This window comes from Leclercia sp. LTM14 (assembly GCF_023736175.1).
GTDB lineage: Bacteria > Pseudomonadota > Gammaproteobacteria > Enterobacterales > Enterobacteriaceae > Enterobacter > Enterobacter barmai.
In genome coordinates, this window is the sequence record NZ_JAIKTT010000007.1 from 173,015 (window position 1) to 230,685 (window position 57,671).

Annotated in this window: 51 protein-coding genes (1 of these 51 cut by a window edge); 31 read left to right on the forward strand and 20 right to left on the reverse strand. The window is 56.8% G+C overall.

The features are described 5' to 3' along the window. Positions 1 to 17 precede the first annotated feature (17 nt). Positions 18 to 365, reverse strand: coding sequence for a YacC family pilotin-like protein (locus K5I40_RS15485; RefSeq protein ID WP_039030342.1), 348 nt, complete (start codon positions 363 to 365; stop codon positions 18 to 20). A 145-nt stretch (positions 366 to 510) separates the two neighbouring features. Between K5I40_RS15485 and cueO the strand changes: the two genes are divergently transcribed. Further along, the gene (gene cueO / locus K5I40_RS15490) at positions 511 to 2,052 is read left to right on the forward strand and encodes a multicopper oxidase CueO (protein ID WP_223074952.1); all 1,542 of its coding nucleotides are present in this window, start codon (positions 511 to 513) and stop codon (positions 2,050 to 2,052) included. A gap of 94 nt (positions 2,053 to 2,146) precedes the next feature. On the opposite strand, the gene K5I40_RS15495 is transcribed toward cueO, so the two are convergent. Continuing rightward, entirely contained in the window at positions 2,147 to 4,537 is a 2,391-nt protein-coding gene (locus K5I40_RS15495) for a glucose/quinate/shikimate family membrane-bound PQQ-dependent dehydrogenase (RefSeq protein ID WP_138370448.1), read from the reverse strand. Between the two features lie 205 nt (positions 4,538 to 4,742). On the opposite strand from K5I40_RS15495, the gene hpt reads away from it, so the two are divergent. Beyond that, positions 4,743 to 5,279 (forward strand): hypoxanthine phosphoribosyltransferase, encoded by a 537-nt coding sequence (hpt, locus tag K5I40_RS15500; protein ID WP_138370449.1) that lies wholly within the window; start codon positions 4,743 to 4,745, stop codon positions 5,277 to 5,279. Positions 5,280 to 5,353: 74 nt separating this feature from the next. Here hpt and can read toward each other — a convergent pair whose 3' ends face one another. After that, positions 5,354 to 6,016 carry a carbonate dehydratase gene (gene can, locus K5I40_RS15505; protein WP_039030338.1) on the reverse strand — a complete coding sequence of 221 codons (663 nt, stop codon included), beginning with the start codon at positions 6,014 to 6,016 and terminating at the stop codon, positions 5,354 to 5,356. Positions 6,017 to 6,123: 107 nt separating this feature from the next. Between can and K5I40_RS15510 the strand changes: the two genes are divergently transcribed. The 4 genes from K5I40_RS15510 to K5I40_RS15525 all read left to right on the forward strand — a co-directional run bounded on the left by K5I40_RS15510 (position 6,124) and on the right by K5I40_RS15525 (position 9,676). Next, positions 6,124 to 7,050 (forward strand): ABC transporter ATP-binding protein, encoded by a 927-nt coding sequence (locus K5I40_RS15510; RefSeq protein WP_223074951.1) that lies wholly within the window; start codon positions 6,124 to 6,126, stop codon positions 7,048 to 7,050. Then, positions 7,047 to 7,817: an ABC transporter permease gene (locus K5I40_RS15515; protein ID WP_032616576.1), complete on the forward strand. Its 771-nt coding sequence runs from the start codon at positions 7,047 to 7,049 to the stop codon at positions 7,815 to 7,817. Before K5I40_RS15510 ends, K5I40_RS15515 begins: the two co-directional genes overlap by 4 nt. 105 nt (positions 7,818 to 7,922) lie before the next feature. Further along, entirely contained in the window at positions 7,923 to 8,363 is a 441-nt protein-coding gene (locus K5I40_RS15520; RefSeq protein WP_039030336.1) for a PTS sugar transporter subunit IIA, read from the forward strand. Positions 8,364 to 8,428: 65 nt separating this feature from the next. Then, positions 8,429 to 9,676: a polysaccharide deacetylase family protein gene (locus K5I40_RS15525; protein WP_223074950.1), complete on the forward strand. Its 1,248-nt coding sequence runs from the start codon at positions 8,429 to 8,431 to the stop codon at positions 9,674 to 9,676. A gap of 2 nt (positions 9,677 to 9,678) precedes the next feature. On the opposite strand, the gene panD is transcribed toward K5I40_RS15525, so the two are convergent. From panD to thpR, 9 genes are all read right to left on the reverse strand, one after another. After that, positions 9,679 to 10,059 (reverse strand): aspartate 1-decarboxylase, encoded by a 381-nt coding sequence (gene panD, locus K5I40_RS15530; protein ID WP_039030334.1) that lies wholly within the window; start codon positions 10,057 to 10,059, stop codon positions 9,679 to 9,681. An 85-nt stretch (positions 10,060 to 10,144) separates the two neighbouring features. After that, complete coding sequence (panC, locus tag K5I40_RS15535) at positions 10,145 to 10,999, reverse strand: pantoate--beta-alanine ligase (RefSeq protein ID WP_138370452.1); 855 nt, start codon at positions 10,997 to 10,999, stop codon at positions 10,145 to 10,147. Positions 11,000 to 11,010: 11 nt separating this feature from the next. Beyond that, a complete protein-coding gene (panB, locus tag K5I40_RS15540) occupies positions 11,011 to 11,802 on the reverse strand; it encodes a 3-methyl-2-oxobutanoate hydroxymethyltransferase (protein WP_223074949.1) in 792 nt (263 codons plus the stop codon). A 122-nt stretch (positions 11,803 to 11,924) separates the two neighbouring features. Further along, positions 11,925 to 12,404 (reverse strand): 2-amino-4-hydroxy-6-hydroxymethyldihydropteridine diphosphokinase, encoded by a 480-nt coding sequence (gene folK, locus K5I40_RS15545; RefSeq protein ID WP_223074948.1) that lies wholly within the window; start codon positions 12,402 to 12,404, stop codon positions 11,925 to 11,927. Beyond that, on the reverse strand, positions 12,401 to 13,798 hold the full coding sequence (gene pcnB, locus K5I40_RS15550) for a polynucleotide adenylyltransferase PcnB (RefSeq protein ID WP_205735744.1): 1,398 nt from the start codon (positions 13,796 to 13,798) through the stop codon (positions 12,401 to 12,403). Before pcnB ends, folK begins: the two co-directional genes overlap by 4 nt. 53 nt (positions 13,799 to 13,851) lie before the next feature. After that, positions 13,852 to 14,742: a tRNA glutamyl-Q(34) synthetase GluQRS gene (gene gluQRS, locus K5I40_RS15555; RefSeq protein WP_375540644.1), complete on the reverse strand. Its 891-nt coding sequence runs from the start codon at positions 14,740 to 14,742 to the stop codon at positions 13,852 to 13,854. Between the two features lie 69 nt (positions 14,743 to 14,811). Then, the gene (gene dksA / locus K5I40_RS15560; RefSeq protein ID WP_012016093.1) at positions 14,812 to 15,267 is read right to left on the reverse strand and encodes an RNA polymerase-binding protein DksA; all 456 of its coding nucleotides are present in this window, start codon (positions 15,265 to 15,267) and stop codon (positions 14,812 to 14,814) included. Positions 15,268 to 15,444: 177 nt separating this feature from the next. Next, a complete protein-coding gene (gene sfsA, locus K5I40_RS15565) occupies positions 15,445 to 16,149 on the reverse strand; it encodes a DNA/RNA nuclease SfsA (RefSeq protein WP_039030329.1) in 705 nt (234 codons plus the stop codon). 12 nt (positions 16,150 to 16,161) lie between these two features. After that, positions 16,162 to 16,692, reverse strand: coding sequence for an RNA 2',3'-cyclic phosphodiesterase (gene thpR, locus K5I40_RS15570; RefSeq protein ID WP_138370456.1), 531 nt, complete (start codon positions 16,690 to 16,692; stop codon positions 16,162 to 16,164). Between the two features lie 73 nt (positions 16,693 to 16,765). Between thpR and hrpB the strand changes: the two genes are divergently transcribed. From hrpB to fhuB, 6 genes are all read left to right on the forward strand, one after another. Next, positions 16,766 to 19,195 (forward strand): ATP-dependent helicase HrpB, encoded by a 2,430-nt coding sequence (gene hrpB, locus K5I40_RS15575; protein ID WP_223074946.1) that lies wholly within the window; start codon positions 16,766 to 16,768, stop codon positions 19,193 to 19,195. A 186-nt stretch (positions 19,196 to 19,381) separates the two neighbouring features. Further along, positions 19,382 to 21,913: a bifunctional glycosyl transferase/transpeptidase gene (gene mrcB / locus K5I40_RS15580; RefSeq protein ID WP_223074945.1), complete on the forward strand. Its 2,532-nt coding sequence runs from the start codon at positions 19,382 to 19,384 to the stop codon at positions 21,911 to 21,913. Between the two features lie 232 nt (positions 21,914 to 22,145). Beyond that, positions 22,146 to 24,401 (forward strand): ferrichrome porin FhuA, encoded by a 2,256-nt coding sequence (gene fhuA / locus K5I40_RS15585; protein ID WP_039030325.1) that lies wholly within the window; start codon positions 22,146 to 22,148, stop codon positions 24,399 to 24,401. Between the two features lie 54 nt (positions 24,402 to 24,455). Next, complete coding sequence (fhuC, locus tag K5I40_RS15590; protein ID WP_039030324.1) at positions 24,456 to 25,253, forward strand: Fe3+-hydroxamate ABC transporter ATP-binding protein FhuC; 798 nt, start codon at positions 24,456 to 24,458, stop codon at positions 25,251 to 25,253. Then, on the forward strand, positions 25,253 to 26,140 hold the full coding sequence (gene fhuD / locus K5I40_RS15595; RefSeq protein ID WP_375540642.1) for a Fe(3+)-hydroxamate ABC transporter substrate-binding protein FhuD: 888 nt from the start codon (positions 25,253 to 25,255) through the stop codon (positions 26,138 to 26,140). Before fhuC ends, fhuD begins: the two co-directional genes overlap by 1 nt. Continuing rightward, positions 26,137 to 28,119: a Fe(3+)-hydroxamate ABC transporter permease FhuB gene (fhuB, locus tag K5I40_RS15600; RefSeq protein WP_223074943.1), complete on the forward strand. Its 1,983-nt coding sequence runs from the start codon at positions 26,137 to 26,139 to the stop codon at positions 28,117 to 28,119. The genes fhuD and fhuB overlap by 4 nt, the downstream gene beginning before the upstream one ends. A 92-nt stretch (positions 28,120 to 28,211) precedes the next feature. On the opposite strand, the gene hemL is transcribed toward fhuB, so the two are convergent. Then, the gene (hemL, locus tag K5I40_RS15605; RefSeq protein ID WP_223074942.1) at positions 28,212 to 29,492 is read right to left on the reverse strand and encodes a glutamate-1-semialdehyde 2,1-aminomutase; all 1,281 of its coding nucleotides are present in this window, start codon (positions 29,490 to 29,492) and stop codon (positions 28,212 to 28,214) included. A gap of 177 nt (positions 29,493 to 29,669) precedes the next feature. Between hemL and clcA the strand changes: the two genes are divergently transcribed. Further along, positions 29,670 to 31,046: a H(+)/Cl(-) exchange transporter ClcA gene (clcA, locus tag K5I40_RS15610; protein ID WP_039030320.1), complete on the forward strand. Its 1,377-nt coding sequence runs from the start codon at positions 29,670 to 29,672 to the stop codon at positions 31,044 to 31,046. A 79-nt stretch (positions 31,047 to 31,125) separates the two neighbouring features. Then, positions 31,126 to 31,470 (forward strand): iron-sulfur cluster insertion protein ErpA, encoded by a 345-nt coding sequence (gene erpA, locus K5I40_RS15615; RefSeq protein WP_039030319.1) that lies wholly within the window; start codon positions 31,126 to 31,128, stop codon positions 31,468 to 31,470. A 94-nt stretch (positions 31,471 to 31,564) separates the two neighbouring features. Here erpA and K5I40_RS15620 read toward each other — a convergent pair whose 3' ends face one another. From K5I40_RS15620 to mtnN, 3 genes are read right to left on the reverse strand one after another with little or no spacing between them, the layout of a single operon-like run. After that, positions 31,565 to 32,188 carry a TRIC cation channel family protein gene (locus tag K5I40_RS15620; RefSeq protein WP_223074941.1) on the reverse strand — a complete coding sequence of 208 codons (624 nt, stop codon included), beginning with the start codon at positions 32,186 to 32,188 and terminating at the stop codon, positions 31,565 to 31,567. A 17-nt stretch (positions 32,189 to 32,205) separates the two neighbouring features. Next, positions 32,206 to 33,006: a vitamin B12 ABC transporter substrate-binding protein BtuF gene (btuF, locus tag K5I40_RS15625; RefSeq protein ID WP_223074940.1), complete on the reverse strand. Its 801-nt coding sequence runs from the start codon at positions 33,004 to 33,006 to the stop codon at positions 32,206 to 32,208. Continuing rightward, a complete protein-coding gene (gene mtnN / locus K5I40_RS15630) occupies positions 32,999 to 33,697 on the reverse strand; it encodes a 5'-methylthioadenosine/S-adenosylhomocysteine nucleosidase (protein WP_223074939.1) in 699 nt (232 codons plus the stop codon). The genes btuF and mtnN overlap by 8 nt, the downstream gene beginning before the upstream one ends. An 82-nt stretch (positions 33,698 to 33,779) precedes the next feature. Here mtnN and dgt point away from each other — a divergent pair, with 82 nt between their 5' ends. The 3 genes from dgt (at position 33,780) to cdaR (ending at position 38,172) form a co-directional block, all read left to right on the forward strand. Further along, positions 33,780 to 35,294 carry a dGTPase gene (dgt, locus tag K5I40_RS15635; protein WP_223074938.1) on the forward strand — a complete coding sequence of 505 codons (1,515 nt, stop codon included), beginning with the start codon at positions 33,780 to 33,782 and terminating at the stop codon, positions 35,292 to 35,294. 130 nt (positions 35,295 to 35,424) lie between these two features. Then, positions 35,425 to 36,855: a serine endoprotease DegP gene (gene degP, locus K5I40_RS15640; RefSeq protein ID WP_039030314.1), complete on the forward strand. Its 1,431-nt coding sequence runs from the start codon at positions 35,425 to 35,427 to the stop codon at positions 36,853 to 36,855. A gap of 159 nt (positions 36,856 to 37,014) precedes the next feature. Then, positions 37,015 to 38,172 carry a DNA-binding transcriptional regulator CdaR gene (cdaR, locus tag K5I40_RS15645; RefSeq protein WP_039030313.1) on the forward strand — a complete coding sequence of 386 codons (1,158 nt, stop codon included), beginning with the start codon at positions 37,015 to 37,017 and terminating at the stop codon, positions 38,170 to 38,172. A 138-nt stretch (positions 38,173 to 38,310) separates the two neighbouring features. Here the strand turns inward: cdaR and K5I40_RS15650 are convergent, their stop codons facing one another. From K5I40_RS15650 to map, 4 genes are all read right to left on the reverse strand, one after another. Next, a complete protein-coding gene (locus K5I40_RS15650; RefSeq protein ID WP_032616607.1) occupies positions 38,311 to 38,700 on the reverse strand; it encodes a DUF3461 family protein in 390 nt (129 codons plus the stop codon). A gap of 111 nt (positions 38,701 to 38,811) precedes the next feature. Beyond that, on the reverse strand, positions 38,812 to 39,636 hold the full coding sequence (gene dapD / locus K5I40_RS15655; protein WP_039030312.1) for a 2,3,4,5-tetrahydropyridine-2,6-dicarboxylate N-succinyltransferase: 825 nt from the start codon (positions 39,634 to 39,636) through the stop codon (positions 38,812 to 38,814). Positions 39,637 to 39,665: 29 nt separating this feature from the next. Beyond that, on the reverse strand, positions 39,666 to 42,341 hold the full coding sequence (gene glnD, locus K5I40_RS15660) for a bifunctional uridylyltransferase/uridylyl-removing protein GlnD (RefSeq protein WP_139564356.1): 2,676 nt from the start codon (positions 42,339 to 42,341) through the stop codon (positions 39,666 to 39,668). 62 nt (positions 42,342 to 42,403) lie between these two features. Continuing rightward, complete coding sequence (gene map, locus K5I40_RS15665) at positions 42,404 to 43,198, reverse strand: type I methionyl aminopeptidase (RefSeq protein ID WP_138370465.1); 795 nt, start codon at positions 43,196 to 43,198, stop codon at positions 42,404 to 42,406. Between the two features lie 321 nt (positions 43,199 to 43,519). Between map and rpsB the strand changes: the two genes are divergently transcribed. The 14 genes from rpsB to lpxB all read left to right on the forward strand — a co-directional run. Further along, positions 43,520 to 44,245 (forward strand): 30S ribosomal protein S2, encoded by a 726-nt coding sequence (rpsB, locus tag K5I40_RS15670; RefSeq protein WP_103178332.1) that lies wholly within the window; start codon positions 43,520 to 43,522, stop codon positions 44,243 to 44,245. A gap of 117 nt (positions 44,246 to 44,362) precedes the next feature. After that, positions 44,363 to 45,214 (forward strand): translation elongation factor Ts, encoded by an 852-nt coding sequence (gene tsf, locus K5I40_RS15675; protein ID WP_039030310.1) that lies wholly within the window; start codon positions 44,363 to 44,365, stop codon positions 45,212 to 45,214. 150 nt (positions 45,215 to 45,364) lie between these two features. Continuing rightward, complete coding sequence (gene pyrH, locus K5I40_RS15680) at positions 45,365 to 46,090, forward strand: UMP kinase (protein ID WP_032616613.1); 726 nt, start codon at positions 45,365 to 45,367, stop codon at positions 46,088 to 46,090. Positions 46,091 to 46,258: 168 nt separating this feature from the next. Next, positions 46,259 to 46,816 (forward strand): ribosome recycling factor, encoded by a 558-nt coding sequence (gene frr, locus K5I40_RS15685; protein ID WP_039030309.1) that lies wholly within the window; start codon positions 46,259 to 46,261, stop codon positions 46,814 to 46,816. A 92-nt stretch (positions 46,817 to 46,908) separates the two neighbouring features. Then, the gene (ispC, locus tag K5I40_RS15690; RefSeq protein ID WP_223074937.1) at positions 46,909 to 48,108 is read left to right on the forward strand and encodes a 1-deoxy-D-xylulose-5-phosphate reductoisomerase; all 1,200 of its coding nucleotides are present in this window, start codon (positions 46,909 to 46,911) and stop codon (positions 48,106 to 48,108) included. A 185-nt stretch (positions 48,109 to 48,293) separates the two neighbouring features. Continuing rightward, positions 48,294 to 49,052: a (2E,6E)-farnesyl-diphosphate-specific ditrans,polycis-undecaprenyl-diphosphate synthase gene (ispU, locus tag K5I40_RS15695; protein WP_039030307.1), complete on the forward strand. Its 759-nt coding sequence runs from the start codon at positions 48,294 to 48,296 to the stop codon at positions 49,050 to 49,052. Positions 49,053 to 49,064: 12 nt separating this feature from the next. Then, positions 49,065 to 49,922, forward strand: coding sequence for a phosphatidate cytidylyltransferase (gene cdsA / locus K5I40_RS15700; RefSeq protein WP_039030306.1), 858 nt, complete (start codon positions 49,065 to 49,067; stop codon positions 49,920 to 49,922). A gap of 11 nt (positions 49,923 to 49,933) precedes the next feature. Continuing rightward, entirely contained in the window at positions 49,934 to 51,286 is a 1,353-nt protein-coding gene (rseP, locus tag K5I40_RS15705; protein WP_039030305.1) for a sigma E protease regulator RseP, read from the forward strand. Positions 51,287 to 51,315: 29 nt separating this feature from the next. Further along, positions 51,316 to 53,733, forward strand: coding sequence for an outer membrane protein assembly factor BamA (bamA, locus tag K5I40_RS15710; protein WP_039030304.1), 2,418 nt, complete (start codon positions 51,316 to 51,318; stop codon positions 53,731 to 53,733). Positions 53,734 to 53,851: 118 nt separating this feature from the next. Further along, entirely contained in the window at positions 53,852 to 54,346 is a 495-nt protein-coding gene (skp, locus tag K5I40_RS15715; protein ID WP_039030303.1) for a molecular chaperone Skp, read from the forward strand. Between the two features lie 3 nt (positions 54,347 to 54,349). Further along, on the forward strand, positions 54,350 to 55,375 hold the full coding sequence (gene lpxD / locus K5I40_RS15720) for a UDP-3-O-(3-hydroxymyristoyl)glucosamine N-acyltransferase (protein WP_223074936.1): 1,026 nt from the start codon (positions 54,350 to 54,352) through the stop codon (positions 55,373 to 55,375). 102 nt (positions 55,376 to 55,477) lie between these two features. Further along, a complete protein-coding gene (gene fabZ, locus K5I40_RS15725; RefSeq protein ID WP_007373234.1) occupies positions 55,478 to 55,933 on the forward strand; it encodes a 3-hydroxyacyl-ACP dehydratase FabZ in 456 nt (151 codons plus the stop codon). A gap of 3 nt (positions 55,934 to 55,936) precedes the next feature. After that, positions 55,937 to 56,725 carry an acyl-ACP--UDP-N-acetylglucosamine O-acyltransferase gene (lpxA, locus tag K5I40_RS15730; RefSeq protein ID WP_223074935.1) on the forward strand — a complete coding sequence of 263 codons (789 nt, stop codon included), beginning with the start codon at positions 55,937 to 55,939 and terminating at the stop codon, positions 56,723 to 56,725. Next, positions 56,725 to 57,671: the 5' portion of a lipid-A-disaccharide synthase gene (gene lpxB / locus K5I40_RS15735; RefSeq protein WP_223074934.1), read on the forward strand. The gene runs 202 nt beyond the window's last position; the window shows 947 of its 1,149 coding nt (coding positions 1–947); it begins with the start codon at positions 56,725 to 56,727; its stop codon lies off the right edge, out of view. Before lpxA ends, lpxB begins: the two co-directional genes overlap by 1 nt.

The window sequence follows — 57,671 nt, forward strand, 5'->3', positions numbered from 1 at the left end:
GGGCATCGGGAGAAGAGTTACTTAACGTAGGCGAGGAGGCTCAGCGAGTCGCGAGCCAGGGCTTTACATTTTTTTGCCGTAGGGATGCCGATGCCGCTGAGATCGCGGTAGCTGTCTTCACCGAGGGTTTTCATATCGAAACTGTCGTAGTTGCTCAGATCCCACTGGTTCTGCTGAGCAAAAAAGACCAGTGCGCGACGAATCTGGCCGTTGGGTAAGTTCTGGTAGCCGCAGTCGTTTTTCAGAAACACAAACACCGCCGTTAAATCCGCCATATCTTCGGCTTCATTTTCACTCAGCGCATAGCTGTTTGCGCAGCCCATCATTAGTGTGGTGAACAGGATTGTTCGGAAAAACGTCTTCATTGCTTCTACCAATACGTCACGGAAATTCAACGTTAGCACACTTCCCGCCGGTGCGACGATCTTTATTATTGCTGCTTTTCTTGACCTTCCGGCAAGGGGAGGGTTTATGCTCAGGAGATCGACTGCTGCGAATAAGGAGATGAACATGCAACGCCGTGATTTTTTAAAATATTCTGCCGCCCTGGGTGTCGCCAGTGCGCTTCCGCTCTGGAGCCGCGCGGCTTTTGCCGCCGACCGGCCCGTTTTGCCGATCCCCAATTTACTCACCCCGGATGCGCGTAATCAGGTGCGCCTGGTGGTGCAGGCGGGCAAAACCACGTTTGGACCACACAACGCCACCACCTGGGGCTACAACGGCAACCTGCTGGGCCCGGCTATCCAGCTGCGCAAGGGAAAAGCGCTGACCGTTAACATCCACAACACCCTGAACGAAGAGACCACCGTCCACTGGCACGGTCTGGAAGTGCCGGGAGAGGTAGACGGCGGCCCGCACGGCATCATTAAGCCAGGCGGCCAGCGGACGGTGACCTTTACGCCGGATCAGCGGGCGGCAACCTGCTGGTTCCATCCCCATCAGCACGGCAAGACCGGGCATCAGGTGGCGATGGGATTAGCCGGGTTGGTCCTGATTGATGATGACGAAAGCCGCCTGCTGCGCCTGCCGAAGCAGTGGGGCATCGACGATGTGCCGGTTGTCGTGCAGGACAAGAAATTTACCGCCGACGGGCAAATTGACTATCAGCTGGATGTGATGAGCGCCGCGGTGGGCTGGTTTGGCGACACCCTGCTGACCAACGGGGCGATTTACCCCCAGCACAATGCGCCGAAAGGCTGGCTGCGCCTGCGACTGCTAAACGGCTGTAACGCCCGCTCGCTCAACTTCGCGGCCAGCGATAAGCGACCGCTATACGTCGTTGCCAGCGACGGCGGACTGCTGGCTGAGCCGGTTAAAGTGACCGAACTGCCGATGCTGATGGGCGAGCGTTTTGAAGTGCTGGTGGACATCAGCGACGGCAAGCCGTTTGACCTGATTACTCTGCCGGTGAGCCAGATGGGGATGGCGGTGGCGCCATTCGATAAACCGCAGCCGGTGCTGCGCATTCAGCCGCTGCTGGTCACCGCCTCGGGCGCGTTGCCGGATACGCTGACCAAAATGCCCGCTCTGCCGTCGCTCGAAGGCCTGACCCAGCGCAAGCTCCAGCTGTCGATGGATCCGATGCTCGATATGATGGGCATGCAGGCATTGATGAAGAAGTATGGCGACCAGGCGATGGCGGGGATGCATCACGGCCAGATGGGCCATATGAATCACGGCCAGATGGATCACAGCATGCACGGGTTTGATTTCCATAACGGCAACCGGATTAACGGCAAAGCCTTCGATATGCACACCCCGCAGTTTGCTGCTGCCAAAGGGCAGTACGAGCGCTGGGTGATCTCAGGCGAGGGCGACATGATGCTGCATCCATTCCATATTCACGGTACCCAGTTCCGCATCCTGACGGAAAACGGCAGGCCGCCAGCGGTACATCGTGCGGGCTGGAAGGATACGGTGCGCGTAGAGGGTGGAGTCAGCGAGGTGCTAGTGAAGTTCGATCATGACGCGCCGAAAGAGTACGCCTATATGGCGCACTGCCATCTGCTGGAGCATGAAGATACCGGGATGATGCTGGGGTTCACGGTGTAAAAAAGCCCGGTGGCGCTAACGCTTACCGGGCCTACAAAACAAGATGTGCACGAACCGTAGGCCGGGTAAGGCGTAGCCGCCACCCGGCTTTTAGTTACTTCGCGTCGTCAGGCAGCGCATAAGCAACAATGTAGTCGCCCATCTTCGTACCAAACGAACCGTGACCACCGGCAGAGATGACAACGAACTGCTTGCCATTCACTTCATAGGTCATCGGTGTGGCCTGTCCACCGGCTGGCAGACGTCCCTGCCACAGCTTTTCACCGTTGCTCATGTTGTATGCGCGCAGGTAGTTATCCGCGGTCGCACCAATGAACAGCACGTTACCGGCGGTGGAGATTGGGCCACCCAGCATCGGCATACCCATATTGAACGGCACCGGGATCGGCATCGGGAACGGCATGCTGTCCTGTGGCGTACCAATACGTTTTTTCCAGACGACCTGGTTGGTTTTCAGATCCAGCGCTGAAATATAACCCCAGGCAGGCTGTTTACACGGCAGGCCAAACGGAGACAGGAACGGGTTCAGCGTTACGCCGTACGGCACGCCATACTGCGGCTGAATGCCGGATTCTGTACCGGTACCCTGCGCGTCTTTCGGCTGTTCCATCGGATTGCCCGGGCCGCGTGGGATCAGCTTAGAGACAAACGGCAGCGCCATCGGGTTGGCAATCGCCACCTGACGGTTCGGGTCAACGGAGATACCGCCCCATTCGAACATCCCCAGGTTACCCGGGAACACCAGCGTACCCTGCTCGGACGGCGGGGTGAAGATGCCTTCATAGCGCATCTGATGGAACATTACGCGGCACACCAGCTGGTCGAACATGGTGGCGCCCCACATGTCCGCCCCGCTGAGATCTTTCTTCGGACGGAAGCTCAGATCGGAGAACGGCTGGGTTTTAGTGACGTAGTCGCCTTTCGCCGCACCCTGCGGAACCGGTTTTTCCGGTGCCGGTACGACCAGCTCGCCGTTACGACGGTCCAGTACGAAGATGTTGCCGGTTTTAGCCGGAGCATAGATCACCGGTACGGTTTTACCGTTAACGGTAATGTCGGCCAGCGTCGGCTGGGACGGCATGTCCATATCCCACAGATCGTGGTGAACGGTCTGGTAGCTCCACGCCAGTTTCCCGGTTGTCGCATTCAGGGCCACGACAGAGCTGGCGTAACGCTCCTGCTCCGGCGTACGGTTGCCACCCCAGATATCCGGCGTGGTCACGCCCATCGGCAGATAAACCAGGTCCAGCTTCGCGTCATAGGCAGCAGGTGCCCAGGAGTTTGGCGAGTTGAAGGTGAAGGTGTGTTCATCCGACGGGATAGCGTTTGGATCTTTCGCACCCGGATCGAAGGCCCACAGCAGCTTACCGGTGTTGACGTCAAAGCCGCGGATCACGCCAGAGGTTTCGCGAACGGAGAAGTTATCCGTTACCGAACCGGCAATCACGATGGTTTTATCGGTGATGATCGGCGGGGAAGTCGGCTCATACAGACCCGGGGTCTGATCCGGCATGTTGGTCTGCAGGTTCAGCACGCCTTTGTTGGCAAAGGTTTCGCACAGCTTGCCGGTTTCAGCGTTAAGGGCAAACAGACGACCGTCGTTCACCGGCAGCATGATGCGACGCGGACAGTCGGCGATAACTTCCGGGCTGGCGTTATCAGCGCGTGCTTCGTGATAAGAGACGCCACGGCAGGTCACGTGCTGGAACTGATTGTTTGTTTTCAGCTGCGGATCGAAGTGCCATTTCTCTTTACCGGTGGCCGCATCAAGCGCAAACAGACGCTGGTGGGCGGTACACAGGTAGAGCATGTTGCCCACTTTAATCGGGGTCACTTCGTTGGTCAGTTCGCCCGGATCGTTCGCTTGTTTCAGATCGCCGGTACGGAATACCCAGGCTTCTTTCAGATTGTGCACGTTATCGGCATTAATCTGTTTCAGCGGGGAGTAGCGCTGACCTTCCTGGTTACGCCCGTAGGCAGGCCAGTCGGCATCGGCTACCTCAGAGATCGCCGCTGCAGGGGTTGAATCCGCATTCAGGGTACCTTTCACCTCCTGCGGATCGTTAAAGCCCGCCCAGGTCAGCATTCCGCCGGTGATCAGCAATGCCACCACCAGCGCGGCAACCGCACCGCTGGAGCGCACCAGCAGGCGACGCCAGACGAAGGGCAGGATCAGCCAGATACCGAAGAAGACCAGAATATCGCTACGCGGCGTCAGGGCCCAGAAGTCGAAGCCGACTTCCCATACGCCCCAAATCATCGTAGCCAGCAGCAGAGCAGCGTAGAGCCACAGTGCCGATTGTTTACTGCGCCATAGAAGGAACGTCACGCCAAGCATGACGATGCCTGCAACCGGGTAGTACCAGGAGCCACCAATGGCCACCAGCCACACCCCGCCGATTAACAGATACAGTCCGCAGAATGCAGCGAACAGCGCTGTTAGCCTCACGAGTAAACGTGAATGTTGGATTTTTGTTTCCGCCATAAAAGACACTCTATAAGTTTGTTAATTATTTAGTAGCAATTAATTATAGGCTTTAACAAGTGTGATCGGAATCACAAATCTGGCTTTTATGAACTGATGCGCCAGGAGGATTCATTTGCTGGTATACTTCAGGGCTTATGAAGCGATGCCGGACGCGAATCCATCGGCATTGAGAAATTCGTTATAAAATCATACGGTTAGTAAAATGAAACATACTGTTGAAGTGATGATCCCGGAAGCGGAGATCAAAGCGCGTATCGCCGAACTCGGTCGTCAGATCACCGAACACTACAAAGACAGCGGCAGCGAAATGGTGCTGGTGGGTCTGTTACGCGGTTCCTTCATGTTTATGGCCGATCTCTGCCGCGAAGTGCAGGTATCCCATGAAGTCGATTTTATGACCGCCTCCAGCTATGGCAGCGGCATGTCGACCACCCGTGATGTGAAAATTCTCAAAGACCTGGATGAAGACATTCGCGGTAAAGATGTCCTGATCGTGGAAGACATCATCGATTCCGGTAACACCCTGTCAAAAGTGCGCGAAATTCTCAGCCTGCGTGGCCCTAAATCGCTGGCGATTTGCACCCTGCTGGACAAACCGACCCGCCGTGAGGTGAACGTTCCCGTGGAGTTTGTCGGTTTCTCAATCCCGGATGAATTCGTGGTGGGTTACGGCATTGACTACGCCCAACGCTATCGCCATCTGCCGTATGTCGGCAAAGTGGTGCTGCTGGACGAGTAAGGTAAGTATTGCTCTCCCACGGGGAGAGGGAGAACACCGTAGGCCGGGTAAGGCGAAGCCGCCACCCGGCTTTTTTATTTGTGGTTATCGTGCTTCTGGGTAAGGTTGGACAGGCCCTGACGGTAGCGTTGCTCCAGGGTTTCCCGGTTGGTGGCGGTCACGTCCAGATCCCGCAACAGGCCATCATGAATACCGTAGGCCCAGCCGTGGATCGTCACTTTCTGCCCGCGTTTCCAGGCTGAGCGCATAATAGTGGAGTGGCCCAGGTTGTAGACCTGTTCCATCACGTTCAGTTCGCACAGGGTATCCAGGCGACGCTCCTGCGGCATTTGCCCCAGCAGTGAGCTATGTTTGAACCAGATATCACGAATGTGCAGCAGCCAGTTGTCGATAAGACCCAGTTCCGTATTTTCAACCGCCGCCTGGACGCCGCCGCAGCCGTAGTGACCGCAAATAATGATGTGTTCCACTTCAAGAACATCAACGGCATACTGCACCACCGACAGGCAGTTCAGGTCGGTGTGGATCACCAGGTTTGCAACGTTGCGGTGGACGAACAGTTCGCCAGGTTCGAGGCCGGTCAGACGTTCAGCCGGCACGCGGCTGTCGGAGCATCCAATCCAGAGAAAGCGGGGTTTCTGCGCTTTAGACAGTTTCTCAAAAAATCCGGAATCTTCTTCCAGCAGCATCTTTGACCATAGTGCGTTATTGCTGATGAGTGTATCTATGTCATTCATGGAGGCTAACGGCCTGTAACCGAGTGATTGCGTTGCGCTACTATAGGGTAACCCGACTTTTAATGAAACCACACAACGTGTGTCAGAACTATAGGTAAGTTTAATTCATGGCGATTGCACTTGAGCTTGAGCAACTTAAAAAAACCTATCCGGGGGGCGTCCAGGCGCTGCGCGGCATAGATCTCAAAGTAGAAGCCGGTGATTTTTATGCGCTTCTGGGGCCTAACGGGGCAGGTAAATCGACCACCATCGGGATTATCAGCTCGCTGGTGAATAAAACCTCCGGCCGGGTAAGCGTGTTTGGCTACGACCTGGAGAAAGACGTGGTCAACGCCAAACGCCAGCTGGGGCTGGTGCCGCAGGAGTTTAACTTCAATCCGTTTGAGACCGTTCAGCAGATTGTGGTGAACCAGGCGGGCTACTACGGCGTGGAGCGTAAAGAGGCGGTCGAGCGCAGCGAAAAATACCTTAAACAGCTCGATCTGTGGGAAAAGTGCAACGAACGTGCGCGGATGTTATCCGGCGGCATGAAGCGTCGTCTGATGATTGCCCGCGCCCTGATGCATGAGCCTAAACTGCTGATACTGGATGAGCCTACCGCCGGGGTGGATATTGAACTTCGCCGCTCGATGTGGGGTTTTTTGAAGGATTTGAATGACAAAGGCACCACGATCATCCTCACCACCCACTATCTGGAAGAGGCTGAGATGCTTTGTCGTAACATCGGCATCATTCAGCACGGCGAGCTGGTGGAAAACACCTCGATGAAAGCGCTGCTCTCCAAGCTGAAATCAGAAACCTTTATTCTCGATCTGGCGGCGAAAAGCCCGCTGCCGAAGCTGGAAGGCTATCAGTACCGCCTTGTGGATACCTCAACGCTGGAAGTGGAAGTGCTGCGCGAGCAGGGGATCAACAGCGTCTTCAGCCAGCTGAGCCAGCAGGGGATTCAGGTATTAAGTATGCGTAACAAAGCAAACCGACTGGAAGAGCTGTTCGTCTCGCTGGTCCATGAGAAACAAGGAGATCGCGCATGATGCAGCTTTACTGGGTGGCGCTGAAAAGTATCTGGGCCAAAGAGATCAACCGCTTTATGCGCATCTGGATCCAGACCCTGGTGCCGCCGGTGATCACCATGACCCTCTACTTTATTATCTTCGGCAACCTGATCGGCTCGCGGATCGGTGAGATGCACGGCTTCACCTACATGCAGTTTATCGTGCCGGGCCTGATCATGATGGCGGTGATCACCAACGCTTACGCCAACGTGGCATCGTCATTTTTCAGCGCCAAGTTCCAGCGCAACATTGAGGAGCTGCTGGTGGCCCCGGTGCCTACGCACGTTATCATCGCCGGTTACGTCGGCGGTGGGGTGGCGCGCGGGCTTTGCGTCGGCGTGCTGGTCACGGCTATTTCGCTGTTCTTCGTGCCGTTCCAGGTTCACTCCTGGCTGTTTGTCGGCCTGACGCTGCTGCTGACGGCGGTACTGTTCTCGCTGGCGGGCCTGCTGAACGCGGTGTTCGCCAAAACCTTTGACGACATCAGCCTGATCCCGACCTTCGTCCTGACGCCGCTGACCTATCTCGGCGGGGTGTTCTACTCCCTGACGCTGCTGCCGCCGTTCTGGCAGGGGCTGTCACACCTGAACCCGATCGTCTATATGATCAGCGGCTTCCGCTTTGGCTTCCTCGGGATTTCCGACGTGCCGCTGGCGACCACCGTTGGCGTGCTGGTGATCTTTATCGTTGCCTTCTACCTGCTGTGCTGGAACCTGATCCAGCGCGGACGCGGACTGCGCAGCTAATCCTCTGGCCCGGCGGCGTTCTGCTGCCGGGCTGCTTTATTGACCACAGTCACCCCCGAATCTTTTCCCTGCCGCTAAACTACCCCTTTCTGATGAGAGGTGACGATGCTGGGTTGGGTAATAACGTGTCATGATGAACATGCGCAGCAGATGGCGGATCAACTCGCCGTCCGCTTTGGGCCGCTGGCGCAGTGCCAGGTGGTGAATTTCTGGCGCGGCCTCAGCTGCAATATGCTCAGCCGCATGCTGTGCGATGCCCAGCATCAGGTCGACAGCGGTGACGGGGTGATCTTTCTGACCGATATCTCCGGCGCGGCGCCGTATCGCGCGGCAGCGTTACTGAGCCACAAACATGAGAACTGCGAAGTGATCTCCGGCATCAGCTTGCCGCTGCTGGAGATGATGTATCCCCTGCGCGAAATGACCGACAGCAGCGGCTTTCGCGACACCATCGTGGCCCGCGGCGCGCCGGACGTCAGCAGCCTGTGGCATCAGCAGCAGAAAAACCCGCCCTTTGTCCTGCTCCACGGGCTGGAGAAATATTAAGCATTGGTATTGCTGACGCTTTTGTTACAATGGCGTCCGATTTTCGTCCTGAATAACTTTCAACTATGTCCGCGCGCATCCTTTTCCTGCTTCTGCTGCTGATCTCCGGCGGCGCATCTGCCAGTCTGTTAAGCCAGCAAGGGGCTCCGGCCCGCTATATGCAAACCACCGAAGATGCGGCTATCTGGGCGCAGGTGGGCAACAACGTCGTGACGGTGGGCAACGTGCGTGCCGGGCAGATCGTGGCGGTCGTTCCTACGTCGGCGGATTACTATGAGTTTCGCTTTGGCTTTGGCACCGGCTTTATCGACAAAGGGCATCTGGGCGAGGTGCAGGGGAAACAGCGGGTGGAGGATAGCCTTGGCGATCTGAACAAGCCGCTCAGCAACCAGAACTTGATCACCTGGAAGGATACTCCGGTCTACAACGCGCCCAGCGCAGGCAGCGCCCCGTTCGGCACCCTGGCGGACAATCTACGTTATCCGATCCTCAACAAGCTCAAAGATCGCCTGAATCAGACCTGGTATCAGATCCGCATCGCCAACCGCCTGGCCTGGGTCAGCAGCCTGGATGCGCAGCAGGATAACGGCCTGCCGGTGCTGACCTATCACCATATTCTGCGTGACGAAGAGAACACCCGTTTCCGCCATACCTCAACCACCACCAGCGTGCGCGCCTTCAACAACCAGATGGCCTGGCTACGTGACCAGGGGTACGCCACGCTGACCCTGTATCAGCTCGAAGGCTACGTGCGCAATAAGATGAACCTGCCGGCCCGGGCGGTGGTGATCACCTTTGACGACGGTCTGAAATCGGTCAGCCGCTACGCCTGGCCGATCCTCAGGCAGTACGGCTTTCACGCCACGGCGTTTATTATCTCCTCGCGGATCAAAGCCCATCCTTTGAAATGGGATCCGAAGTCGCTGCAGTTTATGAGCATTTCCGAGCTGCGGGAGATCCAGGATGTGTTTGACGTGCAGTCGCACACCCATTTCCTGCACCGGGTGGATGCGAATCGCCATCCGATCCTGCTGAGCCGCAGCTATCACAATATCCTGATGGATTTCAAACACTCCCGCCGGGCGCTGTCGCAGTTTAACCCGCACGTGCTCTACCTCTCGTACCCGTTTGGCGGCTACAACGATATCGCGGTGAAAGCGGCGAATGATGCCGGTTTCCACCTGGCGGTGACGACGGTAAAAGGCAAGGTGAAACCGGGAGATAATCCGTTCTTACTGAAGCGCTTATACGTTCTCAGAACGGATTCTTTAGAGACCATGTCGCGGCTGATCAGCAATCAGCCGCGGGGGTAGGATCAGGCAACCTGGACAGGGATCGCTTTCGCGGTGCGTTTCATCTCGTTGTCGCCTTCGAAGTAGGCGACTTTCGGCTGCCAGCGGCGGGCTTCTTCGTCGGACATCATGACAAAGCTCGCGATGATGACGATGTCACCCACGTTGGCACAGTGCGCTGCCGCACCGTTCACGGAGATGATTTTAGAGCCCCGTTCTGCCGCGATAGCATAGGTTGAGAAACGATTGCCGTTGCTCACATTCCAGATATCAATGGCTTCGTTTTCAAGAATACCCGCCGCGTCAAGAAAATCCTGATCGATCGCGCAGGAGCCTTCATAGTGCAGATCGGCCTGAGTGACCTTCACACGGTGAAGCTTACCTTGCAGCATTTTGCGAATCATGATGTTACCTTTACTCTTCTTCGTAACCCACTTGCCCGCAAGTGGGGAGGGAAACTAATCCGTTAGCTATCTAGCAGCTCAATAGTTACTGAGCCAGTTCAACGACAGTATTGTCGATCAGGCGCGCCTGACCGAGCCACGCAGCAACCAGGATCACCGCGCGTTTGCTGGTGGCAGACAGTTCCAGCAGCGTATCGGCATCGCGGATCTGAATATCATCAGCCCGGAAACCTTTTTCATTCAGCTCTTGTTCGGCAATGGCGATAATCTCTTCGCTGCTGAGCGCTTTCTGCTGCAGCTTTTCGACCATGGCACTCATCACTTTGTACAGGCCCGGCGCGATTTTGCGCTGGTCTGGCGTCAGATAGCCATTGCGCGAGCTCAGCGCCAGGCCGTCTTTGGCGCGCACGATGGGCACGCCAACGATGTCGATGTCGTAGCCCATATCGGCCACCATCTTGCGGATCAGCGCCAGCTGCTGGAAGTCTTTCTCACCGAAGCAGGCGATATCCGGCTGCACCAGGTTAAACAGCTTGCTGACGATGGTAGAGACGCCGCGGAAATGACCCGGTCGGCTGGCCCCTTCGAGCATGGTGGAGATGCCCGGCACATCCACAAAGGTGGTCTCTTCGGTGCCCTTCGGATAGACATCATTCGGGGCCGGGGAGAAGACGAAATCAACCTGATGCTTTTTCAGCTTCTCGCAATCTTCCTGCAGCGTGCGCGGGTAGCGGGCCAGGTCGTCGGCGCGGTCAAACTGCATCGGGTTGACGAAAATACTCACCACCACCACATCGGCGCGGGCTTTGGCTTCGTCCACCAGCTTCATATGACCGTCATGCAGGTTGCCCATGGTAGGCACCAGCGCGATACGTTTACCTTCCTGGCGCAGGCGGCGAATATGCTGGCGCAGCAGCGGCAGGGTTTCAATGATTAGCACAACAAGACTCCTTACTGGAAACTGTGTTCTTCACCCGGGTAAACACCCGATTCAACGTCGGCAATATACTGCCTGACTGCGCCGCGCATGTCGCCTGCGTCGATAAGGAAATTCTTCGCAAATTTCGGGATGTGCCCGCCGGTAATACCAAACGCATCGTGCATCACCAGGATCTGGCCGTCAGTGACGTTACCGGCACCAATGCCGATCACCGGAATAGAGAGCGCCTCGGTGATGCGTTTCGCCAGCGCCACCGGTACGCACTCCAGCACCAGCAGCTGTGCGCCTGCGGCTTCTAAGGCCAGCGCATCATCAAACAGCGTCTGGGCGGCGTCACCGCGCCCCTGCACCTTGTAGCCGCCAAAGATATTGACCGACTGCGGGGTTAATCCCAGATGACCGCAAACCGGCACCGCGCGCTCGGTCAGCATGCGGACGGTGTCAACCAGCCAGGCGCCGCCTTCCACTTTGACCATGTTGGCCCCGGCGCGCATCACGGTGGCGGCACTTTCAAACGCCTGCTCCGGCGTGGCGTAGGCCATAAACGGCAGATCGGCGAGCAGCAGGCAGGCCGGTGCCCCGCGGCGCACCGCCCGGATGTGATAAGCAATATCGTCTACCGTCACTGGCAGGGTGGAGTCATGTCCCTGGACCGTCATCCCTAACGAGTCGCCGACCAGCATGACGTTGATACCCTCTTCGGCAAAGAGTTTTGCGAAGCTGTAGTCATAGGCCGTAATGGTGGCGAAGCGCTGCTTGTCCTGCTTGCATTTCTGCAAGGTGGCGATGGTGGTTGGTTTCATACTGTTTCCTGATAGCCCAAAGCGAATCTTTGCGCATTCTAACAGTAACATTCGAGGGAACAATGATTTTAGGCAACCGATTAACCACAAATATTTCGTGGTTAATCAACAGAAATTTGCTGTTACCAGCGGGCAAGTTTTTCGGCGTTCAGCTGCGCCAGCAGGGCGCTGAGGCTTTCACCGTCGGGGAAGAGCAGATCGGGGGCAATTTCAAACAGCGGCCAGAGCATAAAGCCGCGATTTTTCATGTCGTAATGCGGCACAATCAGGCGTTCGGTGTTAATCACCGCATCGCCAAACAGCATGATGTCGAGATCCAGAGTACGCGGTCCCCAGCGCTCTTCCTTACGTACGCGCCCCTGCTGCAGCTCGATGCGCTGGGTGTTGTCCAGCAGCGCGTCGGCGCTAAGGTTCGTTTCCAGCGCGATGGCAGCGTTCAGGTAGTCGGGCTGATCCTGCGGGCCCAGCGGAGGGGTGCGGTAAAAGGCGGAGAGGGCGACAACGCGGGACTGCGGGACGTCGCCCAGCGCCTGGACGGCAGCATTAACCTGCTCCAGCGGAGAGGCCAGATTGCTGCCGATGGCGATATACGCAAGCGTCATGCCGCGCCTTCGCGACGTGGGGCGCGCTTGCGTGGACGACGGTGACGACGACGCGGGGCTGGCTCTTCATCGAGGTCGGTGAGCATGTCTTTCTGCGCCGGCGGGGCGGAAACCTGGAATTCACCCCACCACTGCACCAGAAGCTGCAGCTCGCGGTTGTTTTCGGCTTCGGCACGCAGGGCCATCAGATCGTAAGCGGCGCGGAATTTTGGATGCTCCATTAACTTCCAGGCGCGTTTACCCTGACGACGGGACATCCGCAGCTGAAGCTGCCAGATATCACGCACCAGCGTGGTAATGCGTTTCGGGATCGCCAGCGAACGGCAGGCTTCATCGAGCACGTCGTTGGCGGCCAGCGCGAAGGCATCGTAGTAGGCAAGGCCGCTTTCCTGGGCAATCTTCTGCGCCGTTTCAAGCAGCGGATACCAGAACATCGCCGCAAAGAGGAACGCCGGATTAACGCGCATATCGTTCTGAATGCGGTTATCGGTATTCTTCAGCACCTGGTCGATGATGCGTTCCATCGCGCTGTCACCTTGTTCGGTGAAGTTGCGCGTAATGGTCGGGAACAGGGGCTGGAACAGGCTGTATTCGCGCAGCAGCTGGTAGGTGGCAAAGCCGTGGCCCGCCTGGAGCAGCTTCAGCGCCTCTTCAAACAGACGCGCCGGAGGCACATCGTTGATCAGCGTCGCCAGACGCGGGATCGGCTCGGCGGTCTCAGGGCTGATGCGCATATCCAGCTTGGCGGCGAACCGCACGGCACGCAGCATACGCACCGGATCTTCACGGTAGCGCGTCTCCGGGTTGCCGATCAGGCGGATCACGCCGGCTTTCAGATCCGGTACGCCACCGACGAAATCGCGGACGGTAAAGTCAGCCACGCTGTAATAAAGGCTGTTGATGGTGAAATCGCGACGCTGGGCATCTTCTTCGATAGAACCAAAGATGTTGTCACGCAGCAGCATGCCGTTCTGACCCTGTTGAGAGGTCGTACGGTCTGATGGGGTGCCTTCGTGATGACCACGGAAGGTGGCCACTTCGATGATCTCCGGCCCAAACATGACGTGGGCAAGACGGAAGCGGCGGCCAACCAGACGGCAGTTGCGGAATAATTTGCGCACCTGCTCAGGCGTGGCGCTGGTGGTCACGTCAAAATCTTTTGGCTTTTTGCCTAACAGTAAGTCACGCACCCCGCCACCAACGAGATACGCCTCATAGCCAGCTTTATTCAGACGATAAAGGACCTTCAGGGCGTTTTCACTGATATCTTTGCGGGAAATAGCATGCTGCTCGCGCGGAATAACCGACATCGTATTTTGAACAATGACGTCGTCCGCCATGCTCTCATCGCGGCTCAGCACCTTACGGCAAAAATTAGCGACTCGGGTAAAAATAGTACACCTCGGTAGTGTGTGTTTCAGAATTCAGGACAAAAAATAGCGGCTAATCATAGCTCAGCGAGACGCATTTGAGAATGCTGGATTTTCGGCACGCTATTTAGCGACCAGCGGGAGACCGCTTTTTCCAGCAATTCGTCGGTGCGCAGATCCTGCCACTCATTTGTTACATCCTGGTTTAGAAATTGTAAAGCATTGATAAGAACAGGGCGAGGATCGCCGGTCGGTAATGCGGGGGCATGATTCTGTTTCGAGAGTTTCATCCCTTTTTCATTCACCACCAGCGGCAGATGAATATAGTCAGGAACCGGCCAGCCAAACAGCTGGTAGAGCGAAATCTGCCGCACGGTAGGTTCAATCAGATCCGCCCCGCGAACAATTTCGGTCACCCCCTGGAAATGGTCATCCACCACGACCGCCAGGTTATAGGCAAACAGCCCGTCCCGCCGGTGGATAATAAAATCCTCTCCCGCCAGGCGCGCATTGGCGTGGAGTTCACCCTGTAGGCGATCGGTAAAGCGGGTCACCGGATGCTCCTGCACCACTCTCACCGCCGCGTTTTCCGGGCCGTGATGCAGCGTGCGGCAGTGGCCGTCATAGACGCCCCCGACGCTCTGAATGCGGGCGCGGGTACAGGTGCAGTAATACGAGAGGCCCTGGGCGTGCAGCCAGGCAAGGCGTTCGCGATAGGCGTCGTGCCGTTGGGACTGCCACAGCACGTCGCCGTCCCAGTGCAGGCCGTAATGTTCCAGCTGACGCAGAATGGTCTCTGCTGCACCGGGAACTTCACGAGGAGGGTCGATATCTTCAATTCGCACACGCCAGATACCCTGTCGGGAACGGGCTTGCAGATAGCTGCCAAGCGCGGCAATGAGCGAGCCAAAATGCAGTTCGCCAGAAGGGGATGGCGCGAAGCGCCCAATATAGTCAGCAGGCATAATTATACAGCGCAGAAAGTAATCAGGCGGGAGAGGACTCCCGCCTGTGATAGCGTTATGACAGAGCTGGAATTAACCGGCCATCTGTTTTTCGCGGATTTCTGCCAGCGTTTTGCAGTCGATGCACAGGTCGGCTGTTGGACGGGCTTCCAGACGACGAATGCCGATTTCGACACCGCAGGACTCGCAGAAGCCGAAATCTTCGTCTTCGACTTTTTTCAGCGTCTTCTCAATCTTCTTAATCAGTTTGCGTTCGCGGTCACGGTTACGCAGTTCGAGGCTGAACTCTTCTTCCTGGGCGGCACGGTCTACCGGATCCGGGAAGTTAGCCGCTTCGTCCTGCATATGTGTAACGGTGCGATCGACTTCATCCCTGAGTTGATTACGCCATGCTTCAAGAATTCGCTTGAAGTGCGACAGCTGGGCTTCGTTCATATACTCTTCGCCCGGCTTCTCTTGATACGGCTCCACCCCAGCGATGGCGAGAATACTCAGGGACGATGTTTTACGGTTTTGCCCTTCTTGCATGTTGCTTCTCCTTAACACGCACTATCGATCCCCGTGTTGGGGGAAAAATCAGGCCGCTATAAATAGCAGATGCTTTTCCAGATGGCAATTATCTAAACGTAACACTTGACAAGCCTGTGAGGAAAAGCGTATTTGCGCACACGACCAGAATACTTATTAGCCAACGCTCAGCCCCCTTTATAACGAGACGGGAAGAGCGGATCTCAGAGTCATATTATCGGCAGAAAGTTCCGCTTTATAAGCCAAAACCTCCACCCCCTGCTTTTGTGCCTCATTCAACAGTTGCGCGTACTTAGGGTCAATATGGCGGGCAGGTGAAAATCGTGCAATTGCGCTATGTAAAACCGCAAACAACAGCACGGCGCGTTTGCCCGCCGCCGCTACACTTATGAGCTCCCGGAGGTGCTTCTGCCCTCGCAGCGTCACCGCGTCCGGAAAATAGCCATTGTCCTTTTCAGCTAACGTCACTGATTTCACTTCAATATAGCACTCGGGGCGATCGTCTGCCTGCAACATAAAGTCAATTCTGCTGCTTTCGCTGCCATATTTCACTTCGCTTTTTAGGGTCTTATAGCCGCACAGCTCAGGAATTAAATCCAGACTAATCGCTTCTTTGACCAACTGGTTTGCCCGCAGCGTATTTACGCAAATATATTCTCCGTCGGCGGTCTGGGTTATTTCCCAGGTGTACGGGTATTTGCGCTTGATATTGGTGGAGGTGGAGTACCACACCGTGTCGCCAGGCGTGGCGCAGCCGGTCATTGCCCCGGTATTGGGGCAGTGCAGCGTCAGGGCAACGCCCTCAGGTGTCACCACGTCGGCCAGAAAACGTTTATAGCGTTGCACCAGCGTGGCGGGTTGTAGGGCAGGGGTAAACTGCATGCAGATTCCTTGTTATTCGGTCAGCGTCCAGCGCTGAAGCGGCGTATAGCGCGTGCGCCCGCCGGCAAAACGGCTCTCATAGAGGACAAATTCCTTCACCGGAAACGTCCACTGAAAACCCGGCGGCGGAATGGCGACGGCATGGCTGGCGTCGCGCAGTAACGTGATATGCGGATGGAAGGGCTGCGGGCTCTGATAGCAGCCGCTGCGCGCCGCCTGGGCCCGCAGCATGTTGGCCAGCTGCAATAGCCCCCGCGGCGGCTGGCGGGTTCCCAGCCACACTACGCGGGAGCGCAGCCACTGTCCGGCATCGTCCAGAGTCAGGGTAAATCCCGGCTGGCGGATGCGTCCGGCCATCGCCGCCAGCGCCTGCTGCTTTTCAGGGCTGACATCCCCTAAAAACGCCAGCGTCAGGTGCAGGTTGGCGGCAGCCACCGGGCGGCCCGCTTCCGGCGCAAAATGGTCGGCGCGCCAGCGGACGATCTGCCGCTGGATCGGGGCAGGCATTTCAATGGCAAAGAACAACCTTTTTGACTCGGACATACGGGGTACTCGGTAATGAATTGTGGCGATGCTACAATGTACGCCGTCTAAAGTTAACCCTCTGGAGCCATTCGTGTCCTTGTTGCCGGTCGCTGCTGTCCTTCCCGATCTCCTTCTCGCGTTACAACACGCCCCCCAGGTTCTGCTGAACGCGCCAACCGGCGCGGGGAAGTCGACGTGGCTGCCGCTGCAAATTCTGGCCGGGGGGGCGGTCAACGGCAAAATCATCTTGCTTGAACCGCGCCGGATCGCGGCCCGTAACGTGGCGCAGCGTCTGGCGGAGCTGCTGGGCGAAAAGCCCGGGGAGACGGTTGGCTACCGGATGCGGGCCGAAACCTGCGTCGGGGAGAACACCCGGCTGGAGGTGGTCACCGAAGGGATCCTCACCCGCATGCTACAGCACGATCCCGAGCTGACCGGCGTGGGGCTGGTGATCCTCGATGAATTCCACGAGCGCAGCCTGCAGGCGGATCTTGCCCTGGCGCTGCTGCTGGACGTTCAGCAGGGGCTGCGCGACGATCTTAAGCTGCTGATCATGTCCGCGACGCTGGATAACGAGCGGCTCCAGCGCCTGCTGCCGGACGCGCCGACCCTTATCTCTGAGGGCCGCACCTTCCCGGTGGAGCGCCGCTATCAGTCGCTGTCGTCCCAGCTGCGCTTTGACGAGGCGGTGGCAGTGGCGACCGCCGAGCTGCTGCGTCAGGAGCCGGGCTCGCTGCTGCTGTTTTTACCGGGCGTGATTGAGATCCAGCGCGTGCAGGAGCAGCTGGCGCGTCGCGTGGGCGATGACGTGGTGCTCTGCCCACTGTATGGCGCGCTGTCGCTTGCCGAGCAGCGGAAAGCGATCCTGCCCGCCCCGGCAGGGCAGCGCAAAGTGGTGCTGGCGACCAATATCGCCGAAACCAGCCTGACCATCGAAGGCATCCGGCTGGTGGTGGACTCCGCCCAGGAGCGGGTGGCGAATTTCGACCCTCGCACCGGCCTGACCCGCCTGCTGACCCAGCGCGTCAGCCAGGCGTCGATGACCCAGCGCGCCGGGCGTGCCGGGCGACTGGAGCCGGGCATCTGCCTGCATCTCACGCCGTTTGAGCAGGCTGAGCGCGCTGCGGCGCAGGGTACAGCTGAAATCATGCAAAGCGATCTCAGCGGCCTGCTGATGGAGCTGCTGCAGTGGGGCTGCCGGGATCCGTCGCAGTTAAACTGGCTGGATCTGCCGCCAGCGACTAACCTTGCGGCGGCCCGTCGTTTGTTAACCCAGCTTGGGGCGCTGGCCGGGGAGCAGCTTACCGCCTTTGGTCAGAAGATGGCGAAGCTCGGCAACGATCCGCGGCTGGCGGCGATGCTGGCCAGCGCGTCGGATGAGGATGATATTGCGACGGCGGCAAAACTGGCCGCTATCCTTGAACAGCCGCCGCGCGGGGCCAGCAGCGATCTGGCTCAGGCCTTCTCCCGCAATCAGCCGGAGTGGCAGCAGCGCGCCCGGCAGCTGAGTTCGCGACTGAACAGCCGGGGCGGGGCGCCGGACAGCGACCGGGTGCCCGCGCTGCTGGCGAAGGCGTTTCCCGACCGCATCGCCCGGCGTCGCGGGTTGGATGGCCGCTACCAGCTGGCAAACGGCATGGGGGCGATGCTGCAGAGCGACGACGCCATGACCCGTCACGAGTGGCTGATTGCCCCGCTGTTGTTGCAGGGCAGCCAGTCGCCGGACGCGCGCATTTTGTTGGGCCTGGCCGTGGATATCGATGCCCTGATCGGTGCTTGCCCCGATCTGGTGGAGCAGTCCGACACCGTGGAGTGGGATGAGGCGCAGGGCACCCTGAAGGCGCTGCGGCGCACGCAGATTGGCCGCCTGACGGTGAACGTCAGACCGCTGGCGAAGCCCTCGGAAGAGGAGCTGCATCAGGCGATGCTCAACGGCATCCGCGACAGAGGGCTCAGCGTGCTGAACTGGACCCCGGAGGCGGAGCAGTTCCGGATCCGTTTACACTGTGCGGCTAAGTGGCTGCCGGAGTACGACTGGCCCGCGGTGGACGATGCCTCGCTGCTGGCAGATCTGGAAAACTGGTTACTGCCGCAAATGAGTGGCGTACACTCCCTGCGCGCGCTGAAAGCGCTGGATGTGAAGGCGGCGTTACAGAACTTAACCGACTGGTCGTTACGTCAACGTCTGGATACCGAGCTTCCGGGGCATTACACTGTGCCGACCGGCAGCCGGATAGCCATTCGTTATCATGAAGATAATCCTCCGGCGCTGGCGGTACGGATGCAGGAGATGTTTGGCGAGGCGACCACGCCTGCCATTGCGCAGGGGCGGGTGCCGCTGGTGCTGGAGCTACTGTCACCGGCCCAGCGCCCGCTGCAGATCACCCGCGATTTGGGTGCTTTCTGGGCCGGGAGCTATCGCGAGGTGCAAAAAGAGATGAAAGGGCGTTATCCCAAACATGTCTGGCCGGACGATCCGGCAAATACCGCGCCCACCCGGCGCACGAAGAAGTATTCGTAGTATTTGTAGGCCGGGTAAGCGCAGCGCCACCCGGCGATGGGGACCATGCGGCCTGATGCCCTCACCCCGGCCCTCTCCCACAGGGAGAGGGAGAAACACGGTTTATTTTGAGAGATTTCTTCTTCCTCCATCAGGGGGAAGAACTGAGAATCGGGCCTTTGCGCCTGATAGTTGCGGAGAGAGAGCATGGCGGGGAATGACCGCGAGCCAATTGGACGTAAAGGAAGACCTGCACGTCCGGCAAAAGAAAAGGCAGGGCGTCGACGCCTCAGAGATGAGGAGTACGACGATGATGTCGACAATGAGTATGACGATGACGCACCTGCGCCACGTAAAGGGAAAGGCAAAAAGGGTAAACCTCGTGGCAAGCGCGGCTGGTTCTGGCTGCTGCTGAAGCTGTTTATTGTTTTCGTCGTCCTGCTGGCGATCTATGGCGTCTATCTGGATCAGAAGATCCGCAGCCGTATCGACGGGAAAGTCTGGCAGCTGCCTGCGGCGGTCTATGGCCGGATGGTTAACCTTGAGCCGGACATGTCCATCAGCAAGAACGAGATGGTCAAGCTGCTGGAGGCGACCCAGTACCGCCAGGTGACGAAGATGACCCGTCCCGGCGAGTTTACGGTGCAGGCGAAAAGCATTGAGATGATCCGCCGTCCGTTTGACTTCCCGGACAGCAAAGAGGGGCAGGTGCGCGCGCGTCTGACCTTCGACGGCGATCGTCTGGAAACCATCGAGAACATGGAGAACAACCGTCAGTTCGGTTTCTTCCGTCTCGATCCGCGGCTGATCACCATGCTCTCCTCGCCAAACGGCGAGCAGCGCCTGTTTGTCGCGCGTAACGGCTTCCCGGATCTGCTGGTGGATACCCTGCTGGCGACCGAAGACCGTCACTTCTATGAGCACGATGGCGTCAGCCTGTACTCCATTGGCCGTGCGGTGCTGGCGAACCTGACCGCCGGACGGACGGTGCAGGGGGCAAGTACCCTGACCCAGCAGCTGGTGAAGAACCTGTTCCTCTCCAGCGAGCGCTCCTACTGGCGTAAGGCCAACGAAGCGTACATGGCCGTGCTGATGGATGCCCGCTACAGCAAAGACCGCATCCTTGAGCTGTATATGAACGAGGTCTACCTCGGTCAGAGCGGCGACAATGAGATCCGCGGCTTCCCGCTGGCGAGCCTCTACTACTTTGGTCGTCCGGTGGAAGAGCTGAGCCTCGATCAGCAGGCGCTGCTGGTGGGCATGGTGAAGGGCGCGTCCATCTACAACCCGTGGCGTAACCCGAAACTGGCGCTGGAGCGGCGTAATCTGGTGCTGCGTCTGCTGCAACAGCAGCAGGTGATTGACCAGGAGCTGTACGACATGCTCAGCGCGCGTCCGTTAGGCGTGCAGCCGCGCGGCGGCGTGATCTCCCCGCAGCCTGCCTTTATGCAGATGGTGCGTCAGGAGCTGCAGACCAAACTGGGCGATAAAGTTAAAGATCTCTCCGGCGTGAAGATCTTCACCACCTTTGACTCCGTGGCGCAGGATGCCGCAGAGAAGGCGGCGGTGGAAGGCATTCCGGCGCTGAAAAAACAGCGCAAGCTGAGCGATCTGGAGACCGCGATGGTGGTGGTCGATCGTACCACCGGCGAAGTGCGGGCGATGGTCGGCGGGGCGGAGCCGCAGTTCGCGGGCTACAACCGCGCGATGCAGGCACGCCGTTCGATCGGCTCCCTGGCAAAACCGGCGACCTATCTCACCGCCCTGAGCCAGCCGAACCAGTATCGTCTGAACACCTGGATCGCCGATGCCCCGATTGCCCTGCGCCAGCCGAATGGCCAGGTGTGGTCGCCGCAGAACGACGATAAGCAGTACAGCGGACAGGTGATGCTGGTGGATGCCCTGACGCGTTCCATGAACGTGCCGACGGTTAACCTCGGGATGGCGCTGGGTCTGCCAGCGGTCACCGATACCTGGCTGAAGCTGGGCGTGCCGAAAGATCAGCTGCATCCGGTTCCGGCCATGCTGCTGGGGGCCCTGAACCTGACGCCAATCGAAGTGGCGCAGGCGTTCCAGACCATCGCCAGCGGCGGCAACCGTGCCCAGCTCTCTGCGCTGCGTTCCGTGATCGCAGAAGACGGCACCCCTCTGTACCAGAGCTTCCCACAGGCGGAGCGTGCTGTACCGGCGCAGGCGGCCTATATGACGCTCTGGACCATGCAGCAGGTTGTGCAGCGCGGCACTGGCCGTCAGCTTGGGGCGAAGTATCCTGGCCTGCATCTGGCGGGTAAAACCGGGACCACCAACAACAACGTCGATACCTGGTTTGCGGGCATCGACGGGCGTGAAGTGGTGATCACCTGGGTAGGGCGCGACAACAACCAGCCGACGAAGCTGTACGGTGCCAGCGGGGCGATGTCGATTTACCAGCGCTATCTGGCTAACCAGTCGCCGGTTCCGCTGACCCTGACGCCACCGGAAGATATCGTGGATATGGGCGTAGATCAGTCGGGCAACTTCGTGTGTGGCGGCGGGATGCGTAGCGTGCCGGTCTGGACCACCAATCCGGACTCCCTGTGCCAGGCGCCAGCGCCGCAGCCAACGGGCAACCCGTTTGAGCAGTCTTCTCCTCAGCAGCAGCAACAGCCGCAACAGCAGCAGCAGCCGCAGCAGCAGAATGAGAAGAAGGACAGCGACGGCGTCGCCGGCTGGATCAAGGATATGTTCGGCGGTAATTAATACTGTTTCCCTCTCCTGCGGGAGAGGGAATTTTCACCTCAATTAAACATCCCACCAACAGTAACATCCCCGTTTATTAACCCTGTATTTTCCATTGTTTAATTCTTATACCCTCAATTCCTGTAGGGGCGCATATCACTTGCTATGCCGTGAATGTTTCGCATAATATGCTGCGGTCATAATAATAATTCTCGTTTACGTTATCATTCACGCTTTCATCAGAGACATACCAATGGCGCATTCTAAAACTGCTCAGCCAATGCAATCTTCGCTGCGTAAAATCGCAGTTGTTGTAGCCACAGCGGTTAGCGGCATGTCTGCTTACGCTCAGGCTGCAGAAACCCCTAAAAAAGAAGAAACTATCACCGTTACCGCAGCGCCTGCTCCACAGGAGAGCGCCTGGGGTCCGGCGGCGACCATCGCAGCACGTCAGTCTGCTACCGGCACTAAGACGGATACCTCCATTGAGAAGGTTCCGCAGTCGGTCTCCGTGGTCACCGCGGAAGAGATGGCCCTTCACCAGCCACGCTCGGTAAAAGAAGCCCTGAGCTACACCCCTGGGGTGGCCGTCGGCACGCGTGGGGCGTCTAACACTTATGACTACCTGATTATTCGTGGCTTTGCGGCCGATGGCCAAAGCCAGAACAACTACCTCGACGGTATGAAGATGCAGGGCAACTTCTACAACGACGCGGTAATTGACCCTTATATGATCGAACGCGCGGAAGTGATGCGCGGGCCGACCTCCGTTCTGTACGGCAAAAGCAGCCCGGGCGGCCTGCTTAACATGGTCAGCAAACGTCCGCTGACCGAGCCGCTGAAAGAGGTTCAGTTCAAGGTAGGTACTGACAGCCTGTTCCAGACCGGCTTTGACTTCAGCGACGCGCTGGATGACGACGGCGTTTACTCCTATCGCCTGACCGGACTGGCGCGTTCCAATAATTCGCAGCAGGAAGGTAAGGGCGAGCAGCGTTACACCATTGCGCCGTCCTTCTCCTGGCGTCCGGATGATAAAACGAATTTCACCTTCCTCTCCTATTTCCAGAACGAGCCGGAGACCGGTTATTACGGCTGGCTGCCGAAAGAGGGTACCGTTGATCCGCTGCCAAACGGCGATCGCCTGTCGACCGACTTCAACGAAGGTGCAAAAAACAACACCTACTCCCGTAACCAGAAGATGGTCGGGTATAGCTTCGATCACGAGTTTAACGACACCTTCACCGTGCGTCAGAACCTGCGTTTTGCGCAGAATAAAACCTCGCAAAACAGCGTCTACGGCTACGGCATGTGTTCCGATCCACTCTATTCGAGTAACCCGGCATCCAGCCCTTGCGCGAGCGTTCCTCAATCGCAGTGGGGACACACGCTGACTCGCCAGTATGTAATTGATAACGAGAAGCTGGAAAACTTCACTGTTGATACGCAGTTGCAGAGCAAGTTCGCGACGGGCTCTCTCGATCATACTCTGCTGACTGGCGTTGATTTCATGCGCATGCGTAATGACATCGACTCGTGGTTTGGCTATGCCGGTTCCGTAGCTCCATCTGATATCTATAACCTTGATCGTAGCGACTTCGATTTCGGTTCACATCCTGGCCCGTCAGGCGCCTATCAGGTACTGAACAAGCAGAAACAGACCGGTCTCTACGTTCAGGATCAGGCGCAGTGGGATAAAGTGCTGGTTACCCTGGGCGGCCGTTATGACTGGGCTGAGCAGGACTCCCTCAACCGCGTCACGAGCACCACGGCATCACGTGATGACAACCAGTTTACCTGGCGTGGCGGCGTTAACTACCTGTTCGATAACGGCGTTACCCCGTACTTCAGCTACAGCGAATCCTTCGAGCCGTCCTCCCAGAGCGACGCACAAGGTAAGCCGTTTGCCCCTTCAAAAGGCAAGCAGTACGAAGTGGGCGTGAAGTATGTACCGAGCGATCGTCCGATCGTGCTGACCGGTGCGCTGTACCAGCTGACCAAAACCAACAACCTGATGGCCGATCCTGCGGGCTCGTTCTTCTCGGTTGAAGGTGGCGAGATCCGCGCCCGCGGCGTGGAAATTGAAGCCAAAGCGGCGCTGTCCGCCAGCGTCAACGTGGTGGGTTCCTATACTTACACCGACGTGGAGTACACCACCGACACCAACTACAAAGGCAACACGCCGGCACAGGTGCCTGAGCACATGGCCTCCCTGTGGGGTGATTACACCTTCTATGATGGTGCGCTTTCTGGCCTGACGCTGGGTACCGGCGGTCGCTTCTCCAGCTCCAGCTATGGCGATCCGGCGAACTCCTTCAAGGTCGGCAGCTACGCGGTGATGGATGCCCTGGTGCGTTACGACCTGGCGCGCGTTGGCATGGCGGGCTCGAACGTGGCGCTGCACGTGAACAACCTGCTGGATCGTGAATACGTCGCCAGCTGCTTCAACACCTATGGCTGCTTCTGGGGTGCTGAACGTCAGGTTGTCGCGACTGCGACCTTCCGCTTCTAATCTCTAAATTTGGGCACGTTTTTCGTGCCCTTTTCTTTACTTAAGTTGGCTGACATGCAGGAAAACAACCCGCAATCCGATACCACCTTTGCCCTTGATGGCGTCTCCTTTCGCGTTCCTGGACGTACGCTGCTGCATCCGCTTTCGCTGACCTTTCCCGCAGGCCAGGTGACCGGCCTTATCGGTCATAACGGCTCCGGCAAATCCACCTTACTGAAAATGCTTGGCCGCCATCAGTCGCCGTCAGAGGGCGATATCCTGCTCGACGGACAACCGCTGGAGAGCTGGAACAGCAAAGCCTTTGCCCGCAAGGTGGCCTATCTGCCGCAGCAGCTGCCGCAGGCGGAAGGGATGACCGTCCGCGAACTGGTGGCGATTGGCCGCTATCCGTGGCATGGCGCGCTGGGTCGTTTTGGCGTGGCCGACCGCGAGAAAGTGGAAGAAGCAATTGCGCTGGTGGGCTTAAAGCCGCTGGCCCATCGTCTGGTGGATAGCCTGTCCGGCGGCGAGCGCCAGCGGGCGTGGATCGCCATGCTGGTGGCGCAGGACAGCCGTTGTTTACTGCTGGATGAACCCACATCCGCCCTTGATATCGCCCATCAGGTGGACGTGCTGGCGCTGGTGCATCGCTTAAGCCAGCAGCGCGGCCTGACCGTGATTGCGGTGCTGCATGACATCAACATGGCGGCGCGCTACTGCGATTATCTGGTGGCGCTGCGGGGCGGAGAGATGATCGCCCGTGGCACGCCGGATGAGCTGATGCAGAGCGAGACGCTGGAAACCATTTACGGAATTCCAATGGGTATTCTGCCGCATCCGGCCGGAGCGGCACCGGTGAGCTTTGTCTATTGATGCCTGATTTTATGATTAGCCGTCGCCGCCTGCTGACGGCCATGGCCCTTTCGCCGCTGCTGTGGAAAATGAACGCCGCGCAGGCTGCCGCCATCGATCCGCAGCGCATTGTGGCCCTCGAGTGGCTCCCGGTTGAGCTGCTGCTGGCGCTCGGCGTCACCCCCTACGGCGTGGCCGATATTCCCAACTACACCCTGTGGGTGAACGAGCCGCGTCTGCCGGAGTCGGTTATCGACATCGGCCTGCGTACCGAGCCCAACCTCGAACTGCTCACCCAGATGAAACCCTCTTACCTGGTCTGGTCGGCCGGGTATGGTCCGTCAGAAGAGAAGCTGGCGCGGATTGCGCCGGGACGGGGTTTTGCCTTCAGCGACGGGAAAAAGCCGCTGACCAATGCCCGTAAATCGTTAAGCGAGATGGCCCAGCTGCTGAATCTGGAAAGCGCGGCCCGTTCGCATCTGGATCACTTCGACAGCGTGATAGACAGCTACAAACCGCGCTTTGCCGGTCGCGGCGATCGCCCGCTGCTGATGGTCACTCTGCTCGATGCCCGCCATATGCTGGTGTTTGGCAATAACTGCCTGTTCCAGGAAGTGCTGGATCGCTATGGAATTAAAAACGCCTGGGAAGGGGAGATGACCTTCTGGGGCAGTACCGCCGTTGGCATCGATCGTCTGGCGGCGTTTAAGGATGTGGATGTGCTCTGCTTCGATCACGGCAATGAACGCGAAATGCAGACCCTGATGGCGACGCCGCTGTGGCAGGCGATGCCGTTTGTTCGCCAGCAGCGCGTCAAGCGCGTACCGGCGGTGTGGTTCTACGGCGCGACGCTGTCGGCCATGCACTTTGCCCGCGTACTGGATAGCGCACTGGGAGGCCAGGCATGAGATCCCGGATCGCCCTTTACCCGGCGCTGTTCATAGTGATGCTGCTGGCCGTTGCGCTGGGTTTAACCTGGTGGAACCTCAATCTGGCCCTGCCGCGCACGCAGTGGGGCGCCGCGCTGGTCGCCCCCGATATCGATAATATTCAACAGATGCTGTTCCACTACAGCCTGCTGCCACGGCTGGCGATCTCGCTGCTGGTGGGGGCAGGGCTTGGGCTGGTGGGCGTGCTGTTCCAGCAGGTGCTGCGTAATCCGCTGGCGGAGCCGACCACCCTGGGTGTGGCAACCGGCGCTCAACTGGGGATGACCATCATCACCCTGTGGACGCTACCGGGCGCGCTGGCACCGCAGTTCGCCGCCCTGGTAGGCGCCTGCGTGGTAGGCGCGATCGTCTTTGGCGTGGCCTGGGGCAAACGTCTCTCGCCGGTCACCCTGATCCTCGCCGGGCTGGTGGTGAGTCTCTACTGCGGGGCGGTGAACCAGCTGTTGGTGATCTTCCATCACGACCAGCTGCAAAGCATGTTCCTCTGGAGCACCGGAACCCTGACGCAGACCGACTGGAGTATCGTCCAGCGCCTGTGGCCGCAGCTGCTGGGCGGCGTGCTGCTGACCCTGCTGCTGCTGCGCCCGCTGACTCTGATGGGGCTGGACGATGGCGTGGCGCGCAACCTCGGGCTGGCGCTGTCGCTGGCGCGTCTGGCGGCGCTGACGCTGGCGATTGTCATCAGCGCCCTGCTGGTGAACGCCGTGGGCATTATCGGCTTTATCGGCCTCTTCGCGCCGCTGCTGGCGAAAATGCTCGGTGCGCGGCGTTTGCTCTCCCGGCTGATGCTGGCTCCGCTGATTGGGGCGCTGATCCTCTGGCTCTCTGACCAGGTGATCCTCTGGCTGACCCGGGTGTGGATGGAAGTCTCTACCGGTTCCGTGACCGCCCTGATTGGCGCGCCGCTGCTGCTGTGGCTGCTGCCGCGTTTGCGAAGCATGAGCGCCCCGGCGATGAACGCGGGTGACAAAGTGCAGGCCGAACGTCATCACGTGGTGTGGTTTGCCGTGGTGGGCGGCGCGGTGCTGTTGCTGGCGGTGATAACGGCGATGGCGTTTGGCCGCGATGCGCAGGGCTGGCACTGGGCGAGCGGGGCGATGCTCGATGAACTTCTGCCGTGGCGCACACCGCGTATTTTTGCCGCCCTGATGGCCGGGGTGATGCTGGCGGTGGCGGGCTGCATCATTCAGCGCCTGACCGGTAACCCGATGGCGAGCCCGGAAGTGCTGGGGATCAGCTCCGGGGCGGCGTTCGGCGTGGTGCTGATGCTCTTCTTTGTGCCGGGCAATGCTTTCGGCTGGCTGATGCCTGCGGGCAGCCTTGGCGCTGCGGCGACGCTGCTGATTATCCTCGTCTCCGCCGGACGCGGGGGCTTCTCGCCGCACCGGATGCTGCTGGCGGGGATGGCGCTGAGCACCGCCTTCACCATGCTGCTGATGATGCTACAGGCCAGTGGCGATCCGCGCATGGCTCAGATCCTGACCTGGATCTCGGGTTCAACTTACAACGCGACGACCGAGCAGGTTGTGAGCACCGGGATAGCCATGATCGTCCTGCTGGCGCTGGTGCCGCTGTGCCGTCGCTGGCTGACGGTGCTGCCGCTGGGTGGCGACACCGCCCGCTCGGTGGGCATGGCGTTGAATACCTCGCGCATCGGCCTGCTGCTGCTGGCGGCGGCGCTGACCGCAACGGCGACCCTGACCATCGGTCCGCTGAGTTTTATCGGACTGATGGCGCCGCATATCGCGCGGATGATGGGCTTTCGTCGGACGATGCCACACATTGTGATGTCGGCGTTAATCGGGGGGATCATGCTGGTGATAGCCGACTGGTGCGGACGGATGGTGCTGTTCCCGTACCAGATCCCGGCAGGGCTGTTATCCACCTTTATCGGCGCGCCGTACTTTATCTATCTGCTGCGGAAACAGAGCCGATAAAAAAGCCGGGTGGCGGCTTCGCCTTACCCGGCCTACAAAACCCTCGAACCGTAGGCCGGGTAAGGCGAAGCCGCCACCCGGCATATCACAACTCAAAGCTTCGCAAACACCCGACGCGCCGCGTCGATGGTGTTGTTGATATCCTCTTCGCTGTGCGCGACTGACATAAAGCCCGCCTCAAACGCCGACGGTGCCAGGTAAACGCCCTCGTCCAGCATCAGATGGAAGAAACGCTTGAAGCGTTCAACGTCGCACTGCACTACATCCTGATAGCAGGTTACGGTTTTGGCTTCGGTGAAGAAGATGCCGAACATGCCGCCGACGTGGTTCACCACCAGCGGGATACCCGCGTCTTCTGCCGCTTCCAGCAGGCCGTTTGCCAGCTGGGTGGTGCGCTCGGTCAGGGTGGTATGGATACCCGGTTGCGCCACTTCGGTGAGACAGGCGAAACCGGCGGCCATGGCAATCGGGTTACCGGACAAGGTACCTGCCTGGTACACCGGACCGGTTGGGGCCAGCGCGTCCATCACCTCTCTGCGGCCACCAAAGGCGCCCACCGGCATACCGCCGCCGATGATTTTGCCCAGACAGGTCAGATCCGGTACCACGTCGTAATAAGACTGGGCGCCCGCCAGTGCAACGCGGAAGCCGGTCATCACTTCGTCGATGATCAGCAGCGCGCCGAACTCGTCGCACAGCGCACGCAGGCCCTGCAGGAAGCCCGGCTGAGGTGGAATGCAGTTCATGTTGCCCGCTACCGGCTCAACGATGATGCAGGCGATCTCCTGTGGATACTGCTCAAAGGCGGCACGCACGGAATCCAGATCGTTATAGGTGCAGGTCAGGGTGTGCTTCGCGAAGTCCGCCGGAACGCCCGGGGAGTTTGGCTGCCCGAGGGTCAGCGCGCCGGAACCCGCTTTCACCAGCAGGCAGTCGGCGTGGCCGTGGTAGCAGCCTTCGAATTTGATGATTTTGTCGCGGCCGGTAAAGCCGCGCGCCAGACGGATGGCGCTCATGGTCGCTTCGGTACCGGAGTTCACCATACGTACCATATCCATGGTCGGCACCAGTTCAGTCACCAGCTCCGCCATTTTGACTTCCATTTCGGTCGGCGCGCCGAAGCTTAAGCCGCGCTCCGCCGCTTCGATCACCGCGTTACGGATAGCCGGATGGTTATGCCCTAAAACCATCGGGCCCCATGAGCCGACATAGTCGATATAGGCTTTGCCATCCACGTCATACAGATATGCGCCATCGGCACGTTCGATAAACAGCGGTGTACCGCCCACGCCGGTAAAGGCACGGACCGGGGAGTTAACACCGCCAGGGATAAGCTCGCGGGCTGCACTGTAGAGGTTTTCAGACTTGCTCATGGCGTGGTTCCTGGCTCGTATAAAATGATTAAGCCCACTATTCTAAGTTATTCGTGGAAGGTTATGAAATTTTTGCCCCATTAATCCATTAACAATTGTTAAGTAATTTTCCAGAGACGGCAGGGCGGTCTCTGGTAAACTCCCTGCGGCGATTTGTATGACGAAAAATTACAGGCAATGAAAGCAGATTCTCCCTCATTTGAAGAACAACAGTTTGCGCGTGCGCAACACCGTATCAGCATCCGTCGGCTGCTCAACCGCGACAAGACACCGCTGGCGATTTTACTGGGCGCGGCGGTTGTTGGCACGCTGGCGGGGCTGGTGGGCGTCGCGTTCGAAAAGGCCGTCAATGGCGTCCTTAACTGGCGTATTGGCACCGTGGCGGGTTACGCCGATCGTGAATGGCTGGTGTGGATCCTGGCCTTTGGTTTATCAGCCCTGTTCGCGATGGTGGGGTATTTTCTGGTGCGTAAATTCGCTCCGGAAGCGGGCGGCTCGGGGATCCCTGAGATAGAAGGGGCGCTCGAAGAGCTGCGCCCGGTCCGCTGGTGGCGCGTACTTCCGGTTAAGTTTATTGGCGGGATGGGCACGCTGGGGGCGGGGATGGTGCTCGGGCGCGAGGGGCCGACCGTACAGCTGGGCGGCAATGTGGGCCGTATGGTCAGCGATCTGTTCAGGATGCGCAGCGCTGAAGCACGCCATACGCTGCTGGCAACCGGTGCCGCCGCGGGCCTTTCCGCCGCGTTCAACGCCCCGCTGGCGGGGATCCTGTTTATCATCGAAGAGATGCGCGCGCAGTTTCGCTATAACCTGATCTCGATTAAAGCGGTCTTTACCGGCGTGATTATGTCGAGCATTGTCTTTCGGTTATTTAATGGCGAAGGGGCGGTGATTGAGGTCGGTAAGTTAACCAACGCGCCGGTCAATACGCTGTGGCTCTATCTGATCCTCGGCATGATTTTTGGCATTGTCGGCCCGCTGTTTAATGCCCTTATTATTCGCGCGCAGGATATGTTCCAGCGGATCCACGGCGGTAACACCACCAGATGGGTGCTGGTGGGCGGCCTGCTGGGGGGCGTGTGCGGTGTGCTGGGCTTTATTGAACCCAACGCGGCAGGCGGTGGCTTTGGGCTGATCCCCATTGCAGCTGCGGGTAACTTCAGCATCGGCCTGCTGCTGTTTATGTTCATCTCCAGGGTCATCACCACCGTACTCTGCTTCTCCTCCGGCGCGCCCGGCGGCATTTTTGCCCCCATGCTGGCGTTGGGCACGTTGCTGGGCACGGCCTTTGGCATGGCCGCTGCCGCAGGTTTCCCGGCATATCATCTTGAGGCTGGCACCTTTGCCGTCGCCGGAATGGGGGCGCTGCTGGCGGCGTCGCTGCGCGCGCCGCTCACCGGGATCGTGCTGGTGCTGGAGATGACCGACAATTACCAGCTCATTTTGCCAATGATCATTACCTGCCTGGGGGCCACACTATTAGCCCAGTTCCTCGGCGGAAAACCGCTATACTCCACCATTCTTGCCCGTACCCTGGCGAAGCAGAATACTTGAATGAATTACCAGGGTATTAGATAATGACAACAAGAATTGGGTGATTTTTACCCACTAGCAGTATTCATGGGAGCATAAGATGAGTGATGACGTAGCGCTGCCGTTGCAGTTTACCGAAGCAGCAGCCAAAAAAGTAAAAGACCTGATTTCCGATGAAGACAATCCGGAGCTGAAACTGCGTGTGTACATTACCGGCGGCGGCTGCAGCGGCTTCCAGTATGGATTCACCTTTGACGATCAGGTTAACGATGGTGACATGACCATTGAGAAGCAGGGCGTCGCGCTGGTCGTTGACCCGATGAGCCTGCAGTATCTGGTGGGTGGCTCTGTTGATTACACCGAAGGTCTGGAAGGTTCGCGCTTTGTGGTAACCAACCCGAACGCGACAAGCACCTGCGGGTGTGGTTCTTCGTTCAGTATCTGATGGTATGGCCGGGTGCCCTCACCCCAGCCCTCTCCCACAAGGAGAGGGAGCAAACACTAAAAACGGGAACCTTGAGGTTCCCGTTTTGCTTTTATTACCGCCCGTTTTCGTCCAGCGCGAAGGTCGGTAGCTTCAGGTGCCAGCGGATTGCCGCCAGCCTGATGGCCAGCGTGACCACCATTCCCAGCATCGCCGCCTGTTCCAGCGGAACATTAAAGGTGTACCACGCCGTGGCGTGGACGATCCCGCCCAGAATGCAGGCCGTGGCGTAGATTTCCGTTCGCAGGATCATCGGCACTTCGCGCGCCAGAATATCGCGGATAATCCCGCCGCCCACGCCGGTGACCACCCCCATACAGATCGCCACCATCGGGCCGGTTCCGGCCATAAACGCCTTGTTGACCCCAATCCCGACAAACACCGCGAGACCCACCGCATCCAGCACCGGCAGCAGCCATTTCGGCAGGCGGCGCGGCTGGCGGACCAGGATAATGGTTAACATGCAGGTGACCATCGCCACCACCAGGTCGGTGGGATCTTTGACCCAGAATACCGGGCCATGATCGAGGGCCATATCGCGGATGGTTCCTCCGCCAACGGCGGTGACCACGCCCAACACCAGGACGCCAAATGGGTCCATGCGTAATTTACCGGCGAGCAGAACGCCGGAGATCGCAAAAACGGCTGTGCCAAGAATATCCAGCCAGTAAACGAGCATCGTAATCCTCGAGAAAATTAGTGGCTCTGCGACAGCGCAGAGCAGAGTTGTTTTGCGGCGAGGATAATACGCGGGCTCGCGCGCTCAAACCAGTCACTCTTAAGGGCAATTACCGGTATTTTTAACTGACTTTTCCAGTACTGCTCTATTTTGGGAATATCGCCTGCGGAACCGGCTACAACAATGGCCTGCGGCTGGCGCGCCAGAACCTGCTCGCGGCTCACCTGGGGCCAGGGCACCCGGCTGGCAGCAAAGATATTTTCTCCACCACAGAGTTCCAGTACCTGATGTTGCAAAGAGCCTTTGCTGGTAGTGAACAGGGGTTGCTGGCCAAACTGGATAAACACCCGCTTTTTCGACAGTGCGCCGTAGGTAGCCTTCAGGGCGGCATACTCCGTCAGCATCTGCTGCGCGGCCTGCTGCGCTTTTTGTGGTTCCGGGCTCCAGGGGGCCAGATCGCGAAGGGCCTGGGCGACCTGCTCAATGCTGGTGGCATCGATCCACTGCACTTTTATCCCCAGCGAGGCCAACTGGTTTACCTGACGTTCGGCATTGCCACCGCGCCAGGCCAGCACCAGATCGGGCTTAAGCGCGACGATGCGTTCAACGTTCATGCCTTGCCAGGTGGCAACCTGTTCAATTTTAGCCGCTTCGGGGGGATAGTCGGAATAGCTGCTGACCCCGACAGGGACGATCCCGGCGGCAAACGCCAGCTCGGTATTGGCGGGGGAGAGGGTAATAACACGCGGCGCGGCCAGAAGCCACGCCGGTGTCAGCAGAAACAGCGCAACAAGCGCTCTGATGAGCGGCTTAGCCACGCGCCAGTTTCTGTACCAGCGTCTCAACCATCAGGCTGGACTGTTTGGCGGCAACCACGAGGAACTCGTCGAAGCTCAGGTGAGACTGCTGATCGGCCACGTCGGAGATGGCGCGAACCACCACGAACGGCACGTTGAAGTTATGACAAACGTGAGCGATGGCGGTGGCTTCCATTTCCACGGCAACCGCCTGCGGGAAGTTGTGACGGATTTTCGCCAGATTCACGGAGCCGTTAATAAACGCATCACCGCTGACAATCAGGCCACGTACGGCGTTGAGGTTCAGCTCGGCGATGCAGCTTTCTGCGGCGGCAACCAGTTTGTCATCCGCTTTAAAGCCCGCCGGGCAGCCCGGAAGCTGGCCGTACTCGTAACCAAAGGCGGTCACATCGGCGTCGTGGTAGCGTGCTTCATCAGAAACCACGATGTCGCCCACTTTCAGGGTTGGCGCGAGACCGCCCGCAGAGCCGGTGTTAATGATCAGATCTGGCTTGCAGCGTTCCAGCAGCAGGGTAGCGCCCAGCGCGGCAGAAACTTTACCGATACCTGATTTCAGCAGAGCAACTTCAGTACCGTTCAGCGTGCCGGTGTAAATCTCACAGCCGCCCAGAGAGAGGGTCTGACGGTTCTCAATTTTGTCACGCAGCAGCGTAACTTCTTCTTCCATTGCTCCAATAATACCGATTTTCATAGATTTACTCGCGATGTGCCTTGTTAAGATGCATAGTCTATCATGCGGTTAAGGGGAAACGCATTCTCACGCGGGGGAGCACATGGCACCAATCGATTTTCGCACCAAAATTAACTGGCACCGTCGCTACCGCTCCCCACAGGGGAACAAGAGCGAACATGAGATCCTGCGGATCTTCGAAAGCGATCGCGGGCGCATCATTAACTCTCCGGCAATCCGTCGATTGCAGCAAAAAACCCAGGTCTTTCCACTCGAACGCAACGCGGCCGTGCGCACCCGGCTCACCCACTCGCTGGAGGTGCAGCAGGTTGGCCGCTATATCGCAAAAGAGATTTTAAGCAGGCTCAAAGAGCAGCGCCTGCTGCAAACCTACGGACTGGACGAGCTGACGGGGCCGTTTGAAAGCATCGTTGAGATGGCGTGCCTGATGCACGACATCGGCAATCCGCCTTTTGGTCATTTTGGTGAAGCGGCGATCAATGACTGGTTCCGCCAGCGTCTTTATCCCGCCGATGCGGCCAGCCAGCCGCTGAGCGACGATCGTTGCCTGGTGCAGGATCTGCGGCTGCGCGAGGGCGAAGAGGCGCTGAACGCGCTGCGTCGCAAGGTGCGTCAGGATCTCTGTCATTTTGAGGGCAACGCGCAGGGCATCCGGCTGGTGCACTCCCTGATGCGCATGAACCTCACCTGGGCGCAGGTGGGGTGCATTCTGAAATATACCCGTCCCGCCTGGTGGCAGGGCGATCCCCCCGCGACGCACAATTATTTGATGAAAAAGCCGGGGTATTATTTCTCTGAAGAGAGCTATATCGAGCGCCTTCGTCAGGAACTCTCCCTGCCGCAGTATGGTCGTTTTCCATTAACCTGGATTATGGAAGCGGCGGATGATATCTCCTATTGCGTTGCCGATCTGGAAGATGCGGTCGAAAAAAGAATATTCAGCGTCGAGGGGCTTTATCAGCATCTTTATGATGCCTGGGGCAACCACGAAAAAGGGTCTTTATTTTCGCAGGTTGTCGAAAACGCCTGGGAGAAATCGCGCTCTAACACCCTGAGTCGGAGTACTGAAGATCAGTTCTTTATGTATTTACGCGTCAACACCCTGAATAAACTGGTGCCCTATGCGGCTGAGCGTTTTATAGACAATATCGAACAGATTTACCGCGGTGAATTTAATCATGCGCTGCTGGAAGACGACAGCGGATTCAGCCAACTTCTTGAACTGTATAAGAATGTCGCCATGCGGCATGTGTTCAGTCATCCGGATGTTGAGCAGCTGGAATTACAGGGCTATCGGGTTATAACCGGCCTGCTGGAGATCTACCGTCCGCTGCTGCAATTATCCGTGGACGACTTTAGCGAGCTGGTAGAAAAAGAACGGGTACGCCGTTTTCCCATTGAAACCCGGCTATTTCATAAACTTTCAACACGCCACCGGCTGGCGTATGTGGAATCGATCGGTAAATTAGACCGTCAGCGGACGGACTGGCCGGTGCTGGAGTTTTATTATCGCTGCCGCCTGATCCAGGACTATATCAGTGGAATGACGGACTTATATGCATGGGATGAATACCGCAAGTTGATGGCGGTGGAATAAAGGTGAGTTTTGTAAAGACGGCCAATAAATTTTTACTTTTTCCAGAAACTTAATACCGGAACTAAGCGCAGCAAAACGAATCTGATATACACAGCAATTGTGCGTGACCTGTAAATCGAGATTAAGAAACATGAAAAAAACCACTTTAGCAATGAGTGCACTGGCTCTGAGTTTAGGATTAGCGTTGTCTCCTCTGTCTGCTAGCGCAGCGGAGACCGGATCGTCGGCAGCCACTGCGCAGCAGATGCCAAGCCTGGCGCCGATGCTGGAAAAAGTGATGCCATCGGTGGTCAGTATCAATGTCGAGGGCAGCACCACCGTCAACACGCCACGCATGCCACGTAACTTCCAGCAGTTCTTCGGCGATAACTCGCCGTTCTGCCAGGACGGTTCACCGTTCCAGAGCTCACCATTCTGTCAGGGCGGCGATGGCGGCGGCAACGGCGGCGGCCAGCAGCAGAAATTTATGGCGCTGGGTTCTGGCGTGATCATTGATGCGGCCAAAGGCTATGTTGTCACCAACAACCACGTGGTGGATAACGCCACCAGCATTAAAGTGCAGCTGAGCGACGGGCGTAAGCTCGACGCCAAAATGGTCGGGAAAGATCCGCGCTCTGACATCGCCCTGATTCAGATCCAGGATCCAAAAAACCTGACCGCGATTAAGCTCGCCGACTCTGACGCGCTGCGCGTGGGCGACTATACCGTGGCGATCGGTAACCCGTTCGGTCTGGGTGAGACGGTGACCTCCGGTATCGTTTCTGCCCTTGGTCGTAGCGGTCTGAATGCGGAAAACTACGAAAACTTTATCCAGACGGATGCGGCGATTAACCGTGGTAACTCCGGTGGCGCGCTGGTGAACCTCAACGGCGAGCTGATCGGGATTAACACCGCGATCCTCGCCCCTGACGGCGGCAACATCGGCATTGGCTTCGCCATCCCAAGCAACATGGTGAAAAACCTGACGGCGCAGATGGTCGAGTTTGGCCAGGTGAAACGCGGCGAGCTGGGAATTTTGGGTACCGAGCTGAACTCCGAGCTGGCGAAAGCCATGAAGGTTGATGCCCAGCGCGGTGCCTTTGTCAGCCAGGTGATGCCAAACTCCTCTGCGGCAAAAGCGGGGATCAAAGCCGGGGACGTGATCACCACCCTGAACGGCAAACCGGTGAGCAGCTTCGCGGCACTGCGTGCAGAAGTGGGCTCTATGCCGGTCGGCAGCAAAGTGAGCCTGGGCCTGCTGCGTGAAGGTAAACCGGTAACCGTAAATCTGGAACTGCAGCAGAGCAGCCAGAACCAGGTGGATGCCGGAACCATCTTCAGTGGTATCGAAGGTGCGGATATGAGCAACAAGGGCCAGGATAAAGGCGTGTCGGTGGACAACGTTAAAGCCAATAGCCCGGCTGCCCGTATCGGCCTGAAGAAAGGGGATGTGATTATCGGTGCTAACCAGCAGCCGGTTAAGAACATCGCTGAACTTCGCAAAATTCTCGACAGCAAACCGTCGGTGCTGGCGCTGAATATCCAGCGTGGCGACACCTCTCTCTATCTGCTGATGCAGTAACCCGTTCAGCCCCTGTTTCTGCCTGGAAACAGGGGCTTTTACTTTCCTTTCTGTGAACCCTTCCACAAGTCCATACTTCTCCCTGTGAGTTTGTGCATTCGCACAATGCGGCCCTGATTAATCTTCCTTATGCTTGAGCTCTGCTCAGAGGAGGGCGACATGGCTGGCTGGCATCTTGATACCAAAATGGCGCAGGATATCGTGGCACGAACGATGCGCATCATTGACACCAATATCAACGTGATGGACGCTCGCGGCCGGATCATTGGCAGCGGCGATCGCGAGCGTATTGGGGAATTGCACGAAGGTGCGCTGCTGGTGCTCTCCCAGGGGCGCGTGGTGGATATTGATGACGCGGTGGCGCGACATCTTCACGGCGTGCGCCAGGGGATCAACCTGCCGCTGCGTCTGGAGGGGGAAATCGTCGGGGTTATTGGCCTGACCGGTGAGCCGGAATCCCTGCGCAAATACGGTGAGCTGGTCTGCATGACCGCAGAGATGATGCTGGAGCAGTCCCGCCTGATGCACTTGCTGGCGCAGGACAGCCGCCTGCGTGAAGAGCTGGTGATGAACCTGATCCAGGCGGAAGAGCATACCCCGGCATTAACAGAGTGGGCGCAACGTCTGGGCATCGATCTCAACCAGCCCCGCGTGGTGGCGGTGATCGAGGTCGACAGCGGCCAGCTGGGCGTCGACAGCGCCATGGTGGAGTTGCAGCAGCTGCAGAACGCGCTGGCCACGCCGGAGCGTAATAACCTGGTGGCGATCGTCTCGTTAACCGAGATGGTGGTGCTGAAACCGGCGTTGAACCAGTTTGGCCGCTGGGATGCGGAAGATCATCGTCGGCGCGTGGAACAGCTGATTGCGCGGATGAAAGAGAACGGCCAGCTGCGTTTTCGCGTGGCGCTAGGCAACTACTTTACCGGGCCGGGGAGCATTGCCCGTTCGTGGCGTACGGCCCGCACGACTATGATGGTTGGCAAGCAGCGTATGCCGGAAAACCGCAGCTATTTTTACCAGGATTTGATGCTGCCGGTGCTGCTCGACAGCCTGCGCGGCGGCTGGCAGGCCAACGAACTGGCGCGCCCGCTGGTGCGGCTGAAGGCTATGGATAACAACGGCCTGCTGCGGCGCACGCTGCAGGCGTGGTTCCGTCATAACGTGCAGCCGCTGGCCACGTCGAAGGCGCTCTTTATCCACCGTAATACGCTGGAGTACCGCCTGAACCGCATTTCGGAGCTGACGGGGCTGGATCTGGGGAATTTTGACGACCGGCTGTTGCTGTATGTTGCGTTGCAGTTGGACGAGCAGCGGTGACGTTGTTTGCCGGGTGGCGGCTGCGCCTTACCCGGCCAAGGTAAAAGCAAAACGGCAACCCAAGGTTGCCGTTTTTAGTGTTTGCACCCTCCCCCGGTGGGAGAGGGCCGGGGTGAGGGCATCATGCCGCACCGGGAATTACTTATTACGGGTCAGCTTCTCAAGATCCGCTTCGATTTCCGTGATCTTGTGGGCAACGACGCTTTCCAGATGACGCAGGTCATCAAGGATCTTACGTTTCAGATCCACTTCAGTGCGATCGCGCTGGCAAATCTGATCCAGTTCATCAATCACATAGCGCAGATTCGGGCTGATCTCCTGCACCTCTTTGTAACCCTGACCGATGCCATCGGCAACGACAGTTTTACGCTGGCGCGGGTATTTAAACTTTACGCTCTTGGCGAAGAACTCGCCCTTATCCTTGTGGAAATAGATTTTCAGGATATCGTTATTGGCTTCCTGACGGAGGCTGTAACGGTCAATTTCATCAGGATTAGTAATGCCCAGACTTTTCAGATTATCGTACATAGCGGTACCCTTGATCTCAACATAACCCATGAATAATTCACGAAAAAATCTATTTTCGCCACCCTCAGATATAAAAAAAGCGGGGTTGCCCCCGCTTTTTGTTATACCCGATTAATCGATGGTACGCAGCAGTTCGTTGATGCCCACTTTGCCGCGGGTTTTCGCATCGACTTTTTTGACGATAACCGCACAGTACAGGCTGTATTTGCCATCTTTTGATGGCAGGTTGCCGGAAACCACCACGGAACCCGCCGGTACGCGACCGTAATGCACTTCACCGGTTTCACGATCGTAAATACGGGTGCTCTGGCCGATGTAGACGCCCATGGAGATCACGGAGCCTTCTTCGACGATCACGCCTTCAACCACTTCGGAACGTGCGCCGATGAAGCAGTTGTCTTCGATGATGGTTGGGTTCGCCTGCAGCGGCTCAAGAACACCACCGATACCCACGCCGCCAGAGAGGTGGACGTTTTTACCGATCTGCGCGCAGGAACCTACGGTCGCCCAGGTATCCACCATGGTACCTTCGTCAACGTAAGCACCGATGTTCACGTAAGATGGCATCAGCACGGTGTTACGGGCAATGAATGCACCCTGACGAACAGCTGCCGGTGGCACCACGCGGAAACCTTCTTTCTGGAAACGCGCTTCGTCGTAATCAGCGAATTTCATGGGTACTTTATCGAAGTAGCGGCTTTCCGCACCGTCGATAACCTGGTTATCGTTAATACGGAAAGAGAGCAGTACCGCTTTCTTCAGCCACTGATGAGTGACCCACTGACCGTCGATTTTTTCCGCTACACGCAGTGCGCCGGAATCAAGCAGAGAAATAACCTGATTAACCGCCTCACGGGTCACGGTGTCTACATTTGCCGGCGTAATGTCGGCGCGACGCTCAAAAGCGGACTCAATAACGTTCTGTAACTGCTGCATAGTTCAACTCTTTCCAGGTAAAAAAAACATCACCCTTTATCGTTTGGATTGAGGGCTGCTGTCAACCGTTGTTGCACTTCCTGTTGCAGGGCATTATTAAGCCCACGACGGTCGGCGGTGGCGATTATAAATAAATCTTCTACTCGCTCGCCAATGGTTGTAATTCTGGCGCCGTGCAGCGAAATTCCCAGATCGGCAAAAACCTGCCCGACCCGGGCGAGGAGCCCTGGCTGGTCGAGCGCGATCAGCTCCAGGAACGATTTGCGGTCGGTATGGGTCGGTAGGAAATTGACCTCGGTATCGACGGTAAAGTGGCGCAGTTTTGCCGGCTGTCGACGCGGCTGCGGTGGCTGCCAGCTGCGCTGGGTAATCGCCTGCTCTAGTCCGTAGCGAATGGGCTCGTGTCGGTCGGCCGACAGCGGGCTGCCGTCCGGCTCCAGTACAATAAAGGTATCCATCGCCATGCCGTCGCGGGTCGTGAAGATCTGCGCGTCGTGCACGCTAAGGTTACGTCTGTCGAGTTCAGCACACACCGCCGCGAAGAGGTAAGGGCGGTCGGGGCTCCAGATGAAAATCTCGGTTCCACCACGGGTCGCCTGCGGGCTCAGCAGGATCAGCGGCTTCGTCAGATCGTGCTGCAGCAGATGGCGCGCGTGCCAGGCCAGCTGGTTTGGACTGTGGCGGACAAAATAGTTGGCGCGACAGCGGGCCCAAATCAGATGCAGCGCCTCCTCTTTGATATTTTCCATCCGCAACAGCGCCAGAGCCTGCATCTGGTGATGGCGCACGCGCTCACGCATGTCCGGCGTGCTCTGCATTCCGCGACGCAGCTGTTTTTCGGTAGCGAAATAGAGCTCGCGCAGCAGGCTCTGCTTCCAGCTGTTCCACAGCGTTTCGTTGGTGGCGCAGATGTCGGCTACCGTCAGGCAGACCAGGAAACGCAGGCGGTTCTCCGTCTGCACCGCTTCGGCGAACTGCTTGATCACTTCCGGATCCTGAATATCACGACGCTGGGCGGTCACGGACATCAGCAGATGGTGACGAACCAGCCAGGCCACCAGCTGCGTTTCACGTGAATTAAGCCCGTGTAGCTCGGCGAATTTCAGGACGTCTTCCGCGCCGAGGACCGAATGGTCGCCGCCGCGCCCTTTGGCGATGTCGTGGAACAGGGCGGCAATCAGGATCAGCTCCGGGTTGGTCAGGCGAGGCCAGAGCTCAACGCAGAGCGGGTGGCGGCTGCGCACCTCTTCCTGAGCAAAACTTTCCAGCTTCAGCATCACGCGGATGGTGTGTTCATCAACGGTATAGGCATGGAAAAGGTCAAACTGCATCTGACCGACAATATGCGACCACTGCGGCATATAGGCCCAGAGCACGCTGTGACGGTGCATTGGCAGCAGCCCGCGTCTTACCGCGCCCGGATGACGCAGCATGCTCAGAAACAGCGAACGCGCCTCGGGGATGTAGCACAGCGGCTGAGTCAGATGGCGGCGGGCGTGGCGCAGATGACGCAGGGTGGTGGAGTAGATCCCGGTAATGGAACTGTTACGCACCATGGCGTAGAACATCCGCAGGATCGCTTCCGGTTTGCGGATAAACAGCGTCTCGTCGCGCAGGTCGATCAGCGCGCCGCGCAGCTGGAATTCATCATCAATCGGGCGCGGTTTTTCATCGGCGGTCAGGGCGAGGATGGCCTCATCAAACAGCTGTAACAGCATCTGATTCAGCTCACCCACGCGGCGGGTGACGCGGAAGAAATCTTTCATCATCTGCTCAACCGGTTCGTTGCCTTCACCGCTGTAGTGCAGGCGCTGGGCGACGCTTAACTGACGGTCGAACAGCAGGCGGTTGTCGTAGCGGGTCACTTCCAGATGCAACGCAAAACGGATGCGCCACAGCAGATGCAGACACTCATTCAGCTCGGTGCGCTCCGCTTCGGTGAGGAAACCAAAGCCGACCATCTCATCCAGCGAGGTGGCGCCGAAATGGCGGCGGGCCACCCACTGCAGGGTATGGATATCGCGCAGGCCGCCCGGGCTGCTTTTTATGTCGGGCTCCAGGTTATAGCTGGTGCCGTGGTAGCGCTGGTGGCGCACCTGCTGCTCATCGACCTTCGCGGCGAAGAACTTCTCCGACGGCCAGAAGCCGTCGCTGAAGATGTGCTTTTGCAGCTCAAGGAACAGCGCGACGTCGCCGATCAGCAGGCGTGATTCAATCAGGTTAGTGGCGACGGTGAGATCGGACAGCCCCTCCAGCAGACACTCTTCCAGAGTGCGCACGCTGTGGCCGACCTCCAGCTTGACGTCCCACAGCAGGGTCAGCAGCTCGCCGATTTTTTGCGCCTGTTCGTCAGGCAGCTTTTTGCGACTCAGGATCAGCAGGTCGATATCCGACAGCGGGTGCAGTTCGCCACGGCCATAGCCGCCGACGGCCACCAGCGCCACGTCGCCTAACTGACCAAAACCGTAATCAATCCATAAACGCTGCAGAAGCTGGTCAATAAATTCCGTGCGGGCTTCAATCAGCGCTTCGGCGGAGATCCCGCTGTCAAAGGCGTCACCCAGCCAGCGCTGAAAAATGTCGATATGCGCTTTGATGCCCGCGCAGGTCAGCTCGGCCGTGGGCCAGACGCCGGGGTTATCCGGCTGGCCAGGCAGGGTGGGGAGTGCCGTATTGGCATACTGTTCGGGTAAAAGGTTACTCATTGCGCGCCACCCATAAGAAAAAACGATAGCCATTAAAAAAGCCGGCATTTGCCGGCTTCTTATCATGCGTCTTGCGAGAGTATCGCCGGGATGGTGTCATCCTTGCGTAACGTCAGAATTTCGCAGCCGTTGTCTGTCACCACAATAGTATGCTCGTACTGGGCAGACAAGCTCCGGTCTTTGGTTTTCACCGTCCAGCCGTCTTTCATGGTACGGATGCGGTAATCACCTGAGTTGACCATCGGCTCGATGGTAAAGGTCATGCCCGCCTGCAGCACCACGCCGCCGTCATCGGCATCATAGTGCAGAACCTGTGGCTCTTCGTGGAAGACACGGCCAATGCCGTGACCGCAGTATTCGCGCACCACAGAGAAGCCCTGGGCTTCAACGAATTTCTGGATAGCCGCACCAAGGGTACGCAGGCGAATGCCGGGTTTAACCATCTTCAGCGCCAGGTAGAGGCTCTCCTGGGTCACTTTGCACAGACGCTCACCCAGAATGGTCGGTTTACCGACGATGAACATCTTAGAGGTGTCACCGTGGTATTCATCTTTAATGACGGTGACGTCGATGTTTACGATATCGCCATCTTTCAGCAGTTTTTCGTCATCCGGAATGCCGTGGCAGACCACTTCATTAATAGAGATGCAAACGGATTTCGGGAAGCCGTGATAGCCGAGGCAGGCGGAAACCGCATGTTGCTCGTTCACGATATAGTCGTTACAGATACGATCCAGCTCGCCGGTGCTGACGCCAGGCTTAACGAATGGCTCGATCATTTCCAGCACTTCAGCGGCCAGACGACCGGCGACGCGCATCTTTTCAATTTCTTCAGGTGTCTTAATAGAGATAGCCATGTAATCTGTCCATCAGTGTCGTTTTTTTCGACAATACTAGTCTAAGTGTTGTCAATGGTATCAGTCTGGCGCACATGCTGCCAAATTGAGATTCCTTTACCGCACACACGGCCAACAATTGTTGGTTTCGGATAGCGTTTTGTGGTATAAAGCGCGCCGGACTTCCGATCCATTTCAGATACACAGGATGGACGGGAGCGACAAATCTCACTTTGTGTAACAACACACACGTATCGGCACATATTCCGGGGTGCCCTTTGGGGTCGGTAATATGGGATACGTGGAGGCATAACCCCAACTTTTAAATAGAGGTTTTAAAACATGGCAACTGTTTCCATGCGCGACATGCTCAAGGCTGGTGTTCACTTCGGTCACCAGACCCGTTACTGGAACCCGAAAATGAAGCCTTTCATCTTCGGCGCACGTAACAAAGTTCACATCATCAACCTTGAGAAAACTGTCCCAATGTTCAACGAAGCCCTGGCTGAGCTGAACAAGATCTCTTCCCGTAAAGGTAAGATTCTGTTCGTTGGTACTAAGCGCGCTGCAAGCGAAGCTGTGAAAGAAGCTGCTAACAGCTGCGACCAGTTCTTCGTGAACCATCGCTGGCTGGGCGGTATGCTGACTAACTGGAAAACCGTTCGTCAGTCTATCAAGCGCCTGAAAGATCTGGAAACCCAGTCTCAGGACGGTACTTTCGAAAAGCTGACCAAAAAAGAAGCGCTGATGCGCACTCGTGAGCTGGACAAGCTGGAAAACAGCCTGGGCGGTATCAAAGATATGGGCGGCCTGCCAGACGCGCTGTTCGTAATCGATGCTGACCACGAGCACATCGCAATCAAAGAAGCTAACAACCTGGGTATCCCAGTATTCGCAATCGTTGATACCAACTCCGATCCGGACGGTGTTGACTTCGTTATCCCGGGTAACGACGATGCAATCCGTGCTGTTAGCCTGTACCTGAGCGCTGTAGCTACTACCGTTCGTGAAGGCCGTTCCCAGGATCTGGCTTCTCAGGCGGAAGAAAGCTTCGTAGAAGCTGAATAATAAGGTTCTACCCCTTATTAGTACCGTGTATGAATAGGGGCCCATTATCGGCCCCTTTTTTCAATTTATACTGTTTGGCCGCTGGCCGGGCAGTTCACATCTCCCGAGGATTTAAGAATGGCTGAAATTACCGCATCCCTGGTAAAAGAGCTGCGTGAGCGTACTGGCGCAGGCATGATGGATTGCAAAAAAGCGCTGACTGAAGCGAACGGCGACATCGAGCTGGCAATCGAAAACATGCGTAAATCCGGTGCGATCAAAGCAGCTAAGAAAGCAGGCAACGTTGCTGCTGACGGCGTGATCATCACTAAGATCGACGGCACCTACGGCATCATTCTGGAAGTTAACTGCCAGACTGACTTCGTTGCTAAAGATGGCGGTTTCCAGGCATTTGCTAACAAAGTTCTGGACGCAGCTATTGCTGGCAAAATCACTGACGTTGAAGTTCTGAAAGCACAGTTCGAAGAAGAACGTGTTGCTCTGGTTGCTAAAATCGGTGAGAACATCAACATCCGTCGCGTTTCTTCTCTGGAAGGCGACGTTCTGGGTTCATACCAGCACGGCGCACGTATCGGTGTTCTGGTTGCTGCTAAAGGCGCTGACGAAGAGCTGGTTAAACAGCTGGCAATGCACATCGCTGCAAGCAAGCCAGAATTCGTTAAGCCAGAAGACGTGTCTGCTGAAGTAGTAGAAAAAGAGTACCAGGTTCAGCTGGACATCGCCATGCAGTCTGGCAAGCCAAAAGAAATCGCAGAGAAAATGGTTGAAGGCCGCATGAAGAAATTCACCGGCGAAGTTTCTCTGACTGGCCAGCCATTCGTTATGGATCCAAGCAAAACTGTTGCTCAGCTGCTGAAAGAGCACAACGCTGACGTAACTGGCTTCATCCGCTTCGAAGTGGGCGAAGGCATCGAGAAAGTTGAGACTGACTTCGCAGCAGAAGTTGCTGCAATGTCCAAGCAGTCTTAATCAGCGAAAAGAAGCCGCCTGAGGGCGGCTTCTTTTTGTGTACGTCTGTATAAATCAGCCAGGCGCCTATAGAGTCTGTGTTGAATTGCGATATAACATGTCGCCAGAATTAACCCCCATCTTAATCGTTGACAGTCCCAGGAAAGAAATATGGCTACCAATGCAAAACCCGTTTACAAACGCATTCTGCTTAAGCTGAGTGGCGAAGCGCTGCAGGGGTCGGAAGGCTTCGGTATTGACGCAAGCATCCTTGACCGCATGGCGCAGGAGATCAAAGAACTGGTTGAACTGGGCATCCAGGTTGGCGTAGTCATTGGCGGTGGTAACCTTTTCCGTGGCGCAGGTCTGGCAAAAGCCGGCATGAACCGCGTTGTGGGCGATCACATGGGTATGCTGGCAACGGTCATGAATGGCCTGGCAATGCGTGATGCCCTGCATCGTGCCTATGTGAATGCGCGCCTGATGTCCGCTATTCCGCTGAATGGCGTATGTGATAACTACAGCTGGGCCGAAGCGATCAGCCTGCTGCGCAATAACCGCGTGGTGATCCTCTCCGCCGGTACGGGTAATCCGTTCTTTACGACCGACTCCGCAGCCTGCCTGCGCGGTATCGAAATCGAAGCCGATGTGGTACTGAAAGCCACCAAAGTGGATGGCGTGTTTACTGCCGATCCGGCAAAAGATCCTGCTGCAACCATGTACGATCAGCTGACCTACAGCGAAGTACTGGATAAAGAGCTGAAAGTGATGGATCTTGCCGCCTTCACGCTGGCCCGCGACCACAAATTGCCGATTCGTGTCTTCAACATGAACAAGCCTGGCGCACTGCGCCGCGTTGTTATGGGTGAAAAAGAAGGCACTTTGATCACGGAGTAATTTCCGTTGACGATAAATACAGGTAAGATTCCGCTCTACATTGTAGTGATATCTTACCTGGACGCGCCTTTGGCGTTGTCATGAATTAAACGCGACTATACTTAGCACACCTGTAGCAGCTGTGCTGGCGGATAGTCTGCCTGAGACAAGTTTTCAAGGATTCGTAACGTGATTAACGACATCAGAAAAGATGCTGAAGTACGCATGGACAAATGTGTAGAAGCGTTCAAAACCCAAATCAGCAAAATTCGTACTGGCCGTGCTTCTCCAAGCCTGCTGGATGGCATCGTCGTGGAATACTACGGTACGCCAACTCCGCTGCGTCAGTTGGCGCAGGTTACGGTTGAAGATACCCGTACGCTGAAAATCAACGTGTTCGACCGCTCTATGGGTCCGGCCGTTGAGAAAGCGATCATGGCGTCCGATCTGGGTCTGAACCCCAGCTCAGCAGGCACCGATATTCGCGTTCCGCTGCCACCGCTGACCGAAGAGCGTCGTAAAGACCTGATCAAAGTGGTTCGTGGCGAAGCCGAGCAGGGCCGTGTTTCCGTGCGTAACGTTCGTCGTGACGCGAACGATAAAGTAAAGGCGCTGCTGAAAGAGAAAGAGATCAGTGAAGACGACGATCGCCGTTCTCAGGACGACGTTCAGAAACTGACTGATGCCGCTATCAAGAAAATTGACGCGGCGCTGGCAGAAAAAGAAGCAGAGCTGATGCAGTTCTGATTTCTGTCGTAATCTGATAAAACGCCGTACAGAAGGCCTTTGGGCTTTGCTGGCGGCGTTTTGCTTTTCTGGTTCACTATTCCGGGCATCTCATGAAGCAATTAACTCTCCTTGGCTCGACCGGCTCCATTGGTTGCAGCACTCTCGATGTTGTTCGCCATAACCCAGACCACTACGCGGTGGCCGCTCTTGTCGCAGGCAAAAACGTTCACCGTATGGTGGAACAGTGTCTGGAGTTCACCCCGCGCTATGCGGTGATGGATGATGAAGCGAGCGCCCGGCAGGTTAAGGCGTTGCTGGCGGAGAAGGGGAGTCGCACCGAGGTGTTAAGCGGGCCAAAGGCTGCCTGCGAAATGGCCGCGCTGGATGACGTCGACCAGGTAATGGCCGCTATCGTGGGTGCGGCGGGACTGCTGCCGACGCTTGCCGCCATCGATGCCGGAAAATCCGTTTTGCTGGCAAACAAAGAGTCCCTTGTGACCTGTGGTCGTCTGTTTATGGATGCCGTGAAGCGCAATGGCGCGCGTCTTTTGCCGGTAGATAGCGAACATAACGCGATTTTTCAGAGTTTACCGCAACCCTTTCAGGAGAACCTGGGGTACGCTGATCTCGAGCAGAATGGCGTCTCTTCTATCCTGCTTACCGGGTCTGGTGGCCCGTTCCGTGACGCACCGCTGTCTGAACTGGTCTCAATGACCCCGGATCAGGCATGCCGTCACCCGAACTGGTCGATGGGGCGTAAAATCTCCGTTGATTCGGCCACCATGATGAATAAAGGTCTGGAATATATTGAAGCCCGCTGGTTGTTCAACGCCTCGGCAGCGCAGATGGAAGTGTTGATTCACCCGCAGTCGGTGATCCACTCCATGGTACGTTATCGTGATGGCAGCGTGATGGCACAGTTAGGTGAACCCGATATGCGTACGCCTATCGCCCATACCATGGCCTGGCCGAACCGCGTGCTTTCAGGCGTTAAGCCGCTCGATTTCTGTAAACTGAGTGCGCTGACCTTCAGCGCGCCTGATTATCAGCGCTATCCGTGCCTGAAGCTGGCGATGGAAGCCTTCGAGCAGGGGCAGGCGGCAACGACCGCACTCAACGCGGCGAACGAAATCGCTGTCGCCGCCTTCCTCGATAATCGGATCCGCTTTACGGATATCGCTACGCTGAACCTGTCTGTTCTTGAGGTGATGGATTTACGCGAACCGCAAAGTGTGGATGACGTATTGACCGTCGATGCGAACGCCAGAGCCACGGCGCAAAAAGCGGTGACGCACCTCGCAAGCTGGTGATAATCCACCCGCAGGTGGTCATGCTATTTGTTAGCGTTGGGCTTCAGTGATATAGTCTGCGCCACCTGATTGCGGGTTGTTGACGTTACGTGGTCAGGTAAGCCGTGGTATGACACGGCTTTTTTACGTAAAGGCTTCAGTATTCCTGAGTACCGTTAAATCCTTTCAGGGACCAAAAACGCGTTATGTTGTCTGCGAACCAACCAATAAGCGAAAACTTGCCAGCTCATGGCTGTCGTCATGTAGCAATCATCATGGATGGCAATGGCCGCTGGGCGAAAAGACAAGGGAAGATCCGAGCCTTTGGGCATAAAGCTGGGGCAAAATCTGTGCGCCGCGCTGTTTCTTTTGCCGCCAATAACGGCATTGACGCGTTAACGCTCTATGCTTTCAGCAGTGAAAACTGGAATCGACCTGCGCAGGAAGTTAGCGCGTTGATGGAATTGTTCGTGTGGGCGCTCGACAGCGAAGTAAAAAGCCTGCACCGCCACAACGTTCGCCTGCGGATTATCGGCGATACCAGTCGTTTTAACTCACGTCTGCAGGAACGCATTCGTAAAGCGGAAGCATTAACCGGGCAAAACACCGGCTTAACGCTCAATATCGCGGCGAATTATGGCGGACGTTGGGATATTGTCCAGGGTGTGCGGCAATTGGCTGAACAGGTTCAGGAAGGGCTCATAAGGCCGGACCAGATTGATGAAGAGGCGCTGAGCAAGCAAATCTGCATGAGTGAACTGACACCCGTGGATTTAGTAATTAGGACAGGGGGAGAACATCGCATCAGTAACTTTTTGCTGTGGCAAATTGCCTATGCCGAACTTTACTTTACAGATGTTCTTTGGCCCGATTTTGATGAACAAGACTTTGAAGGTGCGCTGCATGCCTTTGCCAATCGAGAGCGTCGTTTCGGTGGTACCGAGCCTGGTGGCGACAACGCCTGATGGGGGTAGCTTTTGCTGAAGTATCGCCTGATTTCTGCGTTTGTTTTAATACCTGTTGTCATCGCGGCGCTGTTTTTACTGCCTCCGGTGGGATTTGCTATTGTCACACTGGTCGTCTGCATGCTGGCGGCGTGGGAATGGGGACAGCTTAGCGGCTTTACATCGCGTTCCCAGCGGGTATGGCTGGCGGTGCTGTGCGGCCTGATGCTGGCGCTGATGCTCTTTATGCTGCCAGAGTACCATCACAATATTCATCAGCCGATCATTGCAGGTTCGCTCTGGCTTTCGCTAGGATGGTGGCTGGCAGCGTTGCTGCTGGTGCTTTTTTATCCGGGCTCTGCCTCGCTGTGGCGTAACTCTAAAGTGTTGCGCCTCTGTTTTGGGCTGTTCACCATCGTTCCTTTCTTCTGGGGAATGCTTGCTCTCCGTACCTGGCACTACGACGACAACCCTTACAGCGGCGCGTTATGGCTGCTCTATGTCATGATTCTCGTCTGGGGGGCTGACTCTGGCGCCTATATGTTTGGTAAACTGTTTGGCAAACATAAACTGGCCCCGAAGGTCTCCCCGGGTAAAACCTGGCAGGGCTTTATCGGCGGTCTGTTTACGGCGGCGATTATCTCCTGGGGTTATGGTGTATGGGCCAACCTCGAGGTCGCACCGGCAACATTACTGGTCTGTTCAATCGTTGCAGCGCTGGCTTCCGTGCTGGGTGATTTGACCGAGAGTATGTTTAAGCGTGAAGCAGGGATCAAAGACAGTGGCAATCTCATTCCAGGGCACGGCGGTATCCTGGATCGCATAGACAGCCTGACGGCAGCAGTTCCCGTGTTTGCCTGCCTGTTTTTACTGGTGTTTGGGACGATTTAACGGAAGGTTTTATGCTTAGCATTCTCTGGAATCTGGCGGCGTTCATTGTTGCACTGGGTGTACTAATCACGGTGCATGAATTTGGCCATTTCTGGGTTGCTCGGCGCTGTGGCGTGCGTGTTGAGCGCTTTTCCATTGGCTTTGGTAAAGCGCTCTGGCGTCGTAACGACCGCCACGGCACAGAATTTGTTATTGCCCTTATCCCCTTAGGCGGCTACGTCAAAATGCTGGATGAACGCGTAGAGCCGGTTGCGCCTGAAGTGCGCCACTACGCGTTCAACAACAAAACGGTTGGCCAGCGCGCCGCTATTATTGCTGCCGGTCCGGTTGCAAACTTCATCTTCGCCATCTTTGCTTACTGGCTGGTGTTTATCATCGGTGTCCCTGGTGTTCGTCCGGTTGTTGGTGAAATTACGCCCAACTCCATCGCGGCAAGCGCGCAAATTAATCCGGGCATGGAACTTAAAGCAATTGATGGTATCGAAACCCCTGATTGGGATGCCGTTCGGTTGCAACTGGTGGCTAAAATTGGCGATGAGAAGACGACCGTCAGCGTGTCGCCTTTCGGTTCTGACCAGCGTCAGGACAAAATTCTGGATTTACGCCACTGGACCTTTGAGCCGGATAAAGAAGATCCCGTTGCGGCATTAGGCATTCGGCCACGTGGCGCACAGATTGAACCGGTGCTGGCAGAAGTCCAGGCTGATTCAGCGGCGCGTAAAGCAGGTTTGCAAGCAGGCGACAGGATCGTTAAAGTCGATGGTCAGCCTTTAACGCAATGGATGACTTTTGTTACTCTGGTGCGCGATAACCCAGGTACGCCACTGGCGCTGGAGATAGAAAGGCAGGGGAGTCCGCTCTCCTTAACGTTGATTCCGGATACCAAACCGGGCGGCGGTAAGGCTGAAGGGTTCGCAGGCGTGGTGCCTAAAGTGATCCCGCTGCCTGATGAGTACAAGACAATACGCCAGTATGGGCCGTTCAGCGCCATCCTTGAAGCCACGGATAAAACATGGCAACTGATGAAGCTGACCGTGCAGATGCTGGGTAAATTGATTACCGGTGACGTAAAACTGAACAACCTCAGTGGGCCGATCTCGATCGCTCAGGGGGCTGGGATGTCAGCAGAGTTCGGGGTGATTTACTATCTGATGTTTTTGGCGCTCATTAGCGTGAACCTCGGGATAATCAACCTGTTCCCACTTCCCGTCTTAGACGGGGGTCATCTGCTGTTTTTAGCGATAGAGAAGCTAAAAGGCGGGCCGGTATCCGAGCGAGTTCAAGACTTTAGTTATCGCATTGGTTCGATTTTACTGGTGCTGTTAATGGGGCTTGCACTTTTCAATGATTTCTCTCGGTTGTAAGAGAGTGTTAGGAAGAACGCATAATAACGATGGCGATGAAAAAGTTGCTCATAGCGTCGCTGCTGTTTAGCAGCGCGACCGTATACGGTGCTGACGGGTTCGTAGTGAGAGATATTCATTTCGAAGGCCTTCAGCGAGTCGCCGTTGGTGCGGCCCTCCTCAGTATGCCAGTGCGCCCAGGCGACACGGTTAATGATGAAGACATTAGTAATACCATTCGCGCCCTGTTTGCCACCGGCAACTTCGAGGACGTACGCGTTCTGCGCGATGGTGATACGCTGCTCGTTCAGGTAAAAGAGCGTCCGACAATTGCCAGCATCACCTTCTCCGGCAACAAGTCGGTGAAAGACGATATGCTCAAGCAGAACCTCGAGGCCTCTGGCGTCCGTGTCGGCGAATCCCTGGATCGCACCACCCTGTCTGATATCGAGAAAGGGCTGGAAGATTTCTACTACAGCGTCGGTAAATACAGCGCGAGCGTAAAAGCGGTTGTGACGCCACTGCCGCGTAACCGTGTCGATCTGAAACTGGTCTTCCAGGAAGGTGTTTCCGCGAAGATTCAGCAGATCAACATCGTGGGTAACCACGCGTTCAGCACCGATGAACTGATCTCAACGTTCCAGCTGCGTGACGAAGTGCCGTGGTGGAACGTGGTGGGCGACCGTAAATACCAGAAACAGAAACTGGCGGGCGATCTCGAGACCCTGCGCAGCTACTATCTGGACCGTGGTTATGCCCGTTTCAACATCGACTCGACTCAGGTTAGCCTGACGCCGGACAAGAAGGGTATCTACATCACGGTCAACATTACCGAAGGCGATCAGTACAAGCTTTCAGGTGTTGAAGTGAGTGGCAACCTGGCGGGTCACTCTGCTGAGATCGAAAGCCTGACCAAATTGCAGCCGGGTGAACTCTATAGCGGTTCGAAAGTGACCAAAATGGAAGACGGCATTAAAAAGCTGCTCGGCCGTTATGGTTATGCTTACCCGCGCGTTCAGACCCAGCCTGAAATTAACGATACGGATAAAACCGTTAAGCTCCACGTTAACGTCGATGCGGGCAACCGTTTCTACGTGCGTAAGATCCGCTTTGAGGGTAATGATACCTCCAAAGATGCCGTACTGCGCCGCGAAATGCGCCAGATGGAAGGGGCCTGGCTGGGCAGCGACCTGGTCGATCAGGGTAAAGAGCGTCTGAACCGTCTGGGCTACTTCGAAACGGTTGATACCGACACCCAGCGTGTTCCAGGTAAACCGGATCAGGTCGACGTCGTTTACAAGGTTAAAGAGCGTAACACCGGTAGCTTTAACTTTGGTGTCGGTTACGGCACAGAGAGTGGCGTCAGCTTCCAGGTGGGCGTACAGCAGGATAACTGGTTAGGTACAGGTTACTCCGTCGGTATCAACGGAACCAAAAACGACTACCAGACTTACTCTGAACTCTCCGTGACAAACCCTTACTTCACCGTTGATGGTGTGAGTCTGGGCGGTCGTATTTTCTATAACGACTTTAAAGCGGATGATGCGGACCTGTCTTCGTATACCAACAAAAGTTACGGCTTAGACGGTACGCTCGGATTCCCGATCAACGAATACAACACCTTGCGTGCGGGCTTAGGTTATGTGCATAACGACCTGTCCAACATGCAGCCGCAGGTGGCAATGTGGCGTTATCTGGACTCTATCGGACAGCCTGCCAGCACCTCGAATGATGACAACGGCTTTGCCGCCGATGACTTCACCTTCAACTATGGCTGGACGTACAACCGCCTCGACCGTGGTTTCTTCCCGACCGAAGGTTCGCGCGTCAACCTGAACGGTAAAGTGACAATCCCGGGCTCGGATAACGAGTTCTACAAGGTTACGCTGGATACTGCGTCCTACTTCCCGATCGACGAAGATCATAAATGGGTGGTTCTGGGTCGTACGCGTTGGGGTTACGGCGATGGCTTAGGTGGCAAAGAACTGCCATTCTATGAGAACTTCTACGCCGGTGGTTCCAGCACCGTACGTGGCTTCCAGTCCAACAACATCGGTCCGAAAGCGGCCTACTACGGCGGCAACGACGAAGATAACTGCGATAAGGCGTCTTCTAGCGAAGTATGTAGCTCTGATGATGCAGTGGGCGGTAACGCCATGGGTGTCGCCAGCCTGGAGTTTATTACTCCTACGCCGTTCATCAGCGATAAGTATGCCAATTCCGTACGAACCTCGTTCTTCCTGGATGCAGGTACCGTATGGGATACTAACTGGCAGAATACGGCTGAAACGAGAGCTGCGGGCATTCCTGACTACAGCGATCCGAGCAATATTCGTATGTCTGCCGGTCTCGCACTACAATGGATGTCACCGCTGGGGCCGTTGGTCTTCTCCTACGCCCAGCCGTTTAAGAAATACGAGGGAGACAAAGCGGAGCAGTTCCAGTTTAACATTGGTAAAACCTGGTAATTGTCCGTTGCAACGGAATGCGTTGGCAGTGTAGCGCTGACAACTGGCGATCGCAGGATCGCCTTGCCACGCAAAGAACGGTACCCTCGGGTACCAATGGGATGGTAAGGAGTTAATTGTGAAAAAGTGGTTATTAGCTGCAGGTCTCGGTTTAGCGATGGCAACTTCTGCTCAGGCAGCGGACAAAATTGCAATCGTCAATATGGGTAACTTGTTCCAGCAGGTTGCGCAGAAAACCGGTGTTTCTGCCAAGCTGGAAGGCGAGTTCAAAAGCCGTGCAAGCGAACTGCAGGGTATGGAAAACGATCTGCAATCCAAAATGCAGCGTCTGCAGCGCGATGGTTCTACCATGAAAGCGAGCGACCGCAGCAAGCTGGAAAAAGACGTAATGGCTCAGCGTCAGACTTTCTCTCAGAAAGCGCAAGCTTTTGAGCAGGATCGTCAGCGTCGTTCTAACGAAGAACGCGGCAAGCTGGTTACCCGTATCCAGTCCGCTGTAAAAGCTGTTGCTGCCGATCAGAGCATCGATCTGGTTGTTGATGCTAATGCCGTTGCATTCAACAGCAGCGATGTTAAAGACATCACCGCTGATGTCCTGAAACAGGTTAAATAAGTAATGCCTTCAATTCGACTCGCTGATTTAGCTCAGCAGTTGGATGCAGAATTACACGGTGATGGCGATATCGTCATCACCGCTGTTGCGTCCATGCAATCTGCTAAAGCAGGCAATATCACCTTCATGGTAAGCCCTAAGTACCGTGAACATCTGGCCCTTTGCCAGGCGTCTGCTGTCGTCATGACGCAGGACGATTTGCCGTTTGCCGCAGGTGCTGCGCTGGTAGTGAAGAACCCCTACCTGACGTATGCCCGTATGGCACAAATTCTGGATACCACGCCGCAGCCGGCGCAAAACATCGCACCCAGTGCGGTGATTGACCCGACGGCACAGCTGGGTAACAACGTATCAATTGGTGCAAATGCGGTTATCGAATCAGACGTGGTGCTGGGCGATAATGTGGTCATTGGCGCCGGTTGCTTCGTCGGTAAAAAAACAAAAATTGGTGCAGGCTCTCGCCTGTGGGCCAATGTCTCCGTATATCATGAGATCGAAATTGGCGAAAATTGCCTGATCCAGTCCAGCACCGTCATCGGTTCGGATGGTTTCGGTTATGCCAACGATCGTGGTAACTGGATTAAGATCCCGCAACTTGGCCGGGTGATCATCGGCGATCGCGTCGAAATCGGCGCCTGCACGACAATTGACCGTGGTGCGCTTGATGATACGATTATCGGTAATGGTGTTATCATCGATAACCAGTGCCAGATTGCACATAACGTTGTGATTGGCGACAATACTGCGGTTGCCGGTGGCGTTATTATGGCTGGCAGCCTGAAGATTGGCCGTTACTGTATGATTGGCGGTGCCAGCGTAATTAACGGGCATATGGAAATATGCGACAAGGTCACGGTTACCGGTATGGGCATGGTTATGCGTCCTATCACCGAACCGGGCGTCTACTCCTCAGGTATTCCGTTGCAGCCTAACAAGGTGTGGCGTAAAACTGCCGCCCTGGTGATGAATATTGATGATATGAGTAAGCGCCTCAAGGCCATTGAGCGCAAAATCGATCAACAAGACTAAGCGTTCACCCGTTTAACGCACACTTCCCGGCCTGTCGGCTTTCTTATAAACCGGCAGGCCGTGTTATTATTGCCATTCAGATATTTTGACAGGAAGAGTATTTTGACTACTGACACTCATACTCTGCATATTGAAGAGATTTTAGAACTTCTGCCGCACCGCTACCCGTTTTTGCTGGTAGACCGTGTGCTGGATTTTGAAGAAGGTCGTTTTCTGCGCGCAGTGAAAAATGTTTCTGTAAACGAGCCATTCTTCCAGGGGCATTTCCCTGGGAAGCCTATCTTCCCGGGCGTATTGATCCTGGAAGCGATGGCTCAGGCTACCGGTATTCTGGCGTTTAAAAGCGTTGGTAAACTGGAGCCGGGTGAGCTGTATTACTTCGCAGGTATCGACGAAGCGCGCTTCAAGCGCCCGGTTGTGCCTGGTGATCAGATGATCATGGAAGTGACTTTTGAAAAAACGCGTCGCGGCCTGACTCGCTTCAAAGGCGTAGCTCTGGTTGACGGCAAAGTTGTTTGCGAAGCTACCATGATGTGTGCGCGTAGCCGGGAGGCCTGATACGTGATTGATAAAACCGCCTTTATTCATCCAACCGCCATTGTGGAAGAGGGTGCCGTTATCGGCGCTAACGTCCACATTGGTCCATTTTGTATTGTTGGACCCCATGTCGAAATTGGTGAGGGTACCGTACTGAAATCTCACGTCGTTGTGAATGGTCATACGACCATTGGCCGCGACAACGTGATCTATCAGTTCGCCTCCATCGGTGAAGTTAACCAGGATCTGAAATATGCTGGCGAACCAACCCGTGTGGAAATTGGCGATCGTAACCGCATTCGCGAAAGCGTCACCATTCATCGTGGCACAGTACAGGGTGGTGAGTTGACGAAGGTGGGCAGCGATAACCTGTTTATGGTCAACGCGCACATCGCGCATGACTGTACCGTCGGTAACCGCTGTATTCTCGCCAACAATGCAACGCTGGCGGGACACGTATCAGTTGACGATCATGCCATCATTGGCGGCATGACCGCAGTCCATCAGTTCTGCATCATTGGTGCGCACGTGATGGTCGGCGGCTGCTCCGGCGTGGCGCAGGACGTCCCGCCGTATGTGATTGCGCAGGGTAACCATGCGACGCCGTTTGGCGTTAACATCGAAGGCCTTAAGCGTCGCGGTTTCAGCCGTGAAGCGATTATGGCAATCCGTAACGCCTACAGGCAGTTGTACCGTAACGGTAAAACGCTGGAAGAGGCTAAGCCGGAAATTGCCGAACTGGCGAAACAGCATCCTGAGGTGAACGCGTTCGTGGAGTTCTTCGCACGCTCAACTCGTGGTCTGATTCGTTAATGGTTGATAGTCGCCCGCTTACGATCGCCCTTGTCGCCGGAGAAACCTCCGGCGATATTCTTGGTGCAGGTCTGATTCGAGCGCTCAAAGCGCGCGTTCCCAATGCGCGCTTTGTCGGCGTTGCCGGTCCATTGATGCAGGCTGAAGGATGTGAAGCCTGGTACGAAATGGAAGAGCTGGCGGTGATGGGCATCGTTGAGGTGCTGGGTCGCCTGCGCCGGTTACTGCATATTCGCGCCGATCTGACGCGTCGCTTTACCGAGCTTCAGCCCGATGTGTTTGTGGGTATTGATGCACCTGACTTCAATATTACCCTCGAAGGTAATCTGAAAAAGCAGGGGATCAAAACCATCCACTATGTCAGTCCGTCCGTCTGGGCGTGGCGACAGAAACGCGTTTTCAAAATAGGCAGATCGACGAATCTGGTACTGGCCTTCCTGCCTTTCGAAAAAGCGTTTTACGATAAATTCAACGTTCCGTGCCGCTTTATCGGTCACACCATGGCCGATGCCATGCCGCTTGATCCCGATAAAAATGCCGCACGTGACCAGCTTGGCATTCCGCATGACGCCCACTGTCTGGCCCTGCTGCCGGGGAGCCGGGGTGCAGAAGTGGAAATGCTCAGCGCTGATTTTCTGAAAACCGCACAAATCCTGCGTCAGACTTACCCTGACCTGGAAGTGGTCGTGCCGCTGGTAAATGCCAAACGCCGCGAGCAGTTTGAGCGCATTAAGGCAGAGGTCGCCCCGGATTTGCATGTTCATCTTTTAGATGGCAAAGGTCGTGAAGCGATGGTGGCCAGCGATGCCGCCTTGCTGGCATCGGGCACTGCTGCGCTGGAGTGCATGCTGGCGAAATGCCCGATGGTCGTAGGCTATCGTATGAAGTCCTTTACCTTCTGGCTGGCAAAACGGCTGGTGAAAACGGATTACGTCTCCCTGCCCAA

Coding starts and splice junctions, on each gene's coding strand:
- bamA (WP_039030304.1), top strand. CDS start 51,316: ATGGCGATGAAAAAGTTGCTCATAGCGTCGCTGCTGTTTAGCAGCGCG.
- dapD (WP_039030312.1), bottom strand. CDS start 39,636: ATGCAGCAGTTACAGAACGTTATTGAGTCCGCTTTTGAGCGTCGCGCC.
- rseP (WP_039030305.1), top strand. CDS start 49,934: ATGCTTAGCATTCTCTGGAATCTGGCGGCGTTCATTGTTGCACTGGGT.
- hpt (WP_138370449.1), top strand. CDS start 4,743: ATGAAACATACTGTTGAAGTGATGATCCCGGAAGCGGAGATCAAAGCG.
- K5I40_RS15525 (WP_223074950.1), top strand. CDS start 8,429: ATGTCCGCGCGCATCCTTTTCCTGCTTCTGCTGCTGATCTCCGGCGGC.
- ispC (WP_223074937.1), top strand. CDS start 46,909: ATGAAGCAATTAACTCTCCTTGGCTCGACCGGCTCCATTGGTTGCAGC.
- folK (WP_223074948.1), bottom strand. CDS start 12,404: ATGACGCTTGCGTATATCGCCATCGGCAGCAATCTGGCCTCTCCGCTG.
- tsf (WP_039030310.1), top strand. CDS start 44,363: ATGGCTGAAATTACCGCATCCCTGGTAAAAGAGCTGCGTGAGCGTACT.
- thpR (WP_138370456.1), bottom strand. CDS start 16,692: ATGTCCGAGTCAAAAAGGTTGTTCTTTGCCATTGAAATGCCTGCCCCG.
- fhuD (WP_375540642.1), top strand. CDS start 25,253: ATGCCTGATTTTATGATTAGCCGTCGCCGCCTGCTGACGGCCATGGCC.
- map (WP_138370465.1), bottom strand. CDS start 43,198: ATGGCTATCTCTATTAAGACACCTGAAGAAATTGAAAAGATGCGCGTC.
- pyrH (WP_032616613.1), top strand. CDS start 45,365: ATGGCTACCAATGCAAAACCCGTTTACAAACGCATTCTGCTTAAGCTG.
- rpsB (WP_103178332.1), top strand. CDS start 43,520: ATGGCAACTGTTTCCATGCGCGACATGCTCAAGGCTGGTGTTCACTTC.
- ispU (WP_039030307.1), top strand. CDS start 48,294: ATGTTGTCTGCGAACCAACCAATAAGCGAAAACTTGCCAGCTCATGGC.
- cueO (WP_223074952.1), top strand. CDS start 511: ATGCAACGCCGTGATTTTTTAAAATATTCTGCCGCCCTGGGTGTCGCC.
- can (WP_039030338.1), bottom strand. CDS start 6,016: ATGAATGACATAGATACACTCATCAGCAATAACGCACTATGGTCAAAG.
- glnD (WP_139564356.1), bottom strand. CDS start 42,341: ATGAGTAACCTTTTACCCGAACAGTATGCCAATACGGCACTCCCCACC.
- mtnN (WP_223074939.1), bottom strand. CDS start 33,697: ATGAAAATCGGTATTATTGGAGCAATGGAAGAAGAAGTTACGCTGCTG.
- cdaR (WP_039030313.1), top strand. CDS start 37,015: ATGGCTGGCTGGCATCTTGATACCAAAATGGCGCAGGATATCGTGGCA.
- K5I40_RS15495 (WP_138370448.1), bottom strand. CDS start 4,537: ATGGCGGAAACAAAAATCCAACATTCACGTTTACTCGTGAGGCTAACA.
- fhuA (WP_039030325.1), top strand. CDS start 22,146: ATGGCGCATTCTAAAACTGCTCAGCCAATGCAATCTTCGCTGCGTAAA.
- clcA (WP_039030320.1), top strand. CDS start 29,670: ATGAAAGCAGATTCTCCCTCATTTGAAGAACAACAGTTTGCGCGTGCG.
- degP (WP_039030314.1), top strand. CDS start 35,425: ATGAAAAAAACCACTTTAGCAATGAGTGCACTGGCTCTGAGTTTAGGA.
- dksA (WP_012016093.1), bottom strand. CDS start 15,267: ATGCAAGAAGGGCAAAACCGTAAAACATCGTCCCTGAGTATTCTCGCC.
- erpA (WP_039030319.1), top strand. CDS start 31,126: ATGAGTGATGACGTAGCGCTGCCGTTGCAGTTTACCGAAGCAGCAGCC.
- fhuC (WP_039030324.1), top strand. CDS start 24,456: ATGCAGGAAAACAACCCGCAATCCGATACCACCTTTGCCCTTGATGGC.
- K5I40_RS15515 (WP_032616576.1), top strand. CDS start 7,047: ATGATGCAGCTTTACTGGGTGGCGCTGAAAAGTATCTGGGCCAAAGAG.
- K5I40_RS15620 (WP_223074941.1), bottom strand. CDS start 32,188: ATGCTCGTTTACTGGCTGGATATTCTTGGCACAGCCGTTTTTGCGATC.
- lpxD (WP_223074936.1), top strand. CDS start 54,350: ATGCCTTCAATTCGACTCGCTGATTTAGCTCAGCAGTTGGATGCAGAA.
- panB (WP_223074949.1), bottom strand. CDS start 11,802: ATGAAACCAACCACCATCGCCACCTTGCAGAAATGCAAGCAGGACAAG.
- fhuB (WP_223074943.1), top strand. CDS start 26,137: ATGAGATCCCGGATCGCCCTTTACCCGGCGCTGTTCATAGTGATGCTG.
- sfsA (WP_039030329.1), bottom strand. CDS start 16,149: ATGCAGTTTACCCCTGCCCTACAACCCGCCACGCTGGTGCAACGCTAT.
- mrcB (WP_223074945.1), top strand. CDS start 19,382: ATGGCGGGGAATGACCGCGAGCCAATTGGACGTAAAGGAAGACCTGCA.
- hemL (WP_223074942.1), bottom strand. CDS start 29,492: ATGAGCAAGTCTGAAAACCTCTACAGTGCAGCCCGCGAGCTTATCCCT.
- panD (WP_039030334.1), bottom strand. CDS start 10,059: ATGATTCGCAAAATGCTGCAAGGTAAGCTTCACCGTGTGAAGGTCACT.
- K5I40_RS15650 (WP_032616607.1), bottom strand. CDS start 38,700: ATGTACGATAATCTGAAAAGTCTGGGCATTACTAATCCTGATGAAATT.
- K5I40_RS15520 (WP_039030336.1), top strand. CDS start 7,923: ATGCTGGGTTGGGTAATAACGTGTCATGATGAACATGCGCAGCAGATG.
- dgt (WP_223074938.1), top strand. CDS start 33,780: ATGGCACCAATCGATTTTCGCACCAAAATTAACTGGCACCGTCGCTAC.
- K5I40_RS15510 (WP_223074951.1), top strand. CDS start 6,124: ATGGCGATTGCACTTGAGCTTGAGCAACTTAAAAAAACCTATCCGGGG.
- K5I40_RS15485 (WP_039030342.1), bottom strand. CDS start 365: ATGAAGACGTTTTTCCGAACAATCCTGTTCACCACACTAATGATGGGC.